This window comes from Pararobbsia silviterrae, from assembly GCF_003628125.1.
Lineage (GTDB): Bacteria > Pseudomonadota > Gammaproteobacteria > Burkholderiales > Burkholderiaceae > Pararobbsia > Pararobbsia silviterrae.
This window is the reverse complement of the sequence record NZ_RBZU01000007.1, coordinates 236632-294302: the sequence shown is the minus strand read 5'-3', so window position 1 is coordinate 294302 and position 57671 is coordinate 236632. Positions and strand designations below refer to the sequence as shown.

The window sequence follows — 57671 nt, the reverse complement described above, 5'->3', positions numbered from 1 at the left end:
CAGGGACCGCTGACCCAGCGCGGACCGTCGAGCGCGGGGTTCGACTCTCCGCGCGCGATCGGCAGCACATAGCCCGTCACATTGTCGAGTCCGGCCGCGAATACGCGGCGCAGCCTCACACGTTCGGTTTCGTCGGAAAGCCGCGAGTCGAACGGATCCACGTTGACGGGCAGGCGGCGTTCGCGCCAGAGGTAGTACCAGACATCCTCGTAGGCGGGCTGCACGTACTTCGTATCGAGCGACAGACGCGTGCTCAGATGCTTGATGAAGCGCTCGGCGTCCGCGTTCGTGTAGTTCGAAGGCTGCCGCTCGTCCGCGAACAGCGCGGGGTTCTGCCAGCACGGCTGACCGTCGGCGCGCCAGTAGAGCGAGAGGGCCCAGCGCGGCAATTGCTCGCCCGGATACCACTTGCCTTGACCGAAGTGCAGGAAGCCGCCGTCGCCATAGCGCGCGCGAAGCTTGTCCATCAGCGAGATCGCATAGCCGCGCTTGGTCGGTCCCAACGCATCGGCGTTCCATTCGGGCGCGTCGCGATCGGTTACGGCGACGAACGTCGGCTCGCCGCCCATCGTGAGGCGCACGTCGCCGGCAATCAGCGCGCCGTCGACGGCGTCGCCCATCCGCAGCACGGCCTGCCATTGTTCGTCCGTATACGGCTTGGTCACGCGCGGCGTTTCGAGTACGCGCTCGATCGTCATCGTGTGCTCGAACTCGACTTCGCATTCGTCGCTCGCGCCCGTGATCGGCGCAGCGCTGCCGGGCTCGGGCGTGCAGGCGAGCGGAATATGGCCTTCGCCCGCGAGCAGGCCCGATGTCGGGTCGAGACCGATCCATCCGGCCCCCGGCAAATAGACCTCGCACCACGCGTGCAGATCGGTGAAGTCGTAGGCGGCGCCGACCGGACCGTCGATCGCCTTGACGTCGGGCGCGAGTTGCAGCAGGTAGCCCGACACGAAGCGCGCGGCGAGACCGAGTTGCCGCAGCGTCTCGACGAGCAGCCAGCCCGAGTCGCGGCACGAGCCCGACTTCTTCGTCAGCGTTTCCTCGGGCGTCTGCACGCCGGGCTCCATCCGGATCAGATAGCTGACTTCGCGTTGCACGCGCTGGTTCAAATCGACGAGGAAGTCGATCGTCGTACGCGGCGTGAGGTCGATCGCGTCGACAAAGGCCTTGAGCAACGGCGTCGGCGCGCGCTTGATGCGGTATGGCGCGAGTTCATCCGCGAGCTCGGGCGCATAGTCGAACGGGAATTTATCGGCGCTCGGTTCGAGAAAGAAGTCGAACGGGTTATAGACCGCCATCTCGGCGACGAGGTCGACCGTGATCTTGAACTCGCGCGTCTTGTCGGGCACGACGAGGCGCGCGTGATAGTTCGCGAATGCATCCTGCTGCCAGTTAAGGAAGTGCTGCGCGGGTTCGATCGTCAGCGAGTACGACACGATCTGCGTGCGGCAATGGGGCGCGGGCCGCAGACGGACGACCTGCGGCGACAAATGCACGAGCCGATCGTAGCGGTAGTGCGTGACGTGGTTCAGAGCGACTCGAATGGACACGCCGGACTCCTGTATTCAGGTTGGATTCGGGTTCGGACTGCCGGTGCTGCGGATGCGGTACGGTCAAAGCAAGCTTTATGCCGTTCTGTCCCATCAAGTCTGCGCGTGCAATGTGAAGCGCCGATTGCGGCGGCGTTCGCGCGGAACGATCCTTGCGACGCGTCGATCGCGATGCCTTCACGCCGGCAGCATCGCACAGTTGCGCAGGCAGATAAACACATGGACCCGACTGGACCAAGGTGATCGATGAAAACCTTCCACTGCAACCGCTGCCATCATCTCGTGTTCTTCGAGAATGTGCGGTGCGAGCGCTGCGACGCACTGCTCGGCTATGTGCCCGAACTCGGCGAGATCAGCGCGTTCGAGCCGGCCGGCGAGGCCGATCTGTGGCGCAGCCTGCATCCCGACGCGGCCGGCGCGCTCTATCGCCGTTGCGACAACTATGCGAACTGGAATGTCTGCAACTGGATGACGTCCGCCGACCCGCCGCTCGGCTTGTGCCGCTCCTGCGCGCTTACGACCGTGATTCCGAATCTTGTCTCGGACGATAATCGCGCGCGCTGGTACCGGCTCGAATCGGCCAAGCGGCGCTTGCTCTATACGTTGGCCGCGCTCGATCTGCCGGTGCTCCCGAAGACGGTGGACAATGTGCTTGAGCCCGCGCGCGATGCGCAGGATGCGAGCGGTACGACGCCTGCGAACGGGGTGCCCGACGCGAACGGCGCGAACGGCACAGACGGTGCGGACGGCGCTCCCGCCCCGGTCTCGCAAGCGGGGCGCACGTATTCGAAGGAGGGCGTCGCGTTCGAGTTTCTCGAGGACACGCCCGACGGCGAGCGCGTGATGACCGGACACGATCACGGCCTCATCACGCTCAATATCGCCGAGGCCGATGATGCGCAACGCGAAGCCATCCGCACGAAGATGCACGAGCCGTATCGGACGCTGCTCGGTCACTTCAGGCATGAGATCGGGCACTACTATTTCGACGTGCTCGTCGCGGATACGCACTGGAACGCGCCGTTTCGCGCGATGTTCGGCGACGAGCGCGCCGACTATGGCGAGGCGCTCGCACGGCACTATCGCGAAGGCGCGCCGCCCGACTGGAACATGGCGTTCGTCAGCGCGTATGCGAGCGCGCACCCCTGGGAAGATTGGGCCGAGACGTGGGCGCACTATCTGCACATGGTCGACACGCTCGATACGGCGACTTCATGCGGGCTCAAGCTCGTGCCCGACGATCCGGCCGAGCCGACGTTGAGCGACACGTCGCCGGTCGAGGACGCGGCCTTCGACGACCTCATGCAACGCTGGTTTCCGCTGACCTATGCGCTCAACAGCCTGAACCGGAGCCTCGGCATGCCCGACGGCTATCCGTTCGCACTGGCGCAGGGCGTTGTCGAGAAGCTGCGTTTCGTGCATCGCGTGATCGCGGGCGGCGTGCCCGTGCGCGAGACCGGTGCGCAATCCGAGGCATCGGCGTCCGCGGCAGGTGCAAACGGTCCAAGCGCGGATTCGGGCGCGGGTGCAAACACGGGGGCAAGCGGCGCGGCGCCGTCATTGGAACAGGAAATGCTTGATCCATGACCGATCTCTTCACAGGAGCCCGTCATGTCTGACCCATTCGCAACGAAGTTTTCGCACGTCAAGCCGCACGATACGTCGTTCATCGGAGAAGGGCTGCGCGACTTCTTCCTTTATCGCGATCTTGGCATTGCGGATGCGACGCACGGCAAAGTGATCGCGCATCTCGTCAAGGCGAATCACGCACCAGAGAAAGGCACGGGCTGGCACCGTCATGAAGCCGATTTCCACATCGTGATCATGCTCAAGGGTTGGGCGCGCTTCATGTATGGCGACAAGGAGACGCTCGTGGCGGCCGGCGATTGCGTGCATCAGGCACCCGGCATCGTCCACTTTCTGTTCGATTACTCCGAGGACATGGAGTATCTCGAAGTCGTCGGTCCGGCCGATTTCAAGTCGATCGACGCCGAAGGGCCGTGCGCGGTGCCTGAGCCGACGCCTTGGCCGGCGGCGGTAACGGGCTGAGGATGCATGGATGCCATGCGGCCGTCTGAACGACGGCCGCGACGCGGCGCTCGGTGACCGCGCGGAGCGTGACTAGGCCGCGCCGGGCGACGGCGCGGCAGCCGTCGCGATTGCGGCATTCGCGATCGCTTCGGCTTCGAGCATCGCATGCAACGAGATCTGCTCGCTTGCGAGGCCGCCGCCGATCGTCACGTTCGTGCGTGTCGCGCGCGGCTCGTTGTCATGGATGACCGAGCGCACGAGCGGGTAGATCTGCGATTCCCATTTGCGTCCGTTGAACACGCCATAGTGGCCGACGCCTGTCTGCACGTGATGCGTCTTCATGTACGGGCGCAAACGCGAGCACAGCTCCTGCGCCGCAACCGTTTGACCGACCGCGCAGATATCGTCCTTTTCGCCTTCGATCGTGAGCAGCGCGGTGCGCCGGATGGCGCTGGGCTCGACGCGGCGCGTGCCGACCATGAGTTCGCCCTTGGGCAGCAGATATTGCTGGAACACCTGGCTCACGGTCTCGAGATAGAACTCGGCCGTCAGATCGGTCGTCGCGAAGTATTCCTCGTAGAACGTGCGGATCGTGTCGGCCTTCGCGGGGTCGCCTTTTGCGCGTTCGTGGTACATGTCCTCGAACGATTGCCGATGCCGTCCCGCGTTCATCGACATGAAGGCGGTCAATTGTACGAAGCCCGGATACACACGCCGCTGCGCGCCGCGAAATCCGCCAGGCACGACGCTGATCAGGTTCTTCTCGAACCATTCGATCGGCTTGCTGTTCGCTAGATCGTTGACCTTCGTCGGATTCACGCGGCAATCGATCGGGCCGGCCATCAGCGTCATGCTCGCGGGCTGCGCGGGATCGTCGGACGCCGCCATCAGCGAGACCGCGGCGAGCGAGGCGACCGTCGGCTGGCAGATCGCGACGAGATGCGAGTCGGGGCCGATCTTGCGAATGAATGCGATCACATGCTCGACGTATTCCTGGAATCCGAACCGGCCCGCCGACAAGGGAATGTCACGCGGGTTATGCCAGTCCGTGATGTAGACGTCGTGATCCGCGAGCATCGTGCGCACGGTGCCGCGCAGCAGCGTCGCGAAGTGTCCCGACATCGGCGCGACGATCAGCACGCGCGGCTGCGGTGTGGCCACGTCCTTGCGGAAATGCAGCAGGGAGCCGAACGGGGTGCGCCGCACGACCTCCTCGGTCACGGCGACGGGCGCGCCGTCGACGTCGACCGAATCGATGCCGAACGGCGGTCTCGCATGCGAAAGGCCCGCCATTTCGAGCATTTCCCAGCCCGCGTCGAGACTGCGGCCCAAGGGGCTCGCAGCGAATTCCGGCCAGGCCGCCAACATTGCGCGGCTCAATGCCGCTGTCGTGCGCAGGGGGCGCATCGTGTCGGCGATGGCCTGGTACGTCGGATATGCGAGGAGGTTCATAGGCGCGGCACCCTGTCGTCAGCGTCCAGGTAAAAGGCAATAGGTATGCCAGACGGGAATTCATTGGCATGGTGCTTGCACCCGGTGCGTATGAGGCCCACGGTGCATCGGCTTTGGCGGCATCGTGGTGCATCGGGCGCTGATCAGGTGCGCGCGCGCACGGCGTGCATCACGGGAGGGTGACCCATGTGCGCGCTTGCCCGGCGCTTGCGCATGGACCTAACGTTGAGCCAAGGAGAATCGGATGACGGAGTCGAAGACGACATTGACGATCAGCAGCCACAACTATTCGTCGTGGTCGTTGCGCGGCTGGTTGCTTGCCAAACTCAGCGGTCTCGAGTTCGAGACGGTCGCGGTGCCCGTCGACGATGCGGCCGCGCGGGCCGAACTGCTTTTGCTGTCGCCGTCGATTCTCGTGCCTTGTCTGACGCACGACGGCATCAAGGTCTGGGATACGCTCGCGATTACCGAATACTTGAACGAGATCCGGCCCGACGCGGGGCTGTTGCCGGCCGATCGCAAGGCGCGCGCGCATTGCCGCGCGATTTGCGGCGAAATGCATTCGGGGTTCAGTGCGTTGCGTTCGGCCTTGCCGATGAATTTGCGCGGCTATTTCCCGAACTTCAGGATTTGGTCGCGCGCGCAGGACGATATCGAACGGATCCTGACGATCTGGCGCGAATGCTTGTCGCTCTATGGCGGTCCTTATCTGTTCGGTGCGCTCTCGGCCGCCGATGCGATGTACGCGCCCGTGGTCACGCGCTTTCTGACCTATGACGTCAAGCTCGACAAGGACATCGCCGAGTACTGCAAGCAGATGCTCGATCTGCCGCAGCTCAAGGAATGGATCGCGATCGCGAAGTCCGAGACCGAGGATATCGACGAGCTCGATGTCGAGTTTTAAGGCCGGCGGTATCTAAGGCCGGCAGTATCGATTGCCGCATTGAGCGAGCGGTCCTGACGCGCATGCACGGCGGCTGACGTCGCGTCGAATCGAACGAGTCGGCCCGCCAAGCGGAATTCCTTTAGATATTCACTAAACGGCGCGGCATGACTGAGGAATCGTCACGGTTCCCCGGTCATGCCGTGCCGTTTGCGTTCGTTCACAATGCGACAGGCGCATGCGCGGCATGCGCCGCAAAAATATTTTCCTGATCCAGACAATATCCGTGCGCGTGAGCCGTCTTTACGTGCATGGACACTTCGCCGACCCTGACGACCATGACCGACCGAGACCGCGAGATCGATGCGACGGTCGTACGCGAACGCGGTCGCCTGCGCGACTTCATCCGCCGCCGCGTCGGCGATGCGGGCGATGCCGAGGACATTCTTCAGGATGTGTTTCAGGAATTCGTGCAGGCCTATCGCCTGCCCGAACCGATCGAGCAGGTCAGCGCCTGGCTGTTCAGGGTCGCGCGCAACCGGATCATCGACCGATTCCGCAAGCGTCGCGAGCAGCCGCTCGCCGACATCGAGCGCGAGGCCCTCGATGATCCCGATCAGGCCTATCGGCTCGATCTCGAACTGCCTTCGCATTACGACGGCCCCGAGGCCGCGTATGCGCGCAGAGTCCTCATCGATGCGCTGTGGGATGCGCTCGATGAATTGCCGGCGAATCAGCGCGAGATCTTCATCGCGCATGAACTCGACGGCAAATCGTTCAAGACACTCGCGCGCGAAACGGGTGTGGGAATCAACACCTTGCTCGCGCGCAAGCGCTATGCCGTATTGCACCTGCGTGAGCGGTTGCGATCGATCGATGGCGCGCTGGATTCATAAAACACGGAGCGACTGAATATGCGATTTCGATTCTGGATGGTCGGCAAGTTCGTGCTTGTCATTGTGTGTATCGCGGTCTTGGCCGCCGTTGTCCGGGGCCTTTGGAACTGGGTCATGCCGACGCTTTTCACGGGCGCGCAGACGATCGATTATCTGCACGCGATCGGGCTGCTCGTCTTGAGCCGCGTGCTGCTCGGCGGATTCCACGGACATGCGCGGGGCGGATGCGGCCCTCGCTTTTGGCGGCGCTGGGAACGCATGACGCCCGAAGAGCGCGAGCAGCTCACGCAGGGCATGGCGGCGATGCGCGGTCGCCGGGGCTGGCGGTGCTGAGCGGCATCGATACGCTTTCCCGGACGCCGCGAGGCGCGCGCACTGAGTCGCGCTTTTTGTCGAGGTATGATGCGGCCCTATTCGGGCGTAATCCGGCATCGGTTTGCCGATCGCGTCGACACCTCGAGGGAACACGATGGCGGGTCCGCTCCAAGCACTGATTGCCGATCATGGCGCGTCGCTGCGCCCGAAGATCACGCGTGTGTACGCGTTGCTGATCCTCTTCAATATCGGCGCCTGGGTTTGGGCATGCGTCGCGTTTCGCGGTTATCCGCTGCTCATGGGGACCTGCCTGCTTGCCTATTCGTTCGGCTTGCGGCACGCGGTCGACGCCGACCATATCGCGGCGATCGACAACGTCACGCGCAAGCTCATGCAGGCCGGGCGCCGGCCTATCACGGTCGGCCTGATGTTTTCGCTCGGACACTCGACGATCGTCGTGCTCGCGTCGGTCGGCATCGCCGCGACGGCGCTCGCATTGCAAGGCCGCCTCGATCATTTCAAGGAGATCGGCGGCGTCGTCGGCACACTGGTTTCAACGTGTTTTCTGTTCGCGATCGCGCTCGTCAATCTCGTGATCCTGCGCTCGGTCATGCGCGCATTCGGGCGCGTGCGTCGCGGCGAACCCTATGCGGAAGACGACTTCGATATGCTGCTCGGCAATCGGGGCTTGCTCTCGCGTTTGTTTCGTCCGATGTTCGGTCTCGTGACGAAAAGCGTGCATATGTATGCGCTCGGGTTTCTATTCGGCCTCGGCTTCGATACGGCGACCGAGGTCGGCTTGCTCGGCATGTCGGCCGCGGGCGCCGCGCACGGCATGTCGATCTGGTCGATTCTCGTGTTTCCGACGCTATTTACGGCCGGTATGACGCTCGTCGACACGACCGACGGCATTCTGATGCTCGGCGCTTATGGGTGGGCATTTTCGAAACCGGTCCGAAAGCTTTATTACAACATCACGATCACATCGATCTCGGTGGCGGTCGCCGTCATCGTCGGCAGTATCGAGGGACTGGGCCTGATCGGCGACGCATTTCATCTGAACGGCGCGTTCTGGGATGCGGTGGGCATGCTCAACGACAACTTCGGATGGATCGGCTACGCGATCATCGGCATCTTTATCGCAAGCTGGCTCGTGTCGGCGTTGATCTACAAGCTCAAGCGCTTCGACGAACTCGGCACGAAGGCGGGCTCGGCCTAGATGTACGGTGCCGCGCGCCGCGCTTCGCATATCGCGCGTGCACAAGAAAAAGGGCGCGGGGCTCTTTCGAACCCCGCGCCCCGCATCGCCTTCAACCAGAAAGATTGCGTGCGATCAGAACAATTGGCGCAGACGCAGCGTGCCCGTTTGCGACGTGAAGTGCGCGCCGGCCTGCAGCTCGTAACGCGCCGTCAGCGTCAGGTTGTTTGCCTTGAGCAATGTCACGCCTAACTGCACGTCGGCCAGATCGGCCACGGGCGTCGAACCGACCGTCGTGAACGCTGTTTCGCCGGCCGGCGCGGCCGTGAAGTTGGCCGTCGTGGCTTCCTTCGAATGATCGTACTCGTGAATCCACATGAGCTTCAGATCCGGCACGATCGCCCCGTACGACGTATCGAAGCCGCGTTCGAGTTTCGCACCGAGCGCGCTGCGCACGGAGATGTCATGCGTGGCATCGATCGTCAGCCCCGCGCCGCTGCCGCCGCTTTCGGTGTAGCCGTTCTGATGCTGGTAGCTGTACGTAAGACTCGCGAGTGGCGTCAGCGTGAAGTCATGACCCACCGCGAGCGGCCAGCCGCCCTCGACGCTTGTCACGTACAACTGACCCGAGAACGACCCGTTGGCCACGCTCGAGAATCCCGTGAAGTCGATCTGGCGTGTGGTGTCGAAGCGCTCCTGCACGGCGCCGGCCGCAAGATTCACGTACCACGGCTGGCCCGTATAGCTCGCATACCCGATGAGGCCGTAGCCATTCACGCGCGTCGAATCGCCGTCGCTGTTGCCGGTTTGATCGATCAGCGAGTTGCTGTAGCTGAACACGCCGCCGGCGCGCCAGTGGTCGTCGATCGCATGGTCGGCGCCGAGCAGCACGCCACCGTAGTTCGCGCTGTAGCCATCGACGGCGTCGACGGCGCCCTGGCTTGCATGGCCGCCGAAGCCTTGACCCCAGACGGCCCATTGCGGTGACGCTTCGCCGGTGGCGATGCCTGAAGCCGAACCCGAGCCATCGCCATTGTCTTGCGCAAGTCGCAGGCTGTCGGCATGCGCCGCGACCACTGCGAGCACGTCGAAGGTCGGCGCTGCCGCCGCACCCGCGCCGCTGCTTGAGTGCGTCGGCGCAAGCTGCGCGCCGACCCGGTTCGCGACCGCGCTCGATCCGCTGCTTTGCGCGCCGAGCACCGCGTTGCTCAGATTCATGAGGTCCGCGTTGTAGCCCGTGTAATGCCCGATCCCCGTCAGCGACGCAATCGAGTTCGGCTGTGTGGCGGGCCCCGACGATGGCGACGATGGCGATGTCGTGCCGCTGCAGTTGCCCAGGCACAGTTCGAGATCGCTTTGCCCATCGACCGTCAGCGCCTCGCCGATGATCGTGCCGTCATAGCCTGTTGCCGAGTACTGCAGCGATCCGACGTTATACGTCCCCGTGCCGCTCGCCGACACGACGATATAGCGTTGGCCATCGGCGAATGCATAGCTCTGGCTCTTGAGGCCCACCGACGAGCCGGCGTCGATCGTCGCATTGCCGCTCACGACGAGTGAGCCGTAGTTCGTCGACGACGTGACGCCCGAGAGCAGGGTGGCGTCGGCCGATTGTGTGTAGTTCCCCGTGATCGCGATCTGCGTGTTCACGCGCAGCGTTGCGCCCGTGTTTTGCACGGTGTTGCTGCCCACGTCGATCGTGTCGTTGAGCACGAGGTTGCCCGTGTTGAAGACGACGTTCGACGAGGTGTTCTCAATGAGCCCGACCGCACCGTTGTTCCCCGTGAGCGTGCCGAACGTCGCGCCCGTGCCGCCGCCGATCGTCAGATCGTTCGACGAATCGTTTTCGATCGTGCCTTCGATGAGCCCCGAGTTCGTGATCGGGCCGAGCGTGCCGCTCGACGAATTGAAGATCGCCCAGCCGTCGCCGCTGATTGTGCCGCTATTGCTCAGCGCGCCGAGCGAGCCCTCGTTGAGCACGCCCGTCTCGCCGCCGTGAATCGTGCCGGTGTTGGTGAGCGTGCTGATCGTGCCGTTGTTGAAGACACCGCTGATGCCGCCGGAAATGCTGCCGTGGTTGGTGAGCGTGCCGATTGTGCCGAGGTTGTAAACGCCCGGACTGCCGCCCGAGATCGTGCCGTTGTTGGTCAGCGTACCGATCTGGCCTTGCGCGTCGTTGTAAATGCCGGTGTTGCCGCCCGAGATGACACTGCCCGAGACGGGACTGCCCGTCGTGCCGTTGATCAGCGTCGTGATCGTGCCGTCGTTATAGATGCCGCGATCGTTGCCGTTGATCGTGCCGGTATTCGTGAGCGTGCCGATCGTGCCGAGATTCTGGATCCCCACGCCGGTACCGTTCTCTGCCGCCGTCGCGCTGATGCTGCCGTTGTTGATCAACGAGGTGATCAAGCCGCCGAGGCCGTTATAGATCCCGAACGCGTTGTAGCCGCCTCCGCAATCGCCGCAGTTCCAGCCCGAGACGACGTTGATGACGCCGGTGCTCGAATTGGTCAGTGTGGTGATCGTGCCCGTGTTCAGGATGCCGGCTGACGGATAGCCGCCGATCGAGGTGTAGGGCGTGACGCTGATCGTGCCGCTGTTGGTCAGGGTGCCGATCGAGCCCGCATTGTTGATGGCGTTTTGATCGAAAAAGCTTCCGTTGACGGTGATCGAGCCGCTATTCGACAGGGTGCCGATTGAGACGCCCGACCCGATCTGAACACCCGTCCGTGTGTTCGACACGGCGCCGTTGGTGCCGATGTCGATATCCAGCCCATCGGTCGCGCTGATCGGTCCGGACGCGCCGCTGACGACCTGGGCTTGGACAATGACGGGGGGCGCGGCCAGCGCGGCCGCGAGGGCAAGCGAAATTGCGGTGCGCCGCGGATGGCGGCGAGAGGTTGGTTTCATGACGTTTGGTCTCAACACGATTGTTTTCGTATCGCGCGAGACGGTTCAATCGAACGTGTCGAACCGCTCGGCGATCCGTCCAGCTCAACGCTGTTCGTTGCCCAGCAGCGCGCCGATGCGTTCGCGCTGCACTTTGCCCGTGATCGTTCGCGGCAGCGCGTCGACGACGAACAGGCGGGCCGGGGTTCGGGGGCCGAGTCGCGAGCGGGCCCACACGTGGAGTTCGTCGATCGACACGTCGTTCGATACGGCAAGCGCGGCGGCCAGCACGGGGAGGCCATCGGACTGCGGTAGCGCAAATACGATGGCTTCGCGCACGAGCGGATGGGACTGCAGCACGTGCTCGATGTCCCACGGCGCGAATTTGCTGCCGCCGATGTTGATGACGTTGTCTTCGCGACCCGCGACGAACAGCAGCCCTTCCGCGTCGATATGCGCGAAATCGCCCGTGTAATACCAGCCGTTGCGAAAGCGGCTCGTCGCCTTGTCGAGCTCTCCGAGGTAACCGTCGATCATGAACGGTGCCTTGACACGCAGGCTGCCGACGCTTCCCGCGGGAAGGGGCTGATCGTCTGCGCCGACGACCTCGACCGTCATCGACGCGTCGATGCGACCCGCGCTGTCGGGGGCGCGACGCAGGAGCTCGGGCGTTGCGATCGAAAGCGCGCCGATTTCCGTCAGGCCGTAGTGCTCGAAGACATTCGGCGTAAAGCGTCTGAACAGCATGTCGAGTAACTTCTGGCCGGGCTTGGCGCCCGTCATCCGCAGGTGTTCGACGCTCGGGAAGTGAATATCGTCGTCGGTCATCAGTGCGCCAATCTGCTCCGCCATGATGGGCGACAGCAGCCAGTGCGTGACGCCCAGCAGGCGGACTTGCTGCACCATGTCGGGCGGCGTCGTGACCGGGCCGAGCACGACGCTGCCGCCTTCGAGCAGTGTCCCGATCGCGTAGACGAAGCCGATCGTGAAGTTGAGGTCCATCGGCAAGAGCCGCGATCGCGCATCGACGTGGAAGCTTTGCATCGAATGGCGCGTACGGTCGAGCATGTAGCGGTGGCCGTACAGCACGCCCTTGGGTTCGCCCGTCGTACCCGAGGACAACACGATTCGAAACGGATCGTCGGGCCCGGTGGTGCACGCGGGCAGATCGGTCGGTGCGGTCAGATCGATGCCGCTCAGATCGATAAACGGAACGACTTCGAGCGCGAAGTCGCGGCGGCCCGAGACGATCGCAGCGATGCCGAAGCGGTGCACCACAGCGAGTCGCTGCGCAACGGGCTGGGCCACGTGCACGGGAACCGAGACCGCGCCGATGCGCGCAAGCGCGAGCACCGTCATCAAGTGCAGCGGGGTCTGCAGCATCGACACACCGATTCGGTGTCCTGGTTGTACGCCGCTTTCGAGAAGCTTGCGTGCGAGCGCGTGACTGGCGACGATGAGTTCCCGGTACGTCCAGACGCGCTCCAGCGTGATGAGCGCGATAGCGGCTGGCCGGCGCTTGGCTTGCCGCTCGACCTGTTCAGCGATATTCAAAGTGCACCCGTTACCCGCAATAAATTGGTCTGTTGTCACACGCGCCTATGCCGGTTGGCCTGGCTCACGGCGTGACCGTGTTTTTTGCGGATTTATAACAAGGCGCGATGCGCTCGAATACACGGATTGCGCAACCCGCTATCTGTTTTGCGCAATTCAGGATAAATAATTTGAGACCGAAAAAATATCGGCGCTGGCGCGAGTTTCGGCCTAAAGAACGCGCGTGCATTGCCGTTAATGCTTCGGCTATTGGCGGCGGGGTTGGGATTTCAGGCGGGGAAAAGTCGTGTGCGCCGCGCGCGGAAAAAGCGGTTGCGCATTGCGGTGCACACCGATGAGCAAGCCGGCTTCGACGGATGGACGTCGTGCGAACTTCGTTTGAATTACGTGCGACTCGGCGTCACCCCGAAGCGCGCTTTGTAGAGCCCGGAAAATTGACTTGCCGCGCCAAAGCCGCAGTCTTGCGCGAGTTGACTGATCGTTACGAAATCGTTTTGAAGCAGACGACGGCGCGCGAGTTGCAGGCGTTGTTCTCGCAGCCAGTCCATCGGGCTGCATCCGAAGCGTGCCTTGAACATGTATTGCAAGGCGCGCGCCGACAGACCGCTGAGGATTTCCATCTCGGTCAGCGTCCAGCGCTTGCCGGGTTGACTGCGCATTGCATCGCAGAGGTCGTCGATGACCTCGCGGCGCAGCCGCTTTTCGACCTTTGACCCGAGCGCGTGGGGTGCCGTCATGTCGGGGCGCAACAGGGCGACCAGATGCCGCTTGATGATGTCGTCGAATCCGAGACGCGCAAGCAGGGCCGCATCGCCGCGATACGCATCGATGAGGGCGCCGAGTCCCCGCCATACGGGTTCGAGGCTGTGTCCCGCCACGTCGACGCCCACGAGGCGAGGCGCGTCTGCGCACAAGTCAACGGGTTCGTCGGCAGCCAGGCCGAACATGGCGCGGGCCGTGCGTTCAAGTGCGTCGCGCTGGGGATTGAACATGAGCAGGCTGCGGGCATCGCCTTGACCGAGTACACGCCCGTCGAAGGCGGGCATATAAATCCCGGCGCGGCCGACGCCCCACGAAAATGTCTTGTCGTCGAGCGTGACCGTGCATTGCCCGGCCATCGGAATCATGAGCGTCATTTGCTGCTGGTCGTCGCGATCGACGCTGCTCGCCGAAATGGCGCTCGCCACGACCTGGACGCCGGGCAAGGCAATGCCGCGGCTCTTGGCGGAAAAATGCTTCGGATTGCCCAGCGGATCGTAGGCGTTGAGGCCGGGGAACACGCGCTGGATCTGGTCTCCGAGACTGCGCGCATCGGTATGCCGGATTGCATCGGCTTCGCCGTACAGCAGCGCGGGCAGCGGGGGAGATTTGACAGGCATGAAATAGCGAAACAGTCCTTCAACGTTTCGCGATTTTACTTGGATCGCGTTGAATCGAACGGGTGGTGTCCTTTACGCCACAAGTCCATGCAAGCCGCGCGGTGACGCTTGCGCGGCTTGCATGTCGTCGGGGCGCTGAAGCGGCCCTTCATCGATGTTTTCGAAAGGATGTTGCAAGGTGTGCATACGTTCGCGCACACCGATATCGCGTGGCTGCATTCGTTTCGACGCCTGAAAATCCGCTATGAACGATATGCCCATGTTCACGAGGCCTTCCTGTCCTTGGCGTGTTCGTTAGTCTGTTGGTCTCGTCTCAACCCTCGGCTTCTTTAATTTCGCAACAGCTTCTTAGGCTTTATTGCCAAAGTGTTTCGAGGTGCGGGAAGCCCCATTGGCTCGGGTCTTCGGGTCCGACGATCCGGATATCGCAGCCATCGGCGGCCAGATCGATAACGGTGTCCGGAATGATCCGATTCGACGGAATCGAAAAGAACACGCGGACCTGCGGCTTGAGCAGCGATATCGATCCGGGTTCGATGACGACCGCGAGTTCGTTCGAGGTCAAACGCACGAGCGACCCGACCGGATAGATGCCGATCGATTTGACAAACGCGCTGAACAGACGCGGGTCGAAGTGTCCGTTCCAGTTCGCCATGTTGCGGATGGCGTCGGCGGGGTTCCAGGCATGCTTGTAGGGGCGCTCGGACGTGATGGCGTCGTAGACGTCGCAGACGGCGCCCATACGTGCCCATAGCGGAATATCGTCGCCGACGAGCCCGATCGGATACCCGCCGCCGATCATCTTCTCGTGGTGATACAGCGCGACGTCCTGCACTTCGAGCGGCGCGCCGGCTTCCTTGAGCATGCCGCTGCCCGCCACGGAATGACGCCGCATGAGGTCGAATTCGGAATCGGTCAGCTTGCCGGGCTTGTTCAGGATATCGAGCGGCACGGCGGCCTTGCCGAGATCGTGCATGAGACCGCCTGCGCCCGCGAGCAGGACCGAGCGTTCGTCGAGTCCGAGCTGACGCGTGAGTCCGATCATGAGCGCGCAGACGGCGACCGAATGCAGATACGTGTAATCGTCGTGGGTCTTGAGGCGCGCGACGCTGATCAGCGCGACCGGGTTGCGCTGGATCGAGTCGGCGACGCCCTGCACGAGCGGCAGGACGGTCTTGGGGTCGATCGCGCGGCCGAGGCGGACCTCTTCGAACATCGACATCACGGTCTCTTTGGCCTCGGCGCAAATGCGCCGTGCCTTGAAGACTTCGGCGGCGACACTCGTCGGGTCGTTCGATTCCTCTTGCACGAGGCGCGACAATGCCGTCGCGCTCGGCGCGGGTGTCGCGGACGAAGGAACGGAGGGCGGTAGCGGCGTGGTGCGTGGCCGGGGCGTCAACGCGGGACGCGAAAGGTCCTTGCCTTCGCTGACGAGCACGTGCGGCAGTCCGGCATCCTTGATCGCGGCGATTTCGCCGAGCGTCGTGACCGTGAAGCTCCCGCGCGCAAAAGGATGGCGTGGCCACAACACACCGAGTGCTTCGATATGCATCCCGATCCGCAGCTCGGAAACCGGAATGCGCCGCGCCTTTGTCATATGCCGTCAATCCGATCGATTGGAATCGGTAGATTCGATCCCGATCGTGCCCATGCGGAAATCTTTGCCCGAGTATAGCAGCGGCGCTTGACAGTTCGTCATGCGTATAAAACTGGGTATTTTTCCCTATCAAGATTTTTTAATCGGCGTTTTAGCCGGCTTTACGCAATATGGACCGGCGCCTGTCGTTCACGGGCAGCACGCGTCGAAAGCGCTCGCGCTTGTGCTCTTCGTCGAAATGTATCAATGAAGGTTTGATCAGATCGCTGCGCGACACGATCCCGACCAGTCGGCGCGACGACGCGTCGGCCACCACGGGCACGCGTTCGAGGCCATGCACGGCAAGCCGCGTGGCGACGAGGCGGCAGGTTTCCTCGGGCAGCGCAAAGACCGGATGCGCGTCGCGCAACACGTCGGCGAGCGTTGCGCGGGTCCGCGTATCGGATGCATCGTGCAGTGTGCGATCGTGCAGTCCATGGTCGAGTCGGGCCCGATCGACGATGCCCACGAGCATGCCGTCGCGCACGACGGGATAGGCGCGATGCGTTTGCGTCGGTCCGAAATACGTCGTCAGCGCGTCCGAGATCGGCGTTGACGCATCGATCGTCGCGACATCGCGCGTCATGAGTTCGTCGACGAAGTGCCGTTCGAGCGGATCGACGCCGTACTCGCGATAGATGTGGTATCCGCGCCGCGCGATCTTCTCGGTCATGATCGAGCGCCGCATGGTGACCGTGGCAAAACCGTGTGCGACCAGCGTCGCGGTGAGCAGCGGCAGCAACGCGTTGCTGTCGTGCGTGAGGCCGAATGCGAACACGATAGCGGTCAACGGCGCGCCGAGCGTCGCCCCGAGCGTCGCGGCCATGCAGACGAGCGGCCAGAGCGCGGGCTGGCTGCCCGGGAGCGCATGCGCGAGCACGGTGCCGAGGCCCGCGCCGAGCATCAGCAGCGGCGCGAGCACGCCGCCCGAGGTCCCCGAGCCGAGCGCGACGACCCAGATGACCGCTTTGACGATGAGCAGCGCAACCGCGATCCGCAGCGCGATGTGTTGATGCAGCAGATCGCCGATCACGTCGTAGCCGACCCCGAGCGCGCGCGGCTCGATCAGACCGCCGAGGCCGATCGCGATGCCGCCGAGCGCGGGCCACCACATCCAGTGGATCGGCAGCTTGCCGAACAGATCTTCGACCTTGTACAACGCGGCCGACAGACTCGATGCGAGTGCCCCGCACAGCAGACCGGCGACGAGGCACGAGATCAGCGTCCACGCATCCGGCGCGCCGGTCTGCAAGGGAAACAACGGCTGCGTGCCGAAGAAGACCGCGCGCGCGAAGCCGGCGACCGCGCATGCGATCGCGACGGGCAGGAAACTGCGCGGACGCCATTCGAAGAGCAACAATTCGACGGCGAGCAGCACGGCGGCGACCGGCGTGCCGAACACTGCGGTCATGCCCGCCGCGGCGCCTGCGACGAGCAAGGTCTTGCGTTCCGCAGCCGTGACCTTGAAACACTGTGCAATCAGCGAGCCGAGCGCGCCGCCGGTCATGATGATCGGCCCCTCGGCGCCGAACGGGCCGCCGCTGCCGATGACGATGCCTGACGAAAGCGGCTTGAGCACCGCGACTTTCGGCGACATCTTGCTTTTGCCGAACAGGATCGCTTCGATCGCCTCGGGGATGCCGTGGCCGCGGATCTTCTCGGAACCGAAGCGCGCCATCAATCCGACGATGAGGCCGCCGATCACGGGAATCAGCACGACTCCGAGACCGAGCGCGTTATCGGCGGGCGAGCGCTCGGCGAACGAAAACGTGCCGTAGAAAAAGAGATTCGTGAAGAACCGGATCAGATTCAACAACACGACGGCGGCGAGTGTGCTGACGCCGCCGATGCAGGCGGCCAGCAGAAACATGCCGGGCAATCGCGCGTTCGTCGCGAAATCGCGCTTGTGTGAAGCAAGACTCATGGTCGGTCGAGGTCGAAAGAGAGACGTTCGAAAGGGCGCGCTTGATTGAGCCCAACACGCGATTCGAACGCCGAACGTGCTGCGCGCGGCGCGCTTCGACGTCGTCCTCGATCGGATGGAACCGCGAGAAGGGATGCGTGGAAATATATCACAAGTTGATATAAATAGCCGGCGCTCGACCGATCGGGCTTCGACGCGATCGCGCCGCGACGCCACGCGCACTGCGCACAGGGCCGGCTTTGCGTCACAATGCCGAGCGCGCGCGATCGCTTTGCGCGCATGGGATTCGCTTGGCATCGGCATGGCGAAACCGTGACAGACCTCTTAATCTGTATCGCATCCGAAGACGGGGTCGGACGGTCTGGCCGTGCTGCAATTACACGATGACGGAGTCACTATGTCGGCAGCGGATCGAGAGGGTGTTGAGCGGCGCAAGTCGAGCCGCGCGGGGAACGGGGCTGCACCAACGAATGTGCCGCAGGACTTGTCACAGGCGCGCCGCTGGGGCGCCGCGCTCGCGGTCGCGGTGTGCTGCGCGCTGGCGGCCTGTGGCGCGACGCCGCCGAAGTATTCGAAGAACGGCGCGGCGCCTGCGATCACGGCGCCGGACGTATCGGATCAGGACATCGTCGATGCGTACTACTACCTGCTTGGGCGCGCGCTGATCCTGAAGCAGGAACATGCCGACCTCGACGAAGGCGGTTTCAAATGGAACAAGATCGTGCACCGGCAGCCCGGTGGCGTGAATTGGGCCAATCCGAATCTCGATGTCGTCTACTCCGAGGCCTGGATCGGCGTGGACGAGAAGACATGCGACATCCTTCAGTTGCCGAAGATCAAGGGTCGCTATTACACGTTCCAGTTGCTCAATGGGTGGGGCGAGACTGTTGCGAACATCAATGAGCGCACGTTTCCCGATCATCCGTACGGCAAGTTCGCGATCTGTCTGAAGGGCAGCGGCGTCACCGTCGCACGCGGTGTGCCGCGCATCGATCTGCCGAGCAAAACGGCACGCGCGCTCGCGCGGATCGAACTCGGCTCGACGCCGAGCGAAGCGATCCGCCTTCAGCACGAGATCGTGCTGCGACGGAGCGAACCGATCAGTCCCGACAACCCGCCCGAGATTCCCGCGTTCGACGACAAGGGGCTACCGGGTGTCGAGCTGTTCGACAGCGCCGATGCGATGCTCGCCGGCGAGCCGGATATCAATTCGGGCATGGACGCGATTCGGCGTACGCTCGACAAGGTTCGCGCGTTGTCGACGTCGGGGGCGAGCGGACGCGCGCGTGTCGCGAACGTCGTCGATGAACAGGCGGTGCCCGCGCTGCCGAGCCTGCTCGCATCGATGGGGGCGTCGCAAAACGGATGGTCGCATCCGCGTCGCGCGGGGACCTACGGCGATGACTACATGACGCGCACGCTCGTCAACTACGCAGGCATCTGGGCCAACACGCGCGATGAAGTCGTCTATTTCACGGCGCAGCATCTCGACGGCAGTACGTCGTACACGATGACGTTTCCCGCTTCGGCGTTGCCGAAATCGAAGGCGCGTTATTTCTGGTCCGTCGTCGCGGTCGACGCGAAGACGTTCCGCGTGCTGCCGACGCCGACGCGCCGGTATCTGCTCAACAAGGAATCGCACGTCAAATACGACGAGGACGGCTCGCTGACGCTTGCGTTCGGACCGAAGCGGCCGAGCGACGTGCCGGCCACGAACTGGCTGCCGACTGTCGAAGCGGTCGACTACAACCTGACGTTCCGGTTCTATGGTCCCGCCGCGGATGTGGCGAACGGCAAGTATTTCCCGCCCGCGCTGAACAAGTAGTCGCGATGCATGCACGCACACGATCCCCTACATCGATCGTGTGCGCGCATGCCGTCAGCTCTCGGCACCGTCGAGCGGCACGCGGATCCAGCCTTCCATCAGCACGCGCGCGCTGCGGCTCATGAGCGCTTTCGTGACGACCCATTCGTCGCCGTCGCGCTTGGCCTGCGCACCGACGCGCAGCGTGCCCGACGGATGACCGAAGCGGACCGTCTCGCGCGCGCCGCCGCCGGCAGCGAGATTCACGAGCGTGCCCGGTATCGCGGCCGCGGTGCCGATCGCGACGGCGGCCGTGCCCATCATCGCGTGATGCAGCTTGCCCATCGACATCGCACGCACGAGCAGATCGACATCGTGGCGTCTGACGGCTTTGCCGCTCGACGCCACATAGTCGGCCGGCGGTGCGACGAACGCGATCTTCGGCGTGTGCTGGCGCGTCGCGATGTCTTCGAGCCGATCGATGAGGCCCATGCGAAGCGCGCCGTGCGCGCGGATCGTTTCGAACATCGCAAGCGCGTCGGGATCGCTGTTGATCATCTCCTGGAGCTCGGTGCCCTTGTAGCCGATCGAGGCCGCGTTGACGAAGATCGTCGGAATGCCCGCATTGATCATCGTCGCCTGCAGCGTGCCGACACCCGGCACGTCGAGGTCGTCGACGACTTGGCCGGTAGGAAACATCGAACTGCCCGGGCCTTCGTCATCGGCTGCCGGATCGATGAATTCGAGCGGCACTTCGGCTGCGGGAAACGTGACGCCGTCGAGCTCGAAGTCGCCGGTCTCCTGCACGCTGCCGTTCGTGATGGGGACGTGCGCAATGATGGTCTTGCCGATGTTGGCCTGCCAGATGCGCACGGTCATGATGCCGTTGAGCGGAATGCGCGCGGCATCGATCAGGCCGCTCGCGATCGCGAACGGACCCACGGCCGCCGACAGGTTGCCGCAGTTGCCGCTCCAGTCGACGAAGGCCTTGTCGATCGCGACCTGCCCGAACAGATAGTCGACGTCATGATCGGGCCGTGTGCTGCGCGAGACGATGACCGTCTTGCTCGTGCTCGACGTCGCGCCTCCCATGCCGTCGATCTGCTTGCCGTACGGATCGGGGCTGCCGATCACGCGCATCAGCAGCGCGTCGCGAAACGCGCCGGGCACGCGCGCGGGATCGGGTAGATCTTCGAGACGAAAGAAGACGCCTTTGCTCGTGCCCCCACGCATATACGTGGCGGCAATTCGGATTTGAGGCGAATGCGTCATGGTGTAACGGTCCTTATGGGTCAAGCTGCGGTCTTCGACGATTCGAGAAAATCCTGCGCAAAGCGCTGGAGCACGCCGCCGGCTTCGTAGATCGAGACTTCCTCGGCGGTATCGAGGCGGCATGTCACGCAGACCTCGTCGCGCGCGCCGTCGCGGCGATGGATCACGAGCGTGAGATCGGCGCGCGGTTCGCGCGCGCCGATCACGTCGAAGGTTTCCGTGCCGTCGATGCCGAGCGTGAGGCGGTTCGTGCCGGGCTTGAATTCGAGCGGCAGCACGCCCATGCCGACGAGATTCGTCCGGTGGATCCGCTCGAAGCCTTCGGCGACGATCGCTTCGGTGCCCGCGAGCCGCACGCCCTTCGCGGCCCAGTCGCGCGACGAGCCTTGACCGTAGTCGGCGCCCGCGATGACGATCAGCGGCTGCTTGCGCTCCATATACGTCTCGATCGCTTCCCACATGCGCGTGACTGTGCCGTCGGGCTCGATGCGCGCGAGCGATCCGGCTTTGACCTTGCCGTCCTCGCGGACCATCTCGTTCTTGAGCGTCGGGTTCGCGAACGTTGCGCGCTGCGCGGTCAGATGATCGCCGCGGTGCGTCGCGTACGAATTGAAGTCCTCCTCGGGCAGGCCCATCTTCGCGAGGTATTCGCCCGCGGCGCTGTCGAGCAGGATCGCGTTCGACGGCGACAGGTGGTCGGTCGTGATGTTGTCGCCGAGCACCGCGAGCGCGCGCATGCCCGTGAGCGTGCGCGCGCCGGCGAGCGCGCCTTCCCAGTACGGCGGACGCCGGATATACGTGCTTTGCGCGCGCCAGTCGTAGAGCGGGGCCGCGGTTTCGCCGTCGTCGGCGCGCAGCGCGAACATCGGCTCGTAGACCTTGCGGAACTGTTCGGGCTTGACGCTCGACGCGACGACCGCGTCGATCTCTTCGTCGCTCGGCCAGATGTCCTTGAGCGTGACGGACCGGCCGTCGGCATCGATGCCGAGCACGTCCTGTTCGATATCGAAGCGGATCGTGCCCGCGATCGCATAGGCGACGACGAGCGGCGGCGAGGCGAGGAACGCCTGTTTCGCGTACGGATGAATGCGTCCGTCGAAATTCCGGTTGCCCGAGAGTACCGCCGTCGCATACAGATCGTGCTCGACGATCTCGCGCTGAATCGCGGGATCGAGCGCACCCGACATGCCGTTGCACGACGTGCATGCATAGGCGACGACGCCGAAGCCGAGCCGTTCGAGCTCGGGCAGCAGACCGGCTTCCTCGAGATACAGCGTGACGGCTTTCGAGCCCGGCGCGAGCGAGGTCTTGGCCCAGGGCTTGCGCGTGAGGCCGCGGCGGTTCGCGTTACGCGCGAGCAGGCCGGCCGCGATCATGTTGCGCGGGTTGTTCGTGTTCGTGCAGCTCGTGATGGCGGCGATGATCACGGCGCCGTCGGGCATGCGGCCCGGTTCGTTCTCGACCGTGCCGCTGATGCCGCGCGCGGCAAGTTCCGATGTCGGCACGCGCTTGTGCGGATTCGACGGACCCGCGATCGTACGCACGACGCTCGACAGATCGAACTTGAGCACGCGCTCGTACTCGGCGTTCGCGAGGCTGTCGGCCCAGAGACCCGTGTGCTTCGCGTAGGTCTCGACGAGACGCACGAGCGCGTCGTCGCGGCCCGTGAGCTTCAGATATCGGATCGTTTGCTCGTCGATATAGAACATCGCGGCGGTCGCGCCGAATTCGGGCGCCATGTTCGCGATCGTCGCACGATCGCCGAGCGTGAGGCGCGCCGCGCCTTGGCCATAGAACTCGAGATACGACGAGACGACCTTTTCCTTGCGCAGGAATTCGGTCAGCGCGAGCACGATATCGGTCGCCGTGATGCCGGGTTGCGGTTGGCCCGAGAGCTCGACGCCGACGATATCCGGCAGACGCATCCACGATGCGCGGCCGAGCATGACGCTCTCGGCTTCGAGCCCGCCGACGCCGATCGCGATCACGCCGAGCGCATCGACCATCGGCGTATGCGAGTCGGTGCCGACGAGCGTGTCGGGATACGCGACGCCGTCGGCGACCTGGATCACCGGGCTCATGCGTTCGAGGTTGATCTGATGCAGGATGCCGTTGCCCGGCGGAATCACGTCGACGTTGCGAAACGCCTTCTTCGTCCAGTTGATGAAATCGAAGCGGTCTTCGTTGCGACGGTCCTCGATCGCGCGATTCTTCGCGAACGCATCCTTGTCGAAGCCGCCGCATTCGACCGCGAGCGAGTGGTCGACGACAAGCTGCGTAGGCACGACGGGATTCACGAGCGCAGGGTCGCCGCCTTGCGCGGCGATCGCATCGCGCAGGCCCGCGAGATCGACGAGCGCGGTCTGGCCGAGGATGTCGTGGCAGACGACGCGCGCGGGAAACCACGGGAAGTCGAGATCGCGCTTGCGCTCGATGATCTGTTCGAGCGAAGCCGTCAGCGTTGCGGGATCGCAGCGGCGCACGAGGTTCTCGGCGTGCACGCGCGACGTATAGGGCAAGCGGTCGTAGGCGCCGGGCGCGATGGCCTCGATCGCGGCGCGCGTATCGAAGTAGTCGAGCGAGGTCCCGGGCAGGGGTTTGCGATAGGCGGTATTCATGATCTGGGGACGTCGTTAGGTCGCCGTCATGCACGTCGAAGAGGCTCGAAGCGTGTCGCGGCGGCTCGGTTCGTGAGGGACGCGACGCGCGCCGAGCGCGCGTCGGGGTCGTGCGCTCAGCGCTTCGCGAGCGGCACGAACGGCAGGTCCTCGGGGCCCGTGTAGTTCGCGCTCGGGCGAATGATCTTGTTGTCGATACGTTGTTCGATGATGTGCGCGGCCCAGCCCGAGATCCGCGAGATCACGAAGACCGGCGTGAACATCGCGGTCGGCACGCCCATCATGTGGTACGAGACGGCGCTGAACCAGTCGAGGTTCGGGAACATCTTCTTCGCATCCCACATGACGGATTCGAGACGCTCGGCGATATCGAAGAGCTTCGTGTTCGACGCGTCCTTCGAGAGCTTGCGCGCGACTTCCTTGATGACCTTGTTGCGCGGATCGGAGATCGTATAGACGGGATGGCCGAAACCGATCACGACTTCCTTGTTCTCGACGCGCCGGCGAATATCGGCCTCGGCTTCGTCGGGGTCGGCATAGCGGGTCTGGATTTCGAACGCGACTTCGTTCGCGCCGCCGTGCTTCGGACCGCGCAGCGCGCCGATCGCGCCCGTGACGGCCGAGTACATGTCCGAACCCGTGCCCGCGATCACGCGGCCCGTGAACGTCGACGCGTTGAATTCGTGCTCGGCATACAGGTTCAGCGACACGTGCATCGCATCGACCCACGATTTCGGCGGCGGCGCGCCGTGCAGCAGATGCAGGAAGTGGCCGCCGATCGAATCGTCGTCGGTCTCGACTTCGATGCGCTTGCCGTTGTGCGAGTAGTGGTACCAGTAGAGCAGGATCGAACCGAGCGAGGCGAGCAGGCGGTCGGCGATGTCGCGCGCGCCGGGCAGATTGTGGTCGTCCTTCTCGGGCAGCACGGTGCCGAGCACGGAGACGCCCGTGCGCATGACGTCCATCGGATGCGCCGAGGCGGGCACCCATTCGAGCGCGGCCTTGACGTTCGCGGGCAGGCCGCGCAAGGCCTTGAGCTTGCGCTTGTAGGCCGCGAGTTCCGCCTTGTTCGGCAGCTTGCCGTGCACGAGCAAATGCGCGACTTCCTCGAATTCGCATGCGCCCGCGAGATCGAGGATGTCGTAGCCGCGATAGTGAAGGTCGTTGCCGGTACGGCCGACCGTGCACAGCGCCGTGTTGCCGGCCGTGACGCCCGACAGCGCGACGGACTTCTTGGGCTTGAAGGCGGGCTTGGTGTTGTCTGCTTCGCTCATGCTGCGATCTCCTGCCATCCGAATGTTCTTGGAAATAAGGGGTGCTTCATCGTCGTCGATTGCGCGCGCCGCGCGCTTATTTCTGCGCGGCGAACAGCGCGTCGAGCTTCTGCTCGTACGCGTGATAGCCGAGGTACGCGTAGAGGTCGTTGCGCGACTGCATCGTTTCGACGGCAGCCTTTTGCGTGCCGTCGCGCTTGACGGTCTCGTAGAAATTGAGCGCCGCGGCGTTCATTGCACGATACGCGCCACAGCAATAGAGCGCGATATCGACGTTCGCGTCGCGCAATTCGTCGATCGTGAAGAGGGGCGTCGAGCCGAATTCCGTGAGATTCGCGAGGATCGGCACCTTGACCGCGGCCTTGAAGCGGCGGTAGTCGTCGAGCGTGCGCATCGCTTCGGGGAAGATCATATCGGCGCCGGCCTCGACATACGCGACCGCGCGCTCGATCGCGGCATCGATGCCCTCGGCCGCAGCCGCGTCGGTGCGCGCCATGATCACGAAGCCGTCGTCGGTCCGCGCGTCGACGGCGGCCTTCACGCGATCGACCATTTCTTCCTTTGCGACGACTTCCTTGCCCGGCCGGTGGCCGCAGCGTTTCTGGCCGACCTGGTCCTCGAGATGCACGGCCGCGACGCCGGCCTTGATGAACGACCGCACGGTGCGCGCGATATTGAATGCACCGCCCCAGCCGGTATCGATATCGACGAGCAGCGGCAGGCCCGACGCATCCGTGATGCGGCGCGCGTCGATCAGCACGTCGTCCATCGTGCTGATGCCGAGATCGGGAATGCCGAGCGAGTTCGCAGCGACGCCGCCGCCCGACAGATACAAGGCCTTGAAGCCGACGGCCTCGGCCATTTTCGCGGCATACGCGGTGATCGCGCCGACGACCTGCAGCGGGCGTTCTTCAGTGACGGCGGCGCGGAATTTCGCGCCCGCGCTCGAAAGGTGTCGTTGTGCGGTGTTCATTGGACCTCCAGAAGGGACGGGCCCTCTAAGCAGGAAGCGGGCCATCGTCGTGGCCGTATCTTAAGTCCCTGATTCGTCAAGGGATGCGAGCATCGATGTCTGTGTCGGAATTTCAGAAATGCAATCCGAGATTTCGATTTCGAAAACACGCATGCATACTACGCCGACTGGATGATTCTTGAGTAAATGGGTGCGCGTGGATGCTTGAGTCCGTCGATGTGGGGCCGCGGCCGAGGATCTGGGCCGTCGGAATCAGCCGGTTGCGCGATTTGTTCGTCGATATCGCCGCCGAATACGAAGGGCGCGCCGAGGTCCGTGTCGTCTCGCGCGGGTTCGACGACGCCGTGCGCGAGATCGCGGCGGCCGGCGGCGGCCGGCCCGACGTCGTCATCGCGGGCGGCTCGAACGGCGCGTATCTGAAGACGCGCGCGGCCGCGCCCGTCGTCGTCATCAATCCGACCGGGTTCGACGTCATGGAGGCGCTGGCGCGCGCGCGTCGCGAGGCCGAGTCGGTCGCGCTCGTCACGCATGGCGACACGCTCGACGAAGTCCGCCGTTTTGCCGCCGCGTACGGCATCGAAGTCGTGTTCGCGACCTACGACTCCGCGCAGGACGCCGAGCGCTGTGTGCTCGAACTGCGTGAACGCGGGATCGGCGCGGTCGTGGGGCCGGGGCTCGTGACGGATCTCGCGGCGCGCGCGGGGATGGCGGCGGTGTTCGTCTATTCGCGCGCGTCGATCCGGTCGGCGTTCGATACGGCGCTCGAAGTCGCGCATGCGATGCGCGGCGAGGCTGTACGCCGCCAGCGGCTCGACAATCTGCTTCAGCACATGCGCGACGGCGTGGTGGCGCTCGATGCGCGCGGTCATGTCGAGGCGATCAATCAGCGGCTCGCCGACGTGCTCGGTGTCGATCCCGCGGGCGCGGTCGGTCAAGCGCTGCTCGCGCTCGCGCCCGATCTCGCGGGCACCTTGCCCGAGGACGACGGCGATACGCTCGGCTCCGTGCGAGGCGTCAGTTACGTCGTGCATCGCGGGCCGCTCGCGGGCCATGGCGCCGCCGCCGGCACGGTGCTCACGTTTCAGGAGACCGTCGCGGTCGAGCGGCTCGACCGCACCGTGCGTTCGCGGCGCCGGTCGCAGCAGTTCACGGCGCGCTATCGGCTCGGCGATCTCGTCGGCGAGTCCGCCTCGATCGAGCGTGTGCGCACGCTCGTGAAGCGCTATGCGAAATCCGATGCGACGGTGCTGATTCTTGGCGAGAGCGGCACCGGCAAGGAGATGGTCGCGCAGAGCATGCATGCGCTGAGCGCGCGCCATGACTTTGCATTCGTCGCGATCAATTGCGGCGCATTTCCCGAGGCGCTGCTCGAAAGCGAGTTGTTCGGCTATGAAGAGGGCGCGTTTACGGGCGCGCGCAAGGGCGGTAAGGCGGGCCTGATCGAAGCCGCGCATCGCGGCACGCTGTTTCTCGATGAAATCGGCGAGATGCCCTTGCCGCTGCAAAGCCGTTTGCTGCGTGTGTTGCAAGAGCGCGAGGTCGTGCGGCTCGGCTCGACCGAGCCGACGCGCGTCGATATCCGCGTCGTTGCGGCGACGCATCGCGGATTGACGGAAGGTGTCGCGTCCGGCACGTTCCGCGCCGATCTCTACTATCGGCTCAATATCCTGAGCATCGCGTTGCCGCCGCTGCGCGAACGTCTGACGGACTTGATGTCGCTCGCGGCTGAACTGCTTGTACAGGCGGCGCGCCGTGAAACGCGTCTTACTGCGCTCGTAAGGGATGCCGCGACGGCGCGACGGCTGCTCGACGGCGTCGCGGAATCGCTGCGCCACTATGCGTGGCCCGGGAATGTCCGCGAGCTTCAGAACGTCATCGAGCGCGTGGCCGTCGAGCTCGCCGACGCGGCCGAGACGCGTGTCGACGACGGTGCGCTCGATCGGCTGCTCACGCGCGACGTGCTGCAGACGATCGCCCCCGAGCTGTTCGGCTCGCATGCGCGCGCGAAACGCGCGCCGTTGACGCTGCGCGAACGCAGCCGGCATGTCGAAGCCGACGAGATCCGCGCGGCGCTCGCCGCCGCGAACGGCGATCGCGACGCGGTCTGCAAGGCGCTCGGCATCAGCAAGACGACGCTCTGGCGCAAGCTCAATACGTCTTGAGTCGTGCGTCGCGTGATGCCGTTGGCCGTCTTTGTGTCGCGCTTGTGTCGCGCGCGTGGCGGCGCCCGTTTTCCTCGCAATGTGGCGTGATTTCGACGCGCGCGGAGTGACGCGCGTGCCCGGTGCCGAAGCGATATGTCAGGCCCGACCGGTCCTGAATAATCTGTAACAGACGCGCGCACAAAATCTCCGGGCCGCGCAAACAGGCGGGTTTGCTTACGATTTCCATTTTTGTAATGAAGATGTAATTTTTGCGTCTCCAAACGGTCATCGGCCGATGCTTCAATTCGCCCCGGTTTCAGCCGCGGTAATCCGCGCCTGCTGTACTCCTGCAACCTTTCCCCGCATCCTCCGCCGATCCTCGCGCAGGTCATGGACTGCGACACCGTGTGCCATCCAAGTCCGTTACGGACCGATGCGCGCGACGCGTCGCTCATGCCGCGTTTTGCATGAGGCGCGAGAGGCGCGCATGGCGGATCGAGACAGTCCGCAGCGATGTGACAACGATGAACGTAACGAATCTCGACAAGCTACTGCTGGCGCGGGCGTTTCATCCGTCGGCGGATCACGACATCGATGCTGGCCGTTATCTCGGCGAGTTCGGTGAAGATGCGGCCGGCAAGCGTCGCGCGCGATGCCCGCTATGCCTTCGGCACGCCCTCGATGTCGTCGTCGACGACGAGGGCGCGGCCGTCGGTTTCGTCCATCGCGAACGCGCGAGCGCGAGCCGATGCCCGCTCGCGGCGCAGTCGGTGCAGCCGCAGGCCTTGCAGGTCGCGCATGCGCGTGATCTACGTTGCCATCGGCAAAACCGCGCCGCATTCGTGGCGCGCTGGCGTGCGCATTACAGCCTCATGAAAGCGCAAGTCGAGGCACTGACGATCGCGCGGCTGATCAGTCTCGTCGCGTATGCCGATGCCGTGAATCTCTGGTCGCACCCGGGTCTTCGGCAATCCGATATGCCTTATGTGCTGCTCGCGCTCGGCGAACTCATCGCCGAGCACAGCGATGCGGTGTCGACGCAATGGGTGCGCTTCGTGTTCAACGGGACCGTGCGCACGGTCGACGATCTCTGGACGACGCGCACGGCGACGCCGACGTTGTTCAGGGTCCGGTACCGGACCGATACGGTCGGCAGTCTGCCGAGCTGGCGCGATGTTGTCGCGTGCGACGAGGTCGTTTTCGGCACGCTCGACGATCCGCCGTTCGACGGTGCGATCCACACGGCGGACGCGATGCGTTTCGAGGCATTCGTGCAGAGTGACGATGGACTCGGCACGCCGGCCGACGTGCCGTCTGACGATGTTTCGCAAACGTTATCGGGCTCGCAGGACAGCGTGCGGCAGTCGCTCGAGAACTATGCGGTCTACACGATGCGGGCTTACGCGAGGCGACGCGGCAAGTCGGCTTAGCGGGCCGCAGCCCGTCGAGGCGGGTGCATTTTCCCGCGTAGCGACACAATGTTTCCCGTGAGCGTGCTTTTTTATCGCGTGTCGAGCGACTATCCTGAGCCAAAACTCAAGATATTCAGGAGACACACGATGCAAAACGTCAACGAAGACACGATCACGCAGATCGTTCTCGCGCGTCACGCGAACGCGGCCAATCCTCGGCTGCGCCAGATCATGACGAGTCTTGTCCAGCATCTGCACAGCTTCGCGCGCGATGTCGGGCTTACCGAGGACGAATGGTTCAAGGGCATTCAGTTCCTGACCGACGTCGGGCACATTACCGACGACAAGCGTCAGGAATTCATCCTGCTTTCGGACACGCTGGGGCTGTCGATGCTGGTGACGGCGCTGAATAATCGCAAGCCTGTCGGATGTACGGAGGCCACGGTGTTCGGACCGTTTTTCGTCGAGGACGCGCCCGAATACGAGAACGGCGACGATGTCGCGAACGGCGCGAAGGGCGAACCCTGTTATGTCAGCGGCACGATTCGGGGGATCGGCGGCGAGCCCGTACCGCATGCGCTGATCCACGTCTGGCAGGCCGATTCGGAAGGCTTTTACGATGTGCAGAATCCGGATCTCGCCGAAAACCAGGCACGGGGATCGTTGCATGGCCGCGCCGACGGCACGTTCAATTTCAAGTCGATTACCGCCGAGTCGTATCCGATTCCGCACGATGGCCCCGTGGGCCGCATGCTCGACGCGCTGGGCCGTCATCCGTGGCGTCCCGCGCATCTGCACTTCATGATCGAAGCGCCGGGCTATGAACGGCTCATCACGCACGTGTTCCGCTCGGGCGACAAGTACCTCGATTCCGATGCGGTATTCGGCGTGCGCTCGTCGCTGATCGCCAATTGGCAGCAGCACGCGCCAGGTCGTGCGCCCGACGGCACGGACTCGGCGACGGCGTTCAGCACACTCGATTTCGAATTCGTGCTGAATCCCGCGCGTGTCGCGCGTGACGATGCGGCGGATGCGCAAAAGACGGTGTCGGCGGCATCCTGAAGACGTTAGGGCGTTAGGGCGTTAGGGCGTTAATAAAGCATTAAAGCGCTAAAAAATAAGGCCTATCAAAGCGCCAAAGAACGCCTCGAAGCGCTAAGACTTCTTAAGCCTTCAAGCCTCAAGGGTTCGCCTGCGCCGCGAACGCCTTGAGCCCTTGCGCGGGCATGAAGTTGAACGAGCGCGTCGGCACGAACGATCCCGATACATCGCCCGAATACACTTGCCCGTTCGCAATCGTGAGTTTGAGCACCGGCGCGCCGGGTTTCAGATTCAGTTTGGCGAGCGGAATCCAGAACGTATCGGGCCGCGTCGCCGAATCGAAGTAGTAGATGAGGTTCTTCTGGTCCGCGACGGTGCGCCAGATCGTCGACGACAGATTGGGTTGATCGGGCGTGCTGATGCCCAAGGGCACGCTGACCGAGCGCATGACACTCATGACCGCCGCCACGGCCTGGAAAGCATACGACCGGTTCGGCACGCCGACGATGTAATTCGGGTCGAGCTGTTTGGGAATCGCATCGAGCAGGAACGACGTCCGCACGAAACGATCCGCGGCCCGGTTCGTGCCCGGCAGGAAAGCCAGCCCGCCGACGCCGCGCCAATAGGTATCGAGCGCGAGTTGTTCGCTATAGATCGGCGAGTTCGTCATGACCTTGTACGCGCTGCCGTGATGAATCACGAGCTTGCCGTCGAGATATTCGAGGATCGCCGAGTCGCCGTGCGCATCCGAGAGCGACAGATGGATCGTCAACGCCTTGCCGTTGGGCAGCGGCGGCGCAATGACCTGAAACGGTTCCTGACTCAATACATCGACCGCTTCGGCGACGGTCGCGAAGTTGTCGAGCGCGTATTGCGCCCAGAGACTGATCGACAGCGGCGGGCGAGACGCATCGGGTTTGCCGTAATCGGTCTCGGCGAGATAGAGCGCATTCGCGACGAGCCCGCGCTCGTTCATGCCGTCGACGCTGCCGATTTCATAGCCCGACACGATGACGCTGCCGTATTTCGACGTCCATCGCGGCGAGCGCGGACCGCCTGCGCCATCGCGTTCGATGCCCGCCGGAAAGACCCAGAGATTCGACATCATGTCCTCGGACCAATCCATCGTGCGGCCCGTGATGATCTGCCCGTCGGCACCGGCATAGAGCGCGCGCGTGCAGGCTTGCGCGAGCGTCGCCATGCCGTACAGACCCGCAAGCGACAGGATCGTGACGGCCAACGTCATCCACCGGTTCATCGAAATGCGTCGACGCATGACAGGCTCCCGGAACGCGATGCGCAGAGTTTAGCCGTGGGTCGGCGTTCGTGTCCGAGCGAGGCCGTGGAGCGCTGCGTATTGGAGCAGCATGATCGTCTTGCCGTCGACGATCTCGCCGCGCTCGATGGCGTCGATCGCCTCGTCGAGCGGCATTTCGATGACTTCGAGATCCTCGCCTTCTTCTTCGAGTCCGCCGCCGTCTCCGACGCGCGTCGACGAGTCGTATTCGCCGACATAGAAGTAGAGCTTTTCGGTGACCGACCCCGGACTCATGAAAGCTTCGAATACCTTGCGCACGTGTTGCACGCGATAGCCGGTCTCTTCCTCGGCCTCGGCGCGAATGCGGTCTTCGGGCGACGCGTTGTCGAGCAGACCGCCGGCTGCTTCGACCAGCATGCCGTCGTGACCGTTGACGAATGCGGGCATGCGGAATTGACGCGTGAGCACGACATGCCCCGTCGCGGGGTTGTGCAACAGGATCGTCGCGCCATTGCCGCGATCGTAGGTCTCGCGATGCTGGCGCTGCCACGTGCCGTTACGGCGCAGAAAGTCGAACGTCACTTTGCGCAGCACGTACCAGTCGTCGGCGAGCACGCGCGTTTCGACGATCCGTACGCGCTCGCGAATCGGCATCGCCGCGATCGCCTCGGGTGTCAGATCCGTATCGGCGGGGGAGGTTGACGGATGGGAATGGGGCATGGAGGGCTCCGGTTCGACTGGATCGGGTATTCATGATATCGTGCAGTTTCGTGCAAATTCAAGAATATTCGTGCAAAAGCGAGCGAACCCAGCATGCTGACTCAACATCGCAAAGCCGCGATTCTCGACGCGCTCCGCCAGGACGGGCAGGTACTCGCGAAGGCGCTGAGCGAGCGATTCGAGGTGTCCGAAGATACGATCCGGCGCGATCTGCGCGAACTCGCGGCCGAAGGTTTGCTGCAGCGCGTGCATGGCGGTGCCTTACCCGCGTCGACGGCAGTGGCGCCGTTCGCGCAACGCCAGACGCAGGAGCCCGAGGCCAAGCTCGCGATCGCGAAGGCCGCCGCGGCGATGATCGAGGACGGACAAGTCGTCATCGTCGACGGCGGCACGACGTCGGCGCGTCTCGTCCAATGCCTGCCGCCGACGTTGTCGGCCACGATCGTCACGCACAGCCCGAGCGTCGCGGTGGCGCTCGTCGAGCATCCGCGCGTCGACGTCATCGTCATCGGCGGACGGCTGTTCAAGCATTCGATCGTGACGGTCGGCGCGGCGGCGGTCGAGGCGATCTCGCATATCCGCGCGGATCTGTACTTCATGGGCGTCACGGGCGTGCATCCGACGCAGGGGCTGAGCACCGGCGACCTCGAAGAGGCCTATATCAAGCGCGCGCTCGCCGCGCGCGCCGCCGAGACCGTCGTGCTCGCGTCGGCCGCGAAACTCAATGCCGCGTCGCCTTTCTCGATCGGCGACATTACACTGGCGCAGACCATCATCGTTGAACAAGAAACGGATCGCGCGCTAACGGATCCGATCGAGCGTCGCGGCGTGACGGTGCGGCGCGCCGGCTGAGGCCGGGCGCGCCACGCCACCCGCCGGCTCGTGCGGGACATCGCCATCGCGCGCGGCCGGCAGGGGAATCCACCGTGCTGATCTTTCGCCAATCGTTCGACCCGCAGTCGTCGACGTACACCTATTTGCTCGCCGACGCCGAGACGCGCGAGGCGGTGCTCATCGATCCTGTCTTCGAACAGGTGCGCCGCGATACGGCGCTCATCGGCGAGCTCGGCCTGCGTCTGATCGCGACGATCGACACCCATGTCCATGCCGATCATGTGACGGGCGCATGGCTGCTCAAGCAGCGCACGGGCAGCCGGATCGCGATCTCGGCGGCGTCGGGCGCGCAGGGCGCGGACCGGTATCTCGCCGACGGCGATCGCGTCGAATTCGGCGCGCGGCATCTGCGCGTCGCATCGACGCCGGGCCATACGGGCGGCTGCATCAGCCTGATGCTCGACGACCGCTCGATGGCGTTCACGGGCGACTGCCTGCTGATTCGCGGTACGGGCCGCACCGATTTCCAGCAGGGCAACGCACGCGCGATGTATCGCGCGATTCACGACACGCTGTTCGCGCTACCCGAACACTGCCTGCTCTATCCCGCGCACGACTATCGAGGCCTGACGGTCACAAGCGTCGGCGAGGAACGCCGTTTCAATCCGCGGCTCGGCGGCGAACTGTCGGAAGACGATTTCGTCGGGTCGATGCGCAATCTCCGTCTTGCTCACCCGAAGCAGATCGATATCGCCGTGCCCGCGAATCTCGAATGCGGCGCGCCGCGCGAACCGACGTCGGCATTGGCGCCGGCTCCGACCGTCGACCCGGACTGGGCGCCCGTCAACTGCACGTTTGCGGGGATCTGGGAGATCCAGCCGCAATGGCTCGAAGACCATCTCGACGCCGTGCAGATCGTCGACGTGCGCGAACCCGACGAATTCGACGGGCCGCTCGGCCGCATCCCGGGCGCGCAGCTGATCGTGCTCGGCGAGCTGGCCGAGCGCGCGGGTGAAATCGATCGAAACAAACCCGTCGTGACGGTATGCCGTGCTGGCGGGCGCTCGGCGCAGGCAACCGTCATACTGCGGCAGGCGGGTTTCGACGCGCTCGCCAATCTCGCCGGGGGTATGCTTCGGTGGCGCGCGGAAGGGCGCGTCGTCGAAAACGAAGCTGCTTAGCGGGTTGATAGCGGGCATCGCGGCCTTTTTCGAAGCCTTGGCGAGTGGGCTTAGTGAGCGGGCTAAGTGAGCGGGTGGAGTAAGTCCGCTTAGCTGGCCCCGGTGCCATAGCGAGTTTGTGCCGCCGAGTCGACTTCGGCAGTGTCGCCGTTCCAATGAACTGTTTCCGATCGTGTAACAAATCCGTGGCCGATGCGCGACATACCGTCGCGGGCCGCGCGGATTGCGTACATTGCGTGCCGTATCCCACTGTCGGCCGAGCGGCCGGCTGATCTAATGGCGTGATCAGGACGAGGTCCACGCCGTCCAAGACGCATTTCGTCCGAGGGACATAGCGGCTCATGAACACGCTTCGACGTTTTTTCCCGGTGCTGTCCGAGCGACGTCTCGACACGCACCTTGCCGTCATGTTCGGCATCACGACCGTGCTCGCGCTGGCCGCGATCGTGTTCTACGTGAACCGCGAAGTCACCGCGATTCTCGACGACGCGTCGTCGACGCTGTTCTCGCGCATGGCGAACGAAAGCCGCTCGCATGTCGACAAGAGCGTGGCGGGCGTCGACATGCTCGCGACGCTGTTCGCCTCCGATCCCGAGGCCGAACATTTCGACGACGCGAAAGACGACGCCTTTCTGCGCCGCCTCAAATTCGTGCTTGATTCGACGCCCGTCGTGTCCGCGATCTATATCGGCTACGACGACGGCGGCTTCGTGCTGCTGCGCCGGCTGACGTCGAGCGTCGCGCGCCAGACATTGGCCGCACCCGATCGCGCGCGCTATCTGCTCGAAGTGATTCGCGGCGACACGACGCCGCAACCCGCTTCGCTGATGTTTCTCGACGCGGCGATGCACCGGATCGGTACGGCGAACCGGCCCGACCTCGCATTCGATCCGCGCACGCGCGGGTGGTACCAGCAGGCGCGCGGCCGCCAGACATCGGTCTTGACCGAACCCTACCGGTTCTTCGTGACGGACGAGCGCGGCGTCACGATCGCGCATGCGCTTGAAGCCGGGCACGGCGTGATCGGCATCGATCTCGGGCTCGCGGATCTGTCGCAGGAATTGCAGCGCATGAAGAGCACGCCGTCGATGCAGTTGCTGATCGTCAACGCGAGCGGCGCGCTGATCGCGGCGAGCGATCCCGACGCCGAAGCGCGGCTCGCGCGCGAACTGCATGCGTCGTCGGTGCCGGGCGCCATCGCCGCAAGCGCCGACAGCGCATCGTCGCTCGCGCTGCAGGGCATCACGTCGGCGTTGCTCGGCGCATCGGCGGCGGGGGTCTCCGACGGGACGATGTCGCATATCACCGAAGGCGGCCGCTCGTGGTCGATTCGCACCGAGCCGCTACAGGCCGGTCCGTGGACCTTCCGGATGGCGATCGCCGCGCCCGACGACGCGCTGCTCGCGAGCGCGCGCCGGCTGACGTCGACGCTGAGCTGGTTCGGCATCGTGCTGTTCGTCGCCGTGCTGGTCGCGATCCGCGTGACGGCACGCGCCGTGAGCCGTCCGCTCAGCGCGATCGCGCGCGAGGCCCAGGCGATCCAGTCGTTCTATTTCGAGGACGACCATCACGGCCCGCGCTCGCCGGTCGTCGAGATCGCGTCGCTGTCCGAGGCGATCCGCAAGGCGCGCACGACGATCCAGCGCTTTATCGAAATCGGCCGCGCGCTGTCGGCCGAACGCGATCCCGAGCGCCTGATGGATCGTCTGCTCAAGGAGACGATCCGGATCACGGGCGCGCAAAGCGGCGTGATCTTGCTGACCGAGGACGAGGGCGCGACGTTCGCGGTCATGACGCGGCACGAGGGCGCGGTCGCGACCGAGCGCATGCTGTCCGGCTCGGACGAACTCGGCAAGCGCGTGATCGAGGCGCTCCAGCACAAGACCGTCTCGCATATCGAACTCGATGGCGCGACGAACAATGGCGTGCTCGCGAGTTTGATCGGCGAGGGCGAGCTTGGCGACGGCGAACGGCATCGCGTCTCCGTGCTGCCGCTGACGAGCCGCTCGGGCGACACGATCGGAGGCATGCTGCTCGGCATGCGCGCGCGTGCCGACGATCCCGGACAAGACAGTCATCTGGTCCTCGCGCACGCGTTATCGGGCAATGCGGCGATCGCGATCGAAACGATGCTGCTGCTCAAGTCGCGCAAGTCCTTGCTCGACTCCGTGATTCGGATGATCGCCGAGGCGATCGATGCGAAATCGCCGTACACGAGCGGGCATTGCGCGCGCGTGCCGGTGCTCACGCAGGCGCTCGCGCATGCCGCGTGCGACACGCGCTCGGGCCCGTATGCCGATTACGCGTTGACGCCCGAGGACTGGGAGGCCGTCGAAGTCGCTTGCTGGCTCCATGATTGCGGCAAGCTCACGACGGCGGAGTACGTGATCGACAAGGCGACCAAGCTCGAGGCGATTTCCGACCGGATTCACGAGATCCGCATGCGTTTCGAATTGCTCAAGGCGCACGCGCATACGACGTATTGGCAGGGCGTCGCGAACGGCGGCGATCGCGCCGCGCTCGAAGCCGTCCGCGATCGCACGCTGACCGAACTCGACGACGACTTCGCATTCGTCGCGACATGCAACGAGGGCGGAGAATTCATGGCGCCCGATCGCGTCGCGCGTCTCGAACAGATCGCCGCGCGCCGATGGACGCGCACGCTCGACGATCGCATCGGCATTTCGAGCGCGGAAAAGGCGCGCAAGAACCGCGTGCCCGTGCCCGTCCTGCCCGTCGACGAGCCCTTGCTCGCGGATCGCGCCGATCACGTGATCGAGCATTTCTCGAATCATTTGAGCGAACTCGAAGCGGGCGCGGGCTTCACGATGCGGCGTCCGGCGCATCGCTTGCATCTCGGCGAGCTTTACAATCTCTCGATCGGGCGCGGCACGTTGACCGCCGAGGAGCGCTTCGAGATCAACCGGCACATCACGCGCACGATCGTCATGCTCGAACAACTGCCGCTGTCGGGCGCGCTCAAACAAGTGCCCGAGTTCGCGGGCGGACACCACGAGAAGATGGACGGCACCGGATATCCGCGCGGATTGCGCCGTGCCGAGATGAGCCCGATCGCGCGCATGATGGCGATCGCCGACGTCTTCGAGGCGCTGACCGCCGGCGACCGGCCGTACAAGAAGGCCAAGCCGCTCAGCGAGGCCATCCGGATCATGGGCAAGATGAAGGAAGAGCATCATCTCGACCCCGATCTGCTCGATCTGTTTCTCTCGTCCGGCATCTGGCGCGACTATGCGCAGCGGTTTCTCGATCCCGCGCAGCTCGACGAGCCCGATATCGAGGCCGTGCTCGCGATTCGCGTCGAGCGCGACGAAGGGGCGCTCGAACCGCACTGAACCGGCGTGCAATGGGCTGCAAACGACGGTGCGCGGTGCGATGATGCGTCGAGCGCGCCGTCATCGTGGCGTCATCGTGGTGCGGCGCAATCGTGGGCTCGACCGTTTCCCTCTCTTGCCGCGTGGCTCCCGGGTGTCGCCATGAAAGCCGTCTTCCGATTCGCGTATTCGATCCTGATCGTCGTGCCAGTCGCGTGTTGGGCGCAGGTCGCCGCACCCGCCGCGCCCGCCGTGGGCGCGCCGCCGCTGCGTGTGCAGCTTGCGCATGGCGTCGCGGAACCGACGATCGACACGAATGGCTTCAAGGTGGATCCGGCCGTGCGTGACGAACTCGTCGCGTCGTTCAAGCAGCAGGTCGCGAAGGGCGGCGTCCCGCTCGCGGACGACGGCGTGCCGACGAAGCTCGTGTTTCTCGACTACAAGGCGCGCAGCGTCGAGGGCCGGCTGATTCTCGGCGGCCTCGACGGACGCGACCATATGAGTGTCGCGGTCTTCGTGGGCGAGACGCGGTTCGTCATCTCGCACTCGGGGTACTCGTCGATGAAGACGATCGACACGCTCGCCGAGCGTGTCGGTGCGGAGGCGGGCACGCGCGTGCTCAAGCTCGCGGGCAAGAGCACACCGCAATAGACGCGCGGGTCGACCGCACGCGCGGCTTCGAATAGCGATACCATCGCCGTCGTCGCGCCTCGCGCGCGGCGAACGCATGCGCCGCCTCGACCGATTCGCGTACCGAGCGTACCGAGCAGACGGCCGCGCTCATGCGATTCGCACTTGACCGATTCCGAACCCAACCTGGCGCCGTGCGTCGGCGAATGCGCCGCGCGTCGCCGATCGAAGGAGCGCGCTGTGGCTCAACCTGCCTTGTTCAAACCGATTCGGATCCGGAACCTGACGCTGTCGAACCGGATCGTGATCGCGCCGATGTGCCAATACTCGGCGCAAGACGGGTGCATGAACGACTGGCACCAGATGCATCTCGGACATCTCGCCTTATCGGGCGCGGGACTGTTGACGATCGAAGCGAGCGCCGTGCTCGCCGAAGGGCGCATCACGTATGCGGACGTCGGTCTCTACGACGACGCGACCGAAGCCGCGATGGCGAAGACGGTCGAATCGATCCGCCGCTGGTCGACCGTGCCGATCGCCGTTCAGCTCAATCACGCGGGACGCAAGTCGTCGTCGGAGGTGCCCTGGGTCGGCGGCGCGCAGATCGCGCCGTCCGATCCCGACGGCTGGCAGACGTTCGCGCCGTCGCCGATTCCGTTCAGCACGGGTCAGCACGCGCCGGTCGCGCTCGATGACGCGGGCCTGGCGAAGATACGCGATGCCTTCGCCGGCGCTGCACGCCGCGCCGCACGGATCGGCATCGATGCCATTCAGATTCATGCCGCGCATGGGTATCTGCTGCATCAGTTCCTGTCGCCGCTGTCGAATGCGCGCGCGGACGCGTACGGCGGTCCGCTCGAACACCGGATGCGCTTTCCGCTCGAGGTGTTCGACGCGGTCCGCGCGGCGTTTCCGGCCGACAAGTCGGTCACGGTGCGCGTCTCGGGCACCGATTGGGTCGAAGGCGGCTGGGATATCGAGCAGACGATTGCGTTCGCGAAGGCGCTCGAGGCGCGCGGCTGCGATGCGATCCATGTGTCGAGCGGCGGGCTGCATCCCGCGCAGCAGATCCCCGTCGGACCAAGCTATCAGGTGCCGCTCGCACGCGCGGTCAAGCAGGCGGTCACGATGCCGGTCGTCGCGGTCGGTCTGATCACCGAGCCGCAGCAGGCCGAGGCCATCGTCGCGACGGGCGACGCCGACATGATCGCGCTCGCGCGGACCGTGCTCTACGACCCGCGTTGGCCGTGGCACGCGGCCGCCGAGCTTGGCGCGCAAGTCCGCGCGCCGAAGCAGTATCTGCGCTCGCAACCGCGCCAGTACAAGGATCTGTTTCTCGATCAGCGCGCGGCGACGGCCGATCCGCACTGGAGCGCGATCGATATGAGCCGCGTCGTGTTCGAGGAAGAGGCCTGAGCGCGAGCGTGGCGGGGCGTGCCTAAAGCTGCGATTCGATCGGCAGCAGGCCAAGGAACCAGACTTCGATGCGGCGCATATCGGACGCGCCGGGTTCGGTCCGGTATTGCACGACGCTTCCGTCGGGCTCGGTCTGCAGCCAGACCAGATGCGCGGCGCCCTGCGCATCGGGTTGGAGTTCGACGTGCCATGCGGTGCGATTGAGTTGCGACTCGATGCCGTCGGCGACCTGCGCCGCGATTTCGGGGCTCATGCAATAAAGCCCGATCTCCGTGTTGAGCTCGACCGAGCGCGCATCGAGATTCATCGAGCCGATGAACACGGTCTGCCGGTCGAAGACGTAGGTCTTCGCGTGCAGCGACGCATGCGACGAACCGAACGTGGACTTGTGCGTCGGTCCTTCGTCGGGATCGGGCCGCAATTCAAAGAGCTGCACGCCGTCTTCGAGCAGCGTCTCGCGATATCGGCGATAGCCCGCATGGACCGCCGCGACGTCGGTCGCCGCGAGCGAATTGGTCAGCACCTTGACGTCGACGCCGCGGCGGCTCATGTCGTTGAGCCAGTCGAGTCCGTCCTTGCCCGGCACGAAGTACGGCGAGACGACGAGCATGCTGTGCGTCGGGCGCAGATTCATCTCGCGGAACTGCGTGATCAGATGGCCTTCGTCATCGGTTCGCGCGCGTTCGATCTTCGTGGGGTCGTCATACAGCAGCTTGGCCTGTCCCCATGTAAAGCCCGCATTGCCGTTTTGCGCGAGCGGACTGATGCGGCGCTTGGCTTCCTGCATATAGTCGCTGCTTTCCTCGCTCGCGAGATAGGCGTCGACTTTCGCGCGCAACGCGGGCAAGGCATCGGATTTCGCGCGTTTGCCCACGAGCGTCGCGATCGGGTAGGCCGCGTCCGAATTCCAGAACTGGTCGAAGGCCTTCGAGACGTCGCGTACGACGGGCCCGTGCACGAGCACGTCGAGGTCGCCGAAGCCGACCGTCGTCGATGCGCCGAAGTACTCGTCGCCGATATTGCGTCCGCCGATGATCGCCGCCTCGTTGTCGGCGATCATCGCCTTGTTGTGCATGCGCCGATTGATCCGCGCGAACTCGAACAGCGCCGAGAGCTTCTTGAATGTGCGGCCCGCGACGGGGTTGAACAAGCGGATCTGCACGTTCGGATGCGAATCGAGTGCGAGCAGCAACTGGTCGTCCGCGTTGGTGCCGAGGTCGTCGAGCAGGATGCGCACGCGTACGCCACGGTCGGCCGCGCGCAGCACGGAGGCGCCGAGCTTGCGACCGGTCAGGTCGTCGTGCCAGATGTAGTACTGGAGATCGAGCGTGCGGTCGGCGGCCTCGGCCAGCACGAGCCGTGCGACGAGCGCGTCGATCGCGTTGGGCAGCAGCGCGAACGCGTCGCTCGACGGATGCGCTTCCTCGCTGGCGTCGAATGCGAGGCCGAGCCGGGTGTTCGCCGTGTAATCGACCGCGTAGCTCGGCGTGCGGCCCGACAGCGACGGCAGGCTCGCGCATGCCGTCACGAGCAGCAGCGCGATGATGGAGAACCCGACGCGTAGCGCGCGCATAGTGTTTGGGTCGTGAAATCCGGCGGAGCGCCGTGGCCGCGGGAATGCGCCCGCGCGCGCCGACCCGGGCCTTCACGTGAACGGTGCGCGAGCGCGACACGCTGTCACGGCGCGCACGTCGCACCCGGGTGTGAACGCGATCCTCTCACATTTAGGTGCGCGAGCGCACAGCGTCATGCGCATGCTCGTGCGGATGGGCGCGCACGATGCACCCGAGCGCCGCGCCCGCGAGCAGCAACGCGACGCTCAGGCTCGCCGCGGCATGCATGCCCTCGACGATATGCGCGGGCGAGATCCCGCTCGCGAGTGCGCCGAAGGCGGCGACGCCGACCGCGCCGCCCGCCTGTCGCGCCGTATTGAGCACGGCGGACGCGGTGCCGGCGCGCGGTTTGTCGACCGAAGCAAGGATCGCGGTCGTCATGGCCGGCACGGCCATGCCCATGCCCAACGGAATCAGCAGGAACGCGATCAGCATGCCGGCCTGGGACGTCGCCGCGTCGAGGCGCATGAGCGCCGCATAGCCGAGCGCGGCCATCAGCGCGCCGCCGACCATCGGCACGCGCGAGCCGTAGTGCGCCACGACATGGCCGCTCAACAGATTCGAGATCAGAAAGCCGCCCGTGAGCGGCAGGAACGCCAGTCCGGCCGCGAGCGGCGTATCGCCGCGCACGCGCTGCAGGAACAGGCTCAGCACGAAGACCATGCCGTAGTACGAGAGATTCACGCAGATGCCGAACAGCACGGCCGCGCTGAACGTGCGATTGCCGAACAGCGCGAGCGGCAGCATCGGCGAGCGCGCGCGCGATTCGACCGCGATAAAGGCGATGGCCGCGATGAACGCGACGGCGAAGGCGCCCCAGACGATCGGATCGGCCAGCCCGCGCGGCCGGCATTCGATCGCGGCGCCCGTGAACGCGGTCAATGCGACGATCGCGAGCGCCTGGCCCGGGAGATCGACGCTGCGCGCGTTCGGGGCGACGCGTGCGCCGGCGTTTTGACGCGCGCCGGACGTCGCCGCTTTGTCGCCCCCATGCGGCGTACCGGCGGGCGTGCCGACGCGAACCCGCGCGGTATCGGCCTCGTCGCGCGGCGCCCAGGCGAGGCTCGCGAGCACGCCCGCGAGACAGATCGGCACATTGACGAAGAAGATGCTGCGCCATCCGAACGCGGCGATCAGGATGCCGCCGACGACCGGGCCGGCCGCGATCGAGACGGAGCCGGCTGCCGTCCAGAGCCCGACGGCCCGCGCGCGCAGCTTCGGATCGTGACCGCAGGCGCGATTGAGCAGGGCGAGCGAGTTCGGCAACATCGCGGCGGCGGCCACCCCCTGCAACGCGCGCGCGGCGATCAGCACGGCCGGCCGGGTCGCGATCGCACAGCCGAGCGATGCGAGCAGGAACAACGCGATCCCGCTCGTGAACATGCGCCGCGCGCCGAAGCGGTCGCCGAGCACGCCGGCCGACAGCATGAGCGCGGCGAACGCCAGCGTGTACGCGTCGACGATCCATTGCAGACCCGACACCGCCGCGCCGAGATCGATCGCGATACGCGCGAGCGCGATGTTGACAATGGTCACATCGAGTTGCGTGACGACGAAACCGACGCTGACCGTCGCGACGATCCGGGCGAGGGCGGGGGTGAATCCCGCGTGAGACGACGCAGTTGAGGTATTCATGACGCACATGCTGAACCGAAGCTCGGCAGTATGCTTCGTCCCGCGACGAAATATCGGCCAATCTTTACGACACGCGCTCCCTCACGCGCATCGTGGCCGTCGTCCCGCGCACGACGAGCTCCGTCGGCAGCACGACGCGCGGCGACGCGACGTCGATGCCGTTGATCTGCGCGAGCAGCGTGTTGACCGCCGAACGGCCCATCCAGACGAGGGGCTGCCGGACCGTCGTCAACGGCGGATGCGATTGCGCGGCCATCGGGATGTCGTCGAAGCCGATCAGCGAGATGTCGTGGGGCACCGAGAGGCCCGCATCCTTGATCGCATCGAGCGCACCGAACGCGGCCATGTCGTTGACCGCGAAGATCGCGCTCGGCGGCCGTTTGAGCGCAAGCAGCCGGCGCGCGGCCTCGAAGCCGCCGCGCTGCGTGAAGTCGCCCTGCGAGATCAGTTGCGGATCGACGCGAATGCCGTGCTGGGCGAGCACGTGCTGATAGGCGAGCAGCCGGTCGGCCGCGGCGCCCGGTTCGTCGGGCCCGGTCAGAAAGCCGATGCGCGCGTGACCGAGTTCGATCAGATGCCGCATCGCGACCGTCGCGCCTTCGTAATGATTCGACGCGATCGTCGGCAGCGCCGCGAACTCGCCGCGATGATCGAGCATGACGATCGGCATGTTCGCCGCGTAGAGCGCCTGCAGATAGTCGTTCGCACCGCGCGGCAGGATCGCGATGAGGCCGTCGGCGAACTGCTGGAGCAGCCGCAGCACCTCGTCGTGGCTGCGCCGGCTCTCGTCGAACAGCGTATAGACGAGCATTTCGTAGTCGACCTTGCGCGCGGCCTCGCCCGCGCCGATCAGCACCTGTCCGATGAACTGGTTCGTCAGATCGGGGGCGAGCACGGCGATGATCCGGCTGCGGCCGTTCGAGAGCTTGCGTGCCGCGACGTTGACGCGGTAGCCGAGCTGGGTCGCGATGCGCACGACCTCACGCCGCGTCTTCGCGGAGACGCCGCTACGGCCGTTGAGCGCGCGCGACGCGGTCATTTGCGAGACCCCGGCGCGCTCGGCGACATGCGCGAGCGTCACGGGACCGTCGCCGATTCGGGGCTTGTCCATGCATTGAGTCCTTTCGTATGCGACGGATCATAACGTTAGCGATAACGTTAAACAACGCGTAAAAACGTTGTGAAAAGCACTGCAACGAAGCGACAGACCCATGATGCATAAGGGTTTTTCCGATGTCTGATTGCGCACCTGCACAGTTAACAAACACTACAAGCGCCACCAAATTTCATAATTGCAGCCGGCATCACGGGCGCTGCATCATGTGTCACCCGAGCAATTCGGCACTTCCCGCGCAACCGGACTGAATCCGCACATGAGTTATTTCGCCAATATCCCCGCAGTCAAGTACGAAGGCCCGCAAACGACGAATCCGCTGGCGTTCCGTCATTACGACAAGTCGAAGAAGATCCTGGGCAAGACGCTTGAAGACCATCTGCGTCTGGCTGTCTGCTACTGGCACACGTTCGTCTGGCAAGGCAACGACATCTTCGGTCAGCCCGTGTTCGACCGTCCGTGGCACCGTCCGGGCGACGCGATGGAGCGCGCCGTCGAGAAGGCCGACGTCGCATTCGAGTTCTTCACGAAGCTCGGCGCGCCGTTCTACACGTTCCACGACACCGACGTCGCACCGGAAGGCGACTCGCTCAAGGAATACGTGAACAACTTCTCGCGCATGGTCGACGTGCTCGCGAAGAAGCAGGAAGAAACGGGCGTCAAGCTGCTGTGGGGCACGGCCAACCTGTTCTCGAACAAGCGCTACATGGCGGGCGGCGCGACGAACCCGAACCCCGAAGTGTTCGCGTATGCGGCGACGCAGGTGTTCCACGCGCTCAACGCGACGCACAAGCTCGGCGGCTCGAACTACGTGCTGTGGGGCGGCCGCGAAGGCTACGACACGCTGCTCAATACGGAACTGCGCAAGGAACGCGAGCAATTCGCGCGCTTCCTGACGATGGTCGTCGAGCACAAGCACAAGATCGGCTTCAAGGGCGCGATCCTGATCGAGCCGAAGCCGATGGAGCCGACCAAGCACCAGTACGACTTCGACACGGCGACCGTGCACGGCTTCCTGACGCAATACGGTCTCGAGAAGGAAATCAAGCTCAACATCGAAGCGAACCACGCGACGCTCGCGGGCCACTCGTTCCACCACGAAATCGCGACGGCGTATGCGCTCGACGCATTCGGCTCGATCGACGCGAACCGCGGCGACCAGCAAAACGGCTGGGACACGGACCAGTTCCCGAACAGCGGTGAAGAGCTCACGCTCGTCATCTATGAAATGCTCAAGCACGGCGGCTTCACGACGGGCGGCTTCAACTTCGACTCGAAGGTGCGTCGTCAGAGCATCGACCCCGAAGATCTGTTCTACGGCCATATCGGCGCGATCGACCTGCTCGCGCAATCGGTCGAACGTGCGGCGAAGCTCATCGAGAACGATCGGATCCAGGCGTTCAAGGACGAGCGTTACCAAGGCTGGAACACGGAATTCGGCAAGAAGATCCTCGCCGGCGACGTGTCGCTCGAAGCGCTGAGCCAGATCGCGTTCGACAAGCAACTGAACCCGGCGCCGAAGAGCGGCCGCCAGGAATACCTCGAAGGCGTCGTCAATCAGGCCATCCTCGGCTGATCGACGCGCGGGAGGCGCATCGCGCGTTTCGGCGCGCGATGCGGTGACGCGGTAGCGGGTTTTCCACGCCCTGCGCGCATCGATGCCGAAGCGCGCGAAGTGGGGGTAGTGCCAACCAAACCAATAAATAGTTCAGGAGACGGCATGAAGCAATTTTTGAAACCCCTGGCCGCAGCCGCCATGTTCGCCGCCTTCGCGGTGACGACGACGGCATCGATCGCGGACACGATCACCGAATGGGACCTGAAGACGGTTCCGCAAGAACAAAAGGCGGTTGACGACGCAGTCGGCCGTTTCAAGGCAGCGAACCCCGGCGTCGACGTGCAATCGGCTCACACGCTCAACGACGCGTACAAGACGAAGCTCAAGATCGCATTCGGCGCGGGCGATCCGCCGTGCGTGTTCGCGAGCTGGGGCGGCGGCGTGCTCAACGAATACGTGAAGGCCGGCCAAGTCACCGACCTCACGCCGTACCTCGACAAGAACCCCGCATTCAAGAACAAGTTCCTGCCGCAGTCGTGGCAGAACGTGACGTTCAACGGCAAGATCTACGGCGTGGCCGCCGACAACACGGCCATCGCGACGGTCTTCTACAACAAGGAACTGTTCGCCAAGTACAACCTGCAGCCGCCGAAGACGTGGGACGACCTGCTCAACGTCATCAAGGTGCTCAAGTCGCACGACGTCGCGCCGTTCGCGCTCGCGAACAAGAACAAGTGGACCGGCTCGATGTACTTCATGACGCTGGCTGACCGCATCGGCGGCCCGCAGCCGTTCATCAACGCCGTCAATCGCACGGGCAGCTTTGAGGATCCGACGTTCATCGAAGCCGGCAAGCGCCTGCAAGAGCTCGTCAAGCTCGGCGCGTTCGCCCCGGGCTTCAACGGTCTCGACTACGACACGGGCGCGCAACGCCGCCTGATGTACGCGGACAAGGCCGCGATGGAACTCATCGGCAGCTGGGAAATCTCGGCGTTCAAGAGCGAAAACCCGGACTTCTACAAGAAGGTCGGCACGTTCGAGTTCCCGACGGTGCCGGGCGGCAAGGGCGATCCGAAGGACGTGATCGGCACGATCGGCGACAACTTCTGGAGCATCTCGAAGAGCTGCAAGAACCCCGACGCGGCGTTCAAGCTCATCATGACGCTCGACGACGATCAGTCGCTCAAGGACCACATCGCATCGGGCCGTGTGCCCCCGATCAAGGGTGCGCGCGGCGACGAGCCGATCGTGAACAACCTGCTCGACGAAGTGGCGCAGGCGCCGAGCGTTCAGCTCTGGTACGACCAGTTGCTGTCGCCGCAGCTCGGCGAAATGCACAAGGACACGGTTCAGGCGCTGTTCGGTCTGACGATGACGCCTGAGCAAGCCGCCGCGAAGATGGAAACGCTCGCGAAGCAAGAGAAGTAAGCACGCGGGAGCCGGTCGCGTCGAGCGCGGCCGGCGCGCGTATCGCGTGTGAGGCGATGGCGTTGTTCGATGCCGCTCGTCGATGTCGTTGTTCGATGTCGCTGAACGGCGCCGCCGTCGCATTCGAGTAGAGCCAGTCCGCGAGGCCACGCCTCGCCGGACTGTATTTGATGTACACCGCGCGGCTCCCCACCGCATGGTTCCGTTCGTGAGACACCGATGACCGTTTCGCAACAGCCCCCCCTTCCGTACGACCCCGGTCAGATATCCGAAGCGCCGAATCGCTCGTGGATCGCGCCGGTGTTGTTCCTGCTGCCCACGATTGTGTTGTTGTCGGCTTACCTGATCTACCCGCTGCTTTCGAGTTTCTGGCTTTCATTGCTGAACTGGAACGGGCTCGGGCAGAGCGCGAAGTTCGTCGGCCTGCACAACTGGATTGCGATGGCGCAGGACCCGATGTTCCAGCGCGCCTTGCTCAATAACTGCATTCTCGCGGTCGTGTCGGTCGTCGTGCAGATCCCGATCGGCCTGGGCCTCGCCGTGTTGCTCGACAAGGCGGGCAAGCGTTCGCGGATTCTCAAGATCGTCTATTTCTTGCCGATGCTGATGTCCTCCGTCGCGGTCGGCGGACTGTTCAAGAACTTCTACGATCCGAATTTCGGCCCGCTCAATACCGTGCTCAATGCGATCGGCCTCGGCAATCTCGCCGTCGATTGGCTCGGCGATCCGCACTGGTCGCTGATCGCGACGGCGGCGGTCGTCTGCTGGCAAAGCATTCCGTTCTACATGATCCTGTTTCTCGCGGGCCTCGCGTCGATGCCCGGGGAACTGCGCGAGGCTGCCGTGCTCGACGGCGCGAACGAGTGGACGATCTTCTTCCGGATCACGCTGCCGTATCTGCAGGGCACGATCCGCACGGCGGTCATGCTCGTGATCATCGGCTCGCTGCGCTATTTCGATCTCGTGTTCGTCATGACGGGCGGCGGTCCCGACGGGTCGTCCGAACTCATGGCGACCTATATGTACCGGCAAGTGTTCAATTCCTTCCAGCTTGGCTACGGCAGTGCAATCGCATCGGGGATGTTCGTGATCGTCATCATCGCCGCAAGTCTCGGCATGCGTCTGTCCAAACGTTTCGAAACCGAGGTCTGACATGCGTGCTTCGTCTGCAAATCCGATCGCGACGACGATCGACGCCGCGCCGGCCGGACGTCGTCTGACCGTGGGCGGCGTCGTGATCGCCGTGCTTGCGGTGTTCTGGCTGTTCGTGACGGCGGCGCCGTTCCTGTTCCTGATCTTTACGAGCCTCAAGGACACGGGCGACTACATGTCGTCCGCGTCATGGGCGCTGCCCAAGCGCTGGGCCATCGAGAACTACGCGATGCTGCTCGGCACCGCGAAGTTCTATCACTACCTGCTGAACTCGCTGATCGTCGTGATCGTCTCGACGCTGGTCATCGTCGTCGCGAGCGCGATGGCGGCCTATGCGTTCGCGCGGATCCGTTTCCGTTTCGCGAACACGCTGTTCGGCTTCGTCGTCGCGGCGCTCATCGTGCCCGTGCACGTGACGCTCGTGCCGATCTATCTGATGACCAAGGGCATGGGGCTCTACGACACGACCGCGGCGCTCATGGGCCCGTATATCGCGTTCGCGCTGCCCGTGTCGATCTTCATCCTGACCGAGTTCATGCGTCAGATCCCGAAGGAGCTCGAGGAAGCGGCCCAACTCGACGGATGCGGTCCGTTCAAGATCTTCTGGACGATCTTCTTCCCGTTGTCGGGGCCGGGCGTCGCGACGGTCGCGATCTTCAACGGCATCATGATGTGGAACGAGTTCATCTTCGCGTACGTGCTCACGTCGACGCCCGCGCATCGGACGCTGCCGCTCGCGATCTGGGACTTCCAGAGCGAGTACGCGTCGAACATCCCGATGACGCTCGCGGTCATCGTGCTGACGTCACTGCCGCTCGTGATCGCTTACGCGTTCGGCCAGGAACGCATCATCAAGGGCATGATGGCCGGCTCCGTCAAGGGCTGAGTCCGCGTGGCCGGTTTCGGCGGTTCGATGGCCCGGACCGTTTTCGTCGAATCGTTGCGGCGCCACGGCGCCCGCGATTCGTGAGGTTTTGTTCGATCGATGTGTGCCCCGGCCATGCGCCGGGCGGTTTCCCCTTCGAGGCACCCAGCATGTCCGTCCCGTCTGTCCCCTTGCGCGTGGCCGTCGTCGGCTGCGGCAACATCAGCGATATCTACCTGAAGTCGATGCCGAAGTTCGCGGCGCTGCGCGTGGTCGGCGTGTCCGATCTCGATCCGGCGCGCGCGAGCGCGCACGCCGCGAAATACGGCATTGCGCGCGCGATTCCGCTCGATCAGGTCTTCACCGATCCCGACGTCGATCTGATCCTGAATCTGACGACGCCCGAGTCGCATGCCGCCATCGCGCTGCGCGCGCTCGAAGCGGGCAAGCACGTCTATGGCGAGAAGCCGCTTGCGTTGAATGTCCGCGACGGCCGGCGCATTGTCGAGACCGCGCGCGCAAACGGTTTGCGCGTGGGCAGCGCGCCCGATACGGTGCTCGGCGCCGGCCTGCAAACCTGCCGCGCGCTCATCGAAGCCGGCGAGATCGGCGAGCCGGTCGCCGCGAGCGCGTTTATGACGACGCCGGGCCATGAGCGCTGGCATCCGAACCCGGACTTCTACTATCAGCCGGGTGCGGGTCCGATGTTCGATATGGGTCCGTATTACCTGAGCGCGCTCGTCAATCTGATCGGCCCGATCACCGACGTCTCGGGCATGGCGCGCGCGACCTATGCGGAACGCACGATTTCGAGCGAGCCGCGTCGCGGCGAGCGTATCAAGGTCAATACGCCGACGCATATCGCGTCGCAGCTCGGATTCGCGAACGGCGCGATCGGTACGATCGTGACGAGCTTCGACGTCTGGGGCGCCGCGCTGCCGCGTATCGAGGTCTACGGCACGCAGGGCAGCTTGAGTGTGCCGGATCCGAATACATTTGGCGGCGTGGTCCGTATCAAGCGCCGCGAAGCCGAATGGGAAGACGTGCCGCTCACGCGTCCGTACAGCGAGAACACGCGCGGACTCGGCGTGGCCGATCTCGCCGAATCGATCGTCGCGGGCCGTGCGCACCGCGCGAACGGCGAACTCGCGCTGCATGTGCTCGAAGTCATGCAGGCGACGCTCGACGCGGCCGCGCAGCGCCGCACGATCGAGATCGAAACACGCACCGATAAACCTTTGCCAATGGCGAGCGAACCGTTCGCCGAGAATGTGGAGTCGCTGAATGTCTGAGAATCGTCGCAAGGCCTTGCTCGTATCGGGCGGCTGGGCCGGTCATCAACCGAAGGAAACCACGGCGCGCTTTGCCGCACTGCTCGAAGCGAACGGCTTCGCGACGACCGTGCGCGAAGATCTCGATGCCTATCTCGACAAGGATCTGCTGCTCGCGCAGGACCTCATCGTCAACAACTACACGATGGGCGAGATCGCGAAGGCGCATGAAGAGAATCTGCTCGCGGCGGTCGCGAGCGGCGTCGGCTTCGGCGGCTGGCACGGCGGCGCGGGCGACGCGTTCCGCGGCAGCCCCGGCTATCAGTTCATGGTCGGCGGCCAGTGGGTCGCGCATCCGGGCAATGTGTTCGACTACACCGTGCAGGTCACGCGGCCCGACGATCCGATCGTCGCGGGCTTCGGCGATTTCGCGGTCAAGTCCGAGCAGTACTACATGCACATCGATCCGTCGAACGAAGTGCTCGCGACGACGACGTTCGACGGCGCGTTCGTCGAGGCCAACGTGCCGTGGATCCACGGCGCGGTCATGCCCGTCGTCTGGAAGCGCCGCTGGGGCAACGGGCGCGTGTTCTATTCGGCGCTCGGTCACGTCGATACCGATTTCAACGTCGATCCCGTGCGCGAGATCACGTTGCGCGGATTGCTTTGGGCCGCGCGCTGAACCGCGTGCGTCCCCGGGTCATCCATTTACATACATAGGCCGGACGTGCATCGGATCGTCGATCCGTGCGTGATTCGGTGACAGATGTCGCGATAGACAGCGTGACGCGTCGCATGATGCGTCACGATACGCGACGTCCATGCGGAGACTTTACGTACCATGGCAAGCATCTCACTGACGAGTGTCTACAAGTCCTACGGCACGAATGCGCCGGTCATCCGGGACGTCAATCTGCAGATCGACAACTCGGAGTTCTGCGTGTTTCTCGGACCGTCGGGTTGCGGCAAGTCGACGCTGCTGCGCATGGTCGCGGGGCTCGAGACGATTTCGTCGGGCGAACTCAAGATCGGCGGCCAGACGATGAATCTCGTGCCGCCGTCGCGCCGCAAAGTTGCGATGGTGTTTCAGAACTACGCGCTGTATCCGCATATGACGGTTCGCGAGAACCTCGCGTTCGGTCTCAAGCAGGCGAAAAAGCCGGCGGACTATATCGCGCAGCGCATCCAGGAGGCGGCGCGGATTCTTGAACTCGAACCGCTGCTCGATCGCAAGCCGAAGGCGCTGTCGGGCGGTCAGCGTCAACGCGTCGCAATCGGCCGTGCGATCGTGCGTGAGCCGGGCGTGTTCCTGTTCGACGAACCGCTGTCGAATCTCGATGCGGCCCTGCGCGTGCAGACCCGCACCGAGATCGCGCGTCTGCACAAGGCGTTCAGCCAGGCGAGCGCGATCTACGTGACGCACGATCAGATCGAGGCCATGGCGCTCGCCGACAAGATCGTGCTGCTCCATAGCGGCAAGGATACCGAGCAGTTCGGCAGCATCGCGCAGGTCGGCGCGCCGCTCGAGCTTTATCACCGGCCGCGCAGCAAGTTCGTCGCCGGTTTCATCGGATCGCCGAAGATGAATTTCATCGAAGGCGCGGTCGCTTCGGTCGATGCGCAAGGCGTCGTGGTCCGCTTGCATAGCGGCGAATCGATTCGCGCGGCGGTCGACGGCGCTAGCGTCGGCGTCGGCGCGGCCGTGACGCTCGGCATCCGGCCCGAGCATTTCGTCGCGGATGCGGGTAGCGCGGCTGCGCCGGACGCGCGCCAGACGATCACGCGTGAAGTCCGCCAGGTCGAGCGTCTCGGCGAGCACTCGTACGTGCACCTCGACACCGGCCATCACGACACGATGATCGCGAAGCTGCCGGGCGACGCGTCGCAGCAGCAGGGCGACCGCATCGCGCTCGGCGTGCCCGCGGGCGCTTGCCATGTGTTCGACACGCGCGGTCTCGCGCTGCCGGTGCTCAAGCAGGGCTAAATCAAGGCTAAAGCACGCGGCCGGAAGCGGGCAGATCGGGGATCTGCGCCGCGTACCGCCGCACGATCCGCTTGCGGTACCACCAGGTCCAGACGCCGAGCAGACCGTAGATCCCGTAGGTGACCCACGGACTGATCAGCAGCACCTGGCCGGGTGTCAGAGTCTCGATCAGCGTCACGCGGATCAGCGTCTCGACGACGAGACCGGCGCCCCATGTGCCGTTCATCGTCACGAGCCACACGGCGCAGCGTCCGTCGGGCCGGATCGCGGCCGCGTCGAAGCGTTGCGCGTGCTCGGGGCCTTGCCGTACGAGCGTCGCGCGCGCGAGGTAGTACATCATCGGCCGCCGCCGGAGCGTCGAGAGCAGGAAGACCAGGCCGACGAGACCGCTGATCAGCGACTCGCGCATGAGCAGTACCTTCGGACTGCCGCCGAGCGCGGTCGCCGCGAACGACAACGCGATGCCCGCCAGAATGATGACGCTGACCGCATCGACGCGGCGGTGCTGGAGCCATTGAACGAGGCTCCAGACGGTGGGCGGTACGCTCGACACGATCAGCGCGCCGGTCGTGCCCCAGCGGACTTCGCTCCAGTGATAGACGAGCCAGGGCAGCACGAAATTCGCCACGATCTCGCCGGCGAGGTTCAGGTGCTGCGAAGTCAGACGCATCGAACGCATATCGATTACACGAGGCCTTGGAATCGCACGCGCGGGCCTAGCTCGCGGGGTCGTCGCCGCTCTCGGGATTGAAGCCGGGCGGGATCGGTCCTTCGATCGTCGTCACTTCGAAGATCGGTCCCGCGGCAAGCGAGCGCAGTTCGGGGTCTTCGGGAATCTCGAGCGTCAGCGGCATGATCACCGAGCCGCCGATGATCGCGCGCCGCGTGTTCGCCACGGGCCGCAAACCCCAGATGTCCTGATAGACGACGGGGATCAACTGATCCTCTTGCTTCGTGTTGCCCAGATAGAGCATGACGTGGCCGCCGATATAGATGATCGTGCGCAGCGGCGCGCCATGCGCGGCGAGCCACGCGAGGCGTTCGGCCGGTGTTCTCGCGCTGAGATCGACATGCGTGCCCGCGGTCATCTGGTTCGACGAGTGCCGCGGCAGCCAGACGCCGAAGGCCGCATAGATGCTCTGAAGCTCCGACGAGCAGTCGTTGTAGAAACCCGTGTTGCCCCAGCCGTAGGGCCGTCCGATCAGCGCCTTGAGCAGCGTCGCGAAGTGGCGGGGCGTCGCGGCCCACGGCACGGGCACGATCGACGCGTCGCCCGCGGCCAGACGCGCGGTGCGGATCTGCGCGTGCTGGTCCGCGTCGGCGACCGGCACGAGGGCCTCGGTTCCCGATGCGTCGCGCGAGACGATCGGCAGCAGCGTGCCGGCCACGGCCGCGAACCGGAACGAGCCGTTCGTGTCGGCCACAGGCACCGACGCGCCGACGACGGCGCCGAGACTCCGGTAGGCCGCCGCGCGCCAGCGCACGACGAACGCGTCGTCGGTCCAGCCGATGTCCTTGCTCGACACCCACCCTTGCACTTCGGTCGTCTGCACGTAACGCCAGGCGCCGTCGACCGACGTGCCGAGCACGTAGAGCGGGGTGCCGGGCCGGATCGCCGAAATCTGCAGGTTGTCGAACGGATAGCCTTCACCCGCGATCTTGCTGTCGTAGAAGAACGGATCGGCGGTCGGCAGGCCGCGCACGAGCGCGTTGTCGGTCGCGATCGCGCGGCGCGCGGCCGCGTAGCCGGGCGCGCGCGTGAATTGCGCGATATTCATATTGGCCTGGATCGCGTCGATCCATTCGATATCGTGCTCGCGAAGATTCTGGCCGTACCCGCGGTGCCTCGGCTCCTGGAGCCGGTTGTCGAAATGGCCGACGCGGCGGCGCTGGAGGTCGGCGATGTCCTGGCCGCCGGTCCGATAGACGGCGCTATTGATGAACTGCGGGTTCCATGGCGACGGATCCTGCGCGGCGGTGCCGAAATAGCGCGAAAGCAGCGCGTCGTATTGGGCGCGCTGATTCGCGGCCGACAGCAGCGGCCGATCGTAGTCGGGCGATGCGGGATCGATCCAGTGGTCGACAGTCTGGTCGTAGTGCTGAATCGGGAACGGCGCGGCGACGTCGATGGACTTCGGCGGCGGATTGAACGGCATGAACCACGAACAGCCCCCGAGCGCGCTCGCGAGCACGGCGATCGACGCGCGGGAGCACAGCAACGTGGAGAGCACTCGGAGACGGGAGGCGTGCGACATGCGAAAGGTCAAAGGGCGCGAACATCGCGAATCATACGACGGCGGGCGGATGCACGTCGCGATTCGGCAAAAATCGCCGTCGAGGGAGGATTCGAAATCCGCGACGCGCGAATCGATCGCGCGCGGCATGGCGTGATGCCACGCGCGCGCGTCCCCTCATGGGGATCGCTCGATGCCAGGCCTTCAGCATGTCGCGTGCGGCGGCATGTCGATTGCTGCGCCAGGGGCAGGCATCGACGATGCTGGACTGCGCGTCGCGGCGCCCCGTGATATCAAGGCGGCCTCTGATGCAAGAACGCCGATGCGGCACTTGTTCCTTGCAGTACCGAAAGCGCGTTCGGCCGGGCGGTCCGGCGGACGCGGATCGGGCATGCGTTTTTTAGCTGGAGGTTTCCGATGGTTTCCCTTTCCCGTAGCGATGCCGCGCCGTTGAACAACCGCATGCGCGTCTGGTTCACATGCGCGATGGCGGCGCTCGCGGGCCTGTTGTTCGGCCTCGATATCGGCGTGATCGCGGGCGCCTTGCCGTTTATCGCGAAGGACTTTCAGGTCAACGATCACGTGCAGGAATGGATCGTGAGTTCGATGATGGTCGGCGCGTCGCTCGGCGCGCTCGGGGCCGGTTGGCTCTCGTTTTATCTCGGCCGCAAGTATTCGTTGATGCTCGCCGCCGCGTTGTTCGTGGCGGGTGCGCTGCTCTGCGCGCTTGCGCCCGACCCCGCGTTTCTGATCGGCGCGCGGCTGGTGCTCGGCGTCGCGGTCGGCGTCGCCACGTTCACGGCGCCGCTTTATTTGTCCGAAGTCGCGCCGGGCGATATCCGCGGCGCGATGGTCTCGGCGTATCAACTCATGATCACGATCGGGATCCTTGTCGCGTTCCTCTCGGATACGGCATTGTCGACGAGCGGCGCCTGGCGCTGGATGCTCGGCGTCGTCGCGATCCCTGCCGGCCTGTTTTTGATCGGCGTGTTCTGGCTGCCGCGCAGCCCGCGCTGGCTCATGATGAAAGGCCGCGACGCGCAAGCGCGGGCCGTGCTGCTGACGCTGCGGCCCGATGTGCAGACGGTCGATCAGGAAATGAAGGACATTACGCGGCAGCTTCAAATCAAGGACGAGGGGTTTTCGCTGCTTCGACGCAGCAAGGACTTTCGGCGCTCGGTCGGCATGGGGATCGCCTTGCAGGTCGTCCAGCAACTGACCGGTATCAACGTCGTCATGTACTACGCGCCGCGGATCTTCGGCATCGCCGGATATAGCGGGCATACGGCCCAACTCTGGGGGACCGTCATCGTCGGCGCCGTCAATGTGCTGGCGACGTTTATCGCGGTCGGATTTGTCGACCGCTGGGGCCGCCGGCCGATCCTCATCGCGGGTTTTTCGGTCATGACGATCGGCATGGGCGCGCTCGCGTGCTTGCTGCAACTCGGGATCAAGACGCCGGGCGAGCAGATTGTCGCGGTCGCGATGCTGCTGATCTTTATCGCGGGGTTTGCGATGTCGGCGGGGCCGGTCATCTGGATTCTCTGTTCGGAAATTCAGCCGATCAAGGGACGCGACTTCGGTATCGCGGTGTCGACGTTCACGAATTGGATCGCGAACACGGTGGTCGGCGCGACGTTCCTGACATTGCTCAACACGCTGGGTCATGCGCCGACGTTCTGGCTGTACGCGGCGCTCAACGCGCTGTTCATTCTGTTCACGGTGTTTTATGTGCCGGAAACGAGCGGTGTCCCGCTCGAAAGCATCGAGCAGAACCTGATGTCGGGCAAGCGTCTCAGACAGATCGGCCGTTGATCCTATGTCGTTCGCGGGGCGTGACGCGTTTCGCATGCCCCGTCCTCGCGAACGATTCCGCCAACACGGCTGAGCGCGCACGGTAGGCGCGCTCGCGTGGCGGGCGGCCTGGGTGGACGATGCATGCGCCGCTGAACTTGCCGCGCACACAACCGTTCGTACACAGGCGATATTTTGCGTCGCACCCGCACCCGCACCCGCTTGCCGTGGCGCTCATGCGCGCGCGTCGTCGCGATTTGATCCGATATTCGGCGCCGACGGTCGCGCCGGCGTCATGACGTCGCGGACATGAGTCGCAGTTTCAAATATGAATGAAATGATATTGCGCGATGAAAATATGCGCGAATTGGATAATGCGGGAAATAATATATCTGAAGTGCGATATGTGGATGTCGATTTAGCGTGCGAATGCAAATGCGACTTGCATAAATCGATCATCACGCGCAATGCGCGAATATTTTATTGGATTCGATCTTTTTAGGGGGTGAATTCGAAGGAGTTCTATTTAATGCGCGAGGCGTGATCCATATTCTTTGTCACGATGCCCAAGCGGGCATGGTGACTGCGACGGATTTCGAACTGCGCAAAGCAATGATGGCCGGGAATGTGTCTTGAATCGGACATGACGCGGATGCGAGGTTCTCAATCGAATCGTGGTTGTCTCGTGGTTGTCATCGGGGCTTTGATTCGAAAATCGGATTCGCGATATAGCGAGCCGGAAGCCATTCATCCAGCGCTGGACTGCGTAGACGGCGAAGAGTGTTATGACAGCGTCGCGCAGCGTGGTCCTTCAAGCATTGACCGTCCATGAATAAAAATCTGTTTCGTTCTATTTTCAGTAAACGCCTCGGCACGTGGGTCGCGGTGGCGGAAACCATTCGAAGCCGCGGAAAAGAGTCGGGTCGATGCACGCCCATCGGTTCCCCCGCGGTGCATGTCGTGTCGTCGATTCGCGCGTTGACGCTGGCCTTGTGCATCGCGGAGCCCATGCTGAGCCATGCGCAAAGCTTGCCGACCGGCGGTCAAGTTCAGGCGGGCAACGCGAATATCTCGCAGACGGGCACGACGATGAACATCAATCAGTCGAGCCAGCGCGCGGTGATCGACTGGAACACGTTCAATGTCGGTCAAGGCAACACGGTGCGCTTCAATCAGCCCAATGCGCAGGCGCAGACCTTGAACCGCGTGACGGGCGCGGAGGCGTCGCAGATTCAAGGCAGTCTGCTCGCGAACGGTCAGGTGCTGATCCAGAACGCGAACGGTGTGCTGTTCGGTAACGGCGCGGTCGTGAACGTGGGCGCGTTGCTTGCGACGACGAAGTCGATCGACGCGAATGCGTTTATGGCGGGCGATCCGCTGGAGCTTAAGAGCACGGGCGTCAAC

At 64.5% G+C, this 57671-nt stretch carries 43 protein-coding genes and 1 pseudogene (1 of these 44 running past the window's edge); 25 read left to right on the top strand and 19 right to left on the bottom strand.

Translation table 11 applies throughout. The annotated features are described in order from the left end of the window. Positions 1–1553, bottom strand: the beginning of a protein-coding gene (locus D7S86_RS17190; protein ID WP_121088067.1) for a transglutaminase family protein. 1972 nt of this gene lie to the left of the window's left edge; the window shows 1553 of its 3525 coding nt (coding positions 1–1553); its start codon is at positions 1551–1553; its stop codon lies beyond the left edge, outside the window. Between the two features lie 246 nt (positions 1554–1799). Here D7S86_RS17190 and D7S86_RS17185 point away from each other — a divergent pair, with 246 nt between their 5' ends. Together D7S86_RS17185 and D7S86_RS17180 are read left to right on the top strand one after the other, a co-directional pair. After that, positions 1800–3140: a zinc-binding metallopeptidase family protein gene (locus D7S86_RS17185; RefSeq protein ID WP_240648234.1), complete on the top strand. Its 1341-nt coding sequence runs from the start codon at positions 1800–1802 to the stop codon at positions 3138–3140. Positions 3141–3164: 24 nt separating this feature from the next. After that, a complete protein-coding gene (locus D7S86_RS17180; protein ID WP_121088066.1) occupies positions 3165–3602 on the top strand; it encodes a cupin domain-containing protein in 438 nt (145 codons plus the stop codon). A gap of 72 nt (positions 3603–3674) precedes the next feature. Here the strand turns inward: D7S86_RS17180 and D7S86_RS17175 are convergent, their stop codons facing one another. Further along, a complete protein-coding gene (locus D7S86_RS17175; RefSeq protein WP_121088065.1) occupies positions 3675–5036 on the bottom strand; it encodes a polyhydroxyalkanoate depolymerase in 1362 nt (453 codons plus the stop codon). Positions 5037–5280: 244 nt separating this feature from the next. On the opposite strand from D7S86_RS17175, the gene D7S86_RS17170 reads away from it, so the two are divergent. The 4 genes from D7S86_RS17170 (at position 5281) to D7S86_RS17155 (ending at position 8349) form a co-directional block, all read left to right on the top strand. Next, entirely contained in the window at positions 5281–5940 is a 660-nt protein-coding gene (locus tag D7S86_RS17170; protein ID WP_121088064.1) for a glutathione S-transferase, read from the top strand. Positions 5941–6230: 290 nt separating this feature from the next. Next, the gene (locus tag D7S86_RS17165; protein ID WP_205962835.1) at positions 6231–6815 is read left to right on the top strand and encodes an RNA polymerase sigma factor; all 585 of its coding nucleotides are present in this window, start codon (positions 6231–6233) and stop codon (positions 6813–6815) included. Positions 6816–6833: 18 nt separating this feature from the next. Further along, entirely contained in the window at positions 6834–7148 is a 315-nt protein-coding gene (locus D7S86_RS17160) for a hypothetical protein (protein ID WP_121088062.1), read from the top strand. 136 nt (positions 7149–7284) lie between these two features. Continuing rightward, entirely contained in the window at positions 7285–8349 is a 1065-nt protein-coding gene (locus tag D7S86_RS17155) for a HoxN/HupN/NixA family nickel/cobalt transporter (RefSeq protein ID WP_121088061.1), read from the top strand. A 114-nt stretch (positions 8350–8463) separates the two neighbouring features. Here the strand turns inward: D7S86_RS17155 and D7S86_RS17150 are convergent, their stop codons facing one another. The 6 genes from D7S86_RS17150 to D7S86_RS17130 all read right to left on the bottom strand — a co-directional run bounded on the left by D7S86_RS17150 (position 8464) and on the right by D7S86_RS17130 (position 17710). Continuing rightward, complete coding sequence (locus D7S86_RS17150; protein WP_121088060.1) at positions 8464–11238, bottom strand: autotransporter outer membrane beta-barrel domain-containing protein; 2775 nt, start codon at positions 11236–11238, stop codon at positions 8464–8466. Between the two features lie 84 nt (positions 11239–11322). After that, the gene (locus D7S86_RS17145) at positions 11323–12771 is read right to left on the bottom strand and encodes a class I adenylate-forming enzyme family protein (RefSeq protein ID WP_158602005.1); all 1449 of its coding nucleotides are present in this window, start codon (positions 12769–12771) and stop codon (positions 11323–11325) included. Between the two features lie 383 nt (positions 12772–13154). After that, on the bottom strand, positions 13155–14150 hold the full coding sequence (locus tag D7S86_RS17140; protein WP_121088058.1) for a helix-turn-helix transcriptional regulator: 996 nt from the start codon (positions 14148–14150) through the stop codon (positions 13155–13157). Between the two features lie 72 nt (positions 14151–14222). Continuing rightward, the gene (locus tag D7S86_RS29825) at positions 14223–14417 is read right to left on the bottom strand and encodes a hypothetical protein (RefSeq protein ID WP_166444134.1); all 195 of its coding nucleotides are present in this window, start codon (positions 14415–14417) and stop codon (positions 14223–14225) included. A gap of 88 nt (positions 14418–14505) precedes the next feature. Then, the gene (locus D7S86_RS17135; RefSeq protein WP_121088057.1) at positions 14506–15747 is read right to left on the bottom strand and encodes a cyclic di-GMP phosphodiesterase; all 1242 of its coding nucleotides are present in this window, start codon (positions 15745–15747) and stop codon (positions 14506–14508) included. Positions 15748–15898: 151 nt separating this feature from the next. After that, positions 15899–17710 carry a chloride channel protein gene (locus D7S86_RS17130; RefSeq protein WP_121088056.1) on the bottom strand — a complete coding sequence of 604 codons (1812 nt, stop codon included), beginning with the start codon at positions 17708–17710 and terminating at the stop codon, positions 15899–15901. A 397-nt stretch (positions 17711–18107) separates the two neighbouring features. On the opposite strand from D7S86_RS17130, the gene D7S86_RS17120 reads away from it, so the two are divergent. Continuing rightward, positions 18108–19535, top strand: a complete 1428-nt coding sequence (locus tag D7S86_RS17120; protein WP_240648233.1) for a DUF1214 domain-containing protein — start codon at positions 18108–18110, stop codon at positions 19533–19535. Between the two features lie 54 nt (positions 19536–19589). On the opposite strand, the gene prpF is transcribed toward D7S86_RS17120, so the two are convergent. The 4 genes from prpF to prpB form a co-directional block, all read right to left on the bottom strand. Then, positions 19590–20786, bottom strand: a complete 1197-nt coding sequence (gene prpF, locus D7S86_RS17115) for a 2-methylaconitate cis-trans isomerase PrpF (RefSeq protein ID WP_121088054.1) — start codon at positions 20784–20786, stop codon at positions 19590–19592. Between the two features lie 20 nt (positions 20787–20806). Continuing rightward, on the bottom strand, positions 20807–23404 hold the full coding sequence (acnD, locus tag D7S86_RS17110; RefSeq protein WP_121088053.1) for a Fe/S-dependent 2-methylisocitrate dehydratase AcnD: 2598 nt from the start codon (positions 23402–23404) through the stop codon (positions 20807–20809). A gap of 116 nt (positions 23405–23520) precedes the next feature. Next, a complete protein-coding gene (prpC, locus tag D7S86_RS17105) occupies positions 23521–24678 on the bottom strand; it encodes a bifunctional 2-methylcitrate synthase/citrate synthase (RefSeq protein WP_121088052.1) in 1158 nt (385 codons plus the stop codon). Positions 24679–24754: 76 nt separating this feature from the next. After that, positions 24755–25651, bottom strand: coding sequence for a methylisocitrate lyase (prpB, locus tag D7S86_RS17100; RefSeq protein WP_121088051.1), 897 nt, complete (start codon positions 25649–25651; stop codon positions 24755–24757). A gap of 200 nt (positions 25652–25851) precedes the next feature. Here prpB and prpR point away from each other — a divergent pair, with 200 nt between their 5' ends. The 3 genes from prpR (at position 25852) to D7S86_RS17085 (ending at position 30269) form a co-directional block, all read left to right on the top strand. Then, complete coding sequence (gene prpR / locus D7S86_RS17095; RefSeq protein ID WP_121088050.1) at positions 25852–27813, top strand: propionate catabolism operon regulatory protein PrpR; 1962 nt, start codon at positions 25852–25854, stop codon at positions 27811–27813. A gap of 506 nt (positions 27814–28319) precedes the next feature. Then, a complete protein-coding gene (locus tag D7S86_RS17090; RefSeq protein WP_121088049.1) occupies positions 28320–29225 on the top strand; it encodes a hypothetical protein in 906 nt (301 codons plus the stop codon). Between the two features lie 129 nt (positions 29226–29354). Beyond that, positions 29355–30269, top strand: coding sequence for an intradiol ring-cleavage dioxygenase (locus tag D7S86_RS17085; protein WP_121088139.1), 915 nt, complete (start codon positions 29355–29357; stop codon positions 30267–30269). A 118-nt stretch (positions 30270–30387) separates the two neighbouring features. Here the strand turns inward: D7S86_RS17085 and D7S86_RS17080 are convergent, their stop codons facing one another. Together D7S86_RS17080 and D7S86_RS17075 are read right to left on the bottom strand one after the other, a co-directional pair. Next, complete coding sequence (locus D7S86_RS17080) at positions 30388–31506, bottom strand: linear amide C-N hydrolase (RefSeq protein WP_121088138.1); 1119 nt, start codon at positions 31504–31506, stop codon at positions 30388–30390. A 48-nt stretch (positions 31507–31554) separates the two neighbouring features. After that, positions 31555–32160 carry an NUDIX domain-containing protein gene (locus tag D7S86_RS17075; RefSeq protein WP_121088048.1) on the bottom strand — a complete coding sequence of 202 codons (606 nt, stop codon included), beginning with the start codon at positions 32158–32160 and terminating at the stop codon, positions 31555–31557. Positions 32161–32319: 159 nt separating this feature from the next. Here D7S86_RS17075 and D7S86_RS17070 point away from each other — a divergent pair, with 159 nt between their 5' ends. The 5 genes from D7S86_RS17070 to D7S86_RS17050 all read left to right on the top strand — a co-directional run bounded on the left by D7S86_RS17070 (position 32320) and on the right by D7S86_RS17050 (position 39619). Next, positions 32320–33078 carry a DeoR/GlpR family DNA-binding transcription regulator gene (locus D7S86_RS17070; protein WP_121088047.1) on the top strand — a complete coding sequence of 253 codons (759 nt, stop codon included), beginning with the start codon at positions 32320–32322 and terminating at the stop codon, positions 33076–33078. Between the two features lie 77 nt (positions 33079–33155). Further along, a complete protein-coding gene (locus tag D7S86_RS17065; RefSeq protein WP_121088137.1) occupies positions 33156–34241 on the top strand; it encodes a rhodanese-like domain-containing protein in 1086 nt (361 codons plus the stop codon). A 341-nt stretch (positions 34242–34582) separates the two neighbouring features. Then, positions 34583–37594, top strand: coding sequence for an HD domain-containing phosphohydrolase (locus D7S86_RS17060; RefSeq protein ID WP_121088046.1), 3012 nt, complete (start codon positions 34583–34585; stop codon positions 37592–37594). A gap of 141 nt (positions 37595–37735) precedes the next feature. Then, positions 37736–38224 carry a hypothetical protein gene (locus tag D7S86_RS17055; RefSeq protein WP_121088045.1) on the top strand — a complete coding sequence of 163 codons (489 nt, stop codon included), beginning with the start codon at positions 37736–37738 and terminating at the stop codon, positions 38222–38224. A 219-nt stretch (positions 38225–38443) separates the two neighbouring features. Next, a complete protein-coding gene (locus D7S86_RS17050; RefSeq protein ID WP_121088136.1) occupies positions 38444–39619 on the top strand; it encodes an NADH:flavin oxidoreductase/NADH oxidase in 1176 nt (391 codons plus the stop codon). A 22-nt stretch (positions 39620–39641) separates the two neighbouring features. On the opposite strand, the gene D7S86_RS17045 is transcribed toward D7S86_RS17050, so the two are convergent. The 3 genes from D7S86_RS17045 to D7S86_RS17035 all read right to left on the bottom strand — a co-directional run bounded on the left by D7S86_RS17045 (position 39642) and on the right by D7S86_RS17035 (position 43978). Next, a complete protein-coding gene (locus D7S86_RS17045; RefSeq protein WP_121088044.1) occupies positions 39642–41192 on the bottom strand; it encodes a phospholipase D family protein in 1551 nt (516 codons plus the stop codon). Between the two features lie 151 nt (positions 41193–41343). Next, positions 41344–42867, bottom strand: a complete 1524-nt coding sequence (locus D7S86_RS17040; protein ID WP_121088043.1) for an MFS transporter — start codon at positions 42865–42867, stop codon at positions 41344–41346. A 64-nt stretch (positions 42868–42931) separates the two neighbouring features. Continuing rightward, positions 42932–43978 carry a LacI family DNA-binding transcriptional regulator gene (locus D7S86_RS17035; protein ID WP_121088042.1) on the bottom strand — a complete coding sequence of 349 codons (1047 nt, stop codon included), beginning with the start codon at positions 43976–43978 and terminating at the stop codon, positions 42932–42934. Positions 43979–44240: 262 nt separating this feature from the next. On the opposite strand from D7S86_RS17035, the gene xylA reads away from it, so the two are divergent. The 7 genes from xylA (at position 44241) to D7S86_RS17000 (ending at position 52239) form a co-directional block, all read left to right on the top strand. Next, a complete protein-coding gene (gene xylA, locus D7S86_RS17030; RefSeq protein ID WP_121088041.1) occupies positions 44241–45557 on the top strand; it encodes a xylose isomerase in 1317 nt (438 codons plus the stop codon). Positions 45558–45701: 144 nt separating this feature from the next. Beyond that, positions 45702–46967 (top strand): extracellular solute-binding protein, encoded by a 1266-nt coding sequence (locus D7S86_RS17025; protein ID WP_121088040.1) that lies wholly within the window; start codon positions 45702–45704, stop codon positions 46965–46967. A gap of 219 nt (positions 46968–47186) precedes the next feature. Further along, positions 47187–48119 carry a carbohydrate ABC transporter permease gene (locus D7S86_RS17020; RefSeq protein ID WP_240648231.1) on the top strand — a complete coding sequence of 311 codons (933 nt, stop codon included), beginning with the start codon at positions 47187–47189 and terminating at the stop codon, positions 48117–48119. A 1-nt stretch (position 48120) separates the two neighbouring features. Beyond that, complete coding sequence (locus D7S86_RS17015) at positions 48121–49005, top strand: carbohydrate ABC transporter permease (RefSeq protein WP_121088039.1); 885 nt, start codon at positions 48121–48123, stop codon at positions 49003–49005. Positions 49006–49154: 149 nt separating this feature from the next. Further along, positions 49155–50276 carry a Gfo/Idh/MocA family protein gene (locus tag D7S86_RS17010; RefSeq protein ID WP_121088038.1) on the top strand — a complete coding sequence of 374 codons (1122 nt, stop codon included), beginning with the start codon at positions 49155–49157 and terminating at the stop codon, positions 50274–50276. Next, positions 50269–50937 (top strand): ThuA domain-containing protein, encoded by a 669-nt coding sequence (locus D7S86_RS17005; RefSeq protein ID WP_121088037.1) that lies wholly within the window; start codon positions 50269–50271, stop codon positions 50935–50937. The genes D7S86_RS17010 and D7S86_RS17005 overlap by 8 nt, the downstream gene beginning before the upstream one ends. Before the next feature lie 159 nt (positions 50938–51096). Beyond that, on the top strand, positions 51097–52239 hold the full coding sequence (locus D7S86_RS17000; protein ID WP_121088036.1) for an ABC transporter ATP-binding protein: 1143 nt from the start codon (positions 51097–51099) through the stop codon (positions 52237–52239). Between the two features lie 7 nt (positions 52240–52246). Here the strand turns inward: D7S86_RS17000 and D7S86_RS16995 are convergent, their stop codons facing one another. Both D7S86_RS16995 and D7S86_RS16990 read right to left on the bottom strand, forming a co-directional pair. Further along, on the bottom strand, positions 52247–52909 hold the full coding sequence (locus D7S86_RS16995; protein ID WP_121088134.1) for a VC0807 family protein: 663 nt from the start codon (positions 52907–52909) through the stop codon (positions 52247–52249). Positions 52910–52955: 46 nt separating this feature from the next. Next, positions 52956–54494 (bottom strand): SH3 domain-containing C40 family peptidase, encoded by a 1539-nt coding sequence (locus D7S86_RS16990; protein WP_121088133.1) that lies wholly within the window; start codon positions 54492–54494, stop codon positions 52956–52958. A gap of 396 nt (positions 54495–54890) precedes the next feature. On the opposite strand from D7S86_RS16990, the gene D7S86_RS16985 reads away from it, so the two are divergent. From D7S86_RS16985 to D7S86_RS16980, 3 genes and pseudogenes are all read left to right on the top strand, one after another. Beyond that, positions 54891–56288 carry a sugar porter family MFS transporter gene (locus D7S86_RS16985; protein ID WP_121088035.1) on the top strand — a complete coding sequence of 466 codons (1398 nt, stop codon included), beginning with the start codon at positions 54891–54893 and terminating at the stop codon, positions 56286–56288. Positions 56289–57095: 807 nt separating this feature from the next. Further along, positions 57096–57224, top strand: a pseudogene (locus tag D7S86_RS30690) (ESPR domain-containing protein); the annotation flags it as partial. A 3-nt stretch (positions 57225–57227) separates the two neighbouring features. Beyond that, positions 57228–57671, top strand: a 444-nt coding sequence (locus D7S86_RS16980) for a two-partner secretion domain-containing protein (protein ID WP_166444133.1), incomplete at its 3' end; no start/stop codon positions are given.

Excerpts from the sequence above, each read along its gene's own strand:
- D7S86_RS17035 (WP_121088042.1), bottom strand. The coding sequence starts at position 43,978 with ATGGACAAGCCCCGAATCGGCGACGGTCCCGTGACGCTCGCGCATGTC.
- D7S86_RS17025 (WP_121088040.1), top strand. The coding sequence starts at position 45,702 with ATGAAGCAATTTTTGAAACCCCTGGCCGCAGCCGCCATGTTCGCCGCC.
- D7S86_RS17135 (WP_121088057.1), bottom strand. The coding sequence starts at position 15,747 with ATGACAAAGGCGCGGCGCATTCCGGTTTCCGAGCTGCGGATCGGGATG.
- D7S86_RS17180 (WP_121088066.1), top strand. The coding sequence starts at position 3,165 with ATGTCTGACCCATTCGCAACGAAGTTTTCGCACGTCAAGCCGCACGAT.
- D7S86_RS17020 (WP_240648231.1), top strand. The coding sequence starts at position 47,187 with ATGACCGTTTCGCAACAGCCCCCCCTTCCGTACGACCCCGGTCAGATA.
- D7S86_RS17045 (WP_121088044.1), bottom strand. The coding sequence starts at position 41,192 with ATGCGCGCGCTACGCGTCGGGTTCTCCATCATCGCGCTGCTGCTCGTG.
- D7S86_RS17005 (WP_121088037.1), top strand. The coding sequence starts at position 50,269 with ATGTCTGAGAATCGTCGCAAGGCCTTGCTCGTATCGGGCGGCTGGGCC.
- D7S86_RS17000 (WP_121088036.1), top strand. The coding sequence starts at position 51,097 with ATGGCAAGCATCTCACTGACGAGTGTCTACAAGTCCTACGGCACGAAT.
- D7S86_RS16995 (WP_121088134.1), bottom strand. The coding sequence starts at position 52,909 with ATGCGTCTGACTTCGCAGCACCTGAACCTCGCCGGCGAGATCGTGGCG.
- D7S86_RS17085 (WP_121088139.1), top strand. The coding sequence starts at position 29,355 with ATGCAAAACGTCAACGAAGACACGATCACGCAGATCGTTCTCGCGCGT.
- D7S86_RS17165 (WP_205962835.1), top strand. The coding sequence starts at position 6,231 with ATGGACACTTCGCCGACCCTGACGACCATGACCGACCGAGACCGCGAG.
- D7S86_RS17010 (WP_121088038.1), top strand. The coding sequence starts at position 49,155 with ATGTCCGTCCCGTCTGTCCCCTTGCGCGTGGCCGTCGTCGGCTGCGGC.
- prpF (WP_121088054.1), bottom strand. The coding sequence starts at position 20,786 with ATGACGCATTCGCCTCAAATCCGAATTGCCGCCACGTATATGCGTGGG.
- D7S86_RS17090 (WP_121088049.1), top strand. The coding sequence starts at position 28,320 with ATGAACGTAACGAATCTCGACAAGCTACTGCTGGCGCGGGCGTTTCAT.
- prpR (WP_121088050.1), top strand. The coding sequence starts at position 25,852 with ATGCTTGAGTCCGTCGATGTGGGGCCGCGGCCGAGGATCTGGGCCGTC.
- D7S86_RS17060 (WP_121088046.1), top strand. The coding sequence starts at position 34,583 with ATGAACACGCTTCGACGTTTTTTCCCGGTGCTGTCCGAGCGACGTCTC.
- D7S86_RS17185 (WP_240648234.1), top strand. The coding sequence starts at position 1,800 with ATGAAAACCTTCCACTGCAACCGCTGCCATCATCTCGTGTTCTTCGAG.
- D7S86_RS17175 (WP_121088065.1), bottom strand. The coding sequence starts at position 5,036 with ATGAACCTCCTCGCATATCCGACGTACCAGGCCATCGCCGACACGATG.
- D7S86_RS17140 (WP_121088058.1), bottom strand. The coding sequence starts at position 14,150 with ATGCCTGTCAAATCTCCCCCGCTGCCCGCGCTGCTGTACGGCGAAGCC.
- D7S86_RS17080 (WP_121088138.1), bottom strand. The coding sequence starts at position 31,506 with ATGAACCGGTGGATGACGTTGGCCGTCACGATCCTGTCGCTTGCGGGT.
- prpC (WP_121088052.1), bottom strand. The coding sequence starts at position 24,678 with ATGAGCGAAGCAGACAACACCAAGCCCGCCTTCAAGCCCAAGAAGTCC.
- D7S86_RS16985 (WP_121088035.1), top strand. The coding sequence starts at position 54,891 with ATGGTTTCCCTTTCCCGTAGCGATGCCGCGCCGTTGAACAACCGCATG.
- D7S86_RS17070 (WP_121088047.1), top strand. The coding sequence starts at position 32,320 with ATGCTGACTCAACATCGCAAAGCCGCGATTCTCGACGCGCTCCGCCAG.
- D7S86_RS17170 (WP_121088064.1), top strand. The coding sequence starts at position 5,281 with ATGACGGAGTCGAAGACGACATTGACGATCAGCAGCCACAACTATTCG.
- prpB (WP_121088051.1), bottom strand. The coding sequence starts at position 25,651 with ATGAACACCGCACAACGACACCTTTCGAGCGCGGGCGCGAAATTCCGC.
- D7S86_RS17120 (WP_240648233.1), top strand. The coding sequence starts at position 18,108 with ATGTCGGCAGCGGATCGAGAGGGTGTTGAGCGGCGCAAGTCGAGCCGC.
- D7S86_RS17015 (WP_121088039.1), top strand. The coding sequence starts at position 48,121 with ATGCGTGCTTCGTCTGCAAATCCGATCGCGACGACGATCGACGCCGCG.
- xylA (WP_121088041.1), top strand. The coding sequence starts at position 44,241 with ATGAGTTATTTCGCCAATATCCCCGCAGTCAAGTACGAAGGCCCGCAA.
- D7S86_RS17055 (WP_121088045.1), top strand. The coding sequence starts at position 37,736 with ATGAAAGCCGTCTTCCGATTCGCGTATTCGATCCTGATCGTCGTGCCA.
- D7S86_RS17150 (WP_121088060.1), bottom strand. The coding sequence starts at position 11,238 with ATGAAACCAACCTCTCGCCGCCATCCGCGGCGCACCGCAATTTCGCTT.
- D7S86_RS17130 (WP_121088056.1), bottom strand. The coding sequence starts at position 17,710 with ATGAGTCTTGCTTCACACAAGCGCGATTTCGCGACGAACGCGCGATTG.
- D7S86_RS17040 (WP_121088043.1), bottom strand. The coding sequence starts at position 42,867 with ATGAATACCTCAACTGCGTCGTCTCACGCGGGATTCACCCCCGCCCTC.
- acnD (WP_121088053.1), bottom strand. The coding sequence starts at position 23,404 with ATGAATACCGCCTATCGCAAACCCCTGCCCGGGACCTCGCTCGACTAC.
- D7S86_RS17160 (WP_121088062.1), top strand. The coding sequence starts at position 6,834 with ATGCGATTTCGATTCTGGATGGTCGGCAAGTTCGTGCTTGTCATTGTG.
- D7S86_RS16990 (WP_121088133.1), bottom strand. The coding sequence starts at position 54,494 with ATGTCGCACGCCTCCCGTCTCCGAGTGCTCTCCACGTTGCTGTGCTCC.
- D7S86_RS17075 (WP_121088048.1), bottom strand. The coding sequence starts at position 32,160 with ATGCCGATTCGCGAGCGCGTACGGATCGTCGAAACGCGCGTGCTCGCC.
- D7S86_RS17155 (WP_121088061.1), top strand. The coding sequence starts at position 7,285 with ATGGCGGGTCCGCTCCAAGCACTGATTGCCGATCATGGCGCGTCGCTG.